The following is a 56,047-nucleotide window of genomic DNA, read 5'->3' on the forward strand; positions in this document are numbered from 1 at the left end:
GGCGGCGCACCGCATCGGCATCCAGGCGCGCGACGATCCGGTCCACCTGCCCGGCCAGCCGCGAGCGTGTCATCGACGGCCACCGCGCCACCCCGGCCGCCAACTGCGCATCGACCTGGGCGAGCACGTCGGCGTCGTCGATCAGATCCGTGCGATGGACGATGGTGGCAAAGAACCGAAAGTCGATGTCCCCGGCCGCAAACACCTGGCTTACCAAGGGCAGGCGCTCGCGGAAGGCCCGCGCGTGATGCAGCCGCGACAGGGCCAGCGCCGGCGAGATCCGCAATTCCGCGGCCACCTCGGCGGCCACCGCCTCCATCGTGTCGACCACCCACTCCTCGTCGGCCGCACCCTGCGCGTGCCGATACGCGAAGAACTCGCCGATCTTGGCCAACTGCAAGGCCGCGCCCTGATTCTCCGCGCGCGCCGCCGCGGCGATCTCCCCGAGGAGGGCGGCAGCGGGCGAGGAATCTGCACGGCGAGGTTCTTCGAACATGTGTTCGATTATGCCACCGGCCTACGACAACTCAGGCAGTAGACGCCCGCACTGTGGATACCGCTACGGCACCCGGGTGCGGTGGCGCTTGTCGTGTCCGGGCACCCCGTTGGCGCCACCGACGGATTCGGCATACGTCCCCACCGCGAACGCCGCGCCGGAACCCATCATGGAAAGCGCCTCACGGTTGACGTTGTCGACCGTGTCGCGCGGACCCTGATCGTTGGGGTCGAACGCCACACCGGCCTGACCGCCCCAGAGCCGCGCCTGCACAGTGGTTTTCGTCTGCGTCGTACCGGCCGTCAGGCCACCGACCGGCACCCCGGCGACCATGAAGGGGTGGTAGGTGGCCCTGGCGTCCAGCGGCATGTCGGCGGGGCGCTTCCCGGCCAGGTTCAGGTACCCGCCCAGAGTGCGCTCGATGCCGGCCGACCCGTCCGGGACGTCGCCGAACGAGATCCCGGGGCTGGGCGGACCTGACTGGTCGCCGTCGTCGGTGAAGAAACCGGCGTTCGGTGAGCCCAGCGCGGTGAAGTCGAGGTACATGGCGATGTCGTTGAGCTGATCGCCGTCCATCCCGAAGACGTAATCCATGGCGCCGTTGACCCCGGCGCCCCAGAAGGCGAACCGGACCGCGTTGTTGACCGGGGCCAGCGGGCCCAGCTGCAGCGCCGTCTCCAGCACGGCGGCGACCCCGGAGCCGTTGTCGTTGATGCCCGGCCCCCCGGGCGCTCCGTCGAGTTGCGCGCCGACCACGACGGCCTCGTGCGGCGAGCCGGTCTTCGTTTGCGCCAGTACGTTTCGTGACGTGATCACGCCGTTGCGGGCGTCCAGCACCAGGCGCACCGGTGCGGTCGCCCGGGCCAGCGCGCCGGCCGCGGAGCCACCGGCGACGGCGACCGGCACGGTCAGCTGCTTGAAGTAGCCGGGCCCGAACAACGTGGGCGGTGCCCCCTGGCCGTTCGGCGTGCTGAGCACGATCAGGGCGGCGGCGCCCCTGGCGACCGCGCTGTTCTGCTTGTCGACCACCGAGCAGCGGGCGTCGTCGACGACGGCGATCGCGCCCTTGGGAACGGAGGCCGGATAGTCGCTCGCGGCGCAGCCCGACGGTTGGGTGGGCCGGACGGGCGGTCCGGTCAGCCCACCGGGCGGCGTCTGCAGCAGCATCGACGCCTGGTCCACTTGGTAGGCACGCCCGGCGACCGTCACGGACGGCTGGCCGGGAGAGATCGCATACAGCCGGTCGAACTGCGGAGTGGAGACATCGAAGCCTTTGTCCCGCAATGCCTTTGCCACATAGTCGACGCTGGCGTCGTAGCCGGGTGTGCCCTCGGCACGGTTGCCCTTGTTGGCATTGGCGATGTTCTGCAGCGCGCGCAGGTGGGTGAACATTCCGTCCGCCGTCACCTTGGCGGCCAGCCCGTGGCTCAGGTCGGGCGCCGAGGACGGTTGCGGGGCGCGCGAGGACTCGCATCCCGCCAGCAGCCCGGCCAGCAGGATCACCGTCGCGCCCAGTCGAGGGGTCATGGCTTCGTGAGCACGTGCCGCGTGCGGTCCTCCATGTTCGGAACTCCATTGTGGCCGCCGAGATCCTGCGCGTACAGACCGATGGCGTAGGCGACGCCGCCACCCTGGATGCCCAGCGACGTGCGGTCGATGTGGTCGAGGGTGTCGGTCTTCTGGTGGTAGTTCGGATCGAACGGCTGGTCCGCCGTCCCGCCCCACAGCTTCGCCTGATCCGCCGACATCTTGCCCTCGGCGCCCGAGAACAGCCCGCCCGCCGGCACGCCCGCAAGGGTGAACCCGTCGTAGTCCGAACGCCCGTCGAACGACGTGTCCTGGGCCGTCTTTCCGGCGGACTTGAGGTATGCAACGAACGTGCGCTCGATCCCGGCGGAGCCTTCGGGCACCACGGGCCGGCCGCGGGCGTCCGCCGGCAGCGACTGGTCACCGTCGTAGGTGAAATAGCCGGGATTCGGCGAAGCCAGCATGTCGAAATTCAGGTACAGCGCAATGTCCTTGAGCCCGGCCAGATCCAGGGATTCGACGTAGTTGCGCGAACCGATGAGACCAAGCTCTTCGGCGCCCCAGAAGCCGAACCGCACCGCGTTGCGCACCGACGGCGAACTGCCGAGCTGCACCGCGGTCTCCAGGATCGCGGCCACCCCGGATCCGTTGTCGTTGATGCCGGGTCCCTCCGGCACGCTGTCCAGATGCGCACCGGCCATCACCACGTCGGTGGAGGAACCCGTCTTCGTCTGGGCGATCACGTTGCGGGCCTTGAAGCTTTGGACGCTCGCGTTGAGTTTGATGGTGGTCGGACCGGGCTGTCCGCGCAACTGGACCCCGACGGACCTCGTCACGCTCACCACCGGGATCTTGACTTCGGTATCGGGCCCGAGGGTGCCGCCCATCTGCTGCTCGTCGACGTTGTCGGCAAGGATCATTCCGACCGCGCCCGCCTTGGCCGCGACGTCCTCCTTCTGGGCGAACGGGCAGTCGCCGCGGTCGACCAGCACGACGGCACCCCGGACCGGCAGGCCGCCGTAGTCGGAGGCGGCGCACCCGGGCCTGTCACCGGCCGGCGCCGCGACCAGCGGCCCGCTCACGCCGTCGGGCGGGGTTCCGAGGCTGAACTCGAGCGCCCGGGCCTCCACGGGTCTGCCGCCGACGGTCACCGCCGGCTTGTCGCCGTGGAAGACCCGCGCCGAGAACTCGGGGGTTTGGACATCAAATCCGCTGTGCCGCAACGTGTCGACCACATAGTCGACGCTGGCCTCATAACCGGGGGTGCCCACCGCCCGCGTGCCGTTGTTGGCGTTGGCGATGTCCTGCAGCTTCGTCAGGTGCGCCATCATCGCGTCGGTGGTCACCTTGGTGTGCAGCGAATTGGCGAAGTCGCTCGCCGAACCCTGCTGCGAGTTGGCCGACCGGTGGACGCAACCGGCCGAGAGAGCGGCCAGGGTCAAGAGGACGGAGGCGGCCGCCGGGAGTTTGTTGAGCATCGCGCCCAACGTTAGACGCCGGCGCCGCCGAAGCGCCGGTCGACACCATCAGACATGCAGCGCGGTAAACGGCGCGAACGGAAGATTGCGCACCACGAACCAGATCACCACCAGCACCAGAACCACGGCCGCGGACCAGCGCCGCTGATGCCAGCCGCGGATCCGTCTGCCGGTCACGCGACCATAGGTCCACAACAGGTAGGCCCACACCAGGAGCACGAGGGCCGCCAGGCCCAAAGCGTTGAACCTGGCGGCCGCCATGAGATTGCCGTGCATCAGGGAGTACAGCATGCGCATGCTGCCGCATCCCGGGCAGTCGATGCCGAGCAATGCCTTGGTAGGGCATACCGGCAGCGGACCGTTGGGCGTCGTCGGGTCACCCACCCAGATGGCGGCACACACCAGCGTTGTGGACGCCGCCACCACGAGCGGCGCACCCAGCCCCAGCGGTACCGATGCGTAACGGGTGACCATCACCGACACGGCCTCACATGCCCAGAAGCATCATTGCCGCGTTGGTGTTTGAATTCATGTTCACGACGTTGACGCCGATGACGATCGCATTGACGATCAGGCCGACGATCACCGACCACATGATCCACTTCTTCGCGCTGTCGGCCGAGGCCTGGGCCTCCGCGTAGCGACCCTGCGCCCACAAACCATTGACCTGGCTGGACTTGACGATCGCCACGATCCCGAACGGAAGACAGCAGAAAAGCGTCACCAGAATGGACCACACCAAGTAGTTATTCGGCGCCTGTCCGGCGGGCTGCTGCGGCGGATAACCCGGGGGCGGAGGGGGTGGCTGTGTCATGGATTCTCCAGTCGCGAGAAGTTAGCTGGCGTGAAACGGTTGTTACCATACCGGAGCGGACACGCCATGGCATCACCAAACTCGAAAATCGGCTGTCATCTCAGCCTTGCCGGCGCGGCCGATGCGTGCCCGTCGCGAAAATGTCTGTCGGCCAATGGCATCCGTTCGCGCCCGCGAAAAGGCGCACCAGACAGACAATTTCCCCCGGAATGGGTTGCGCAGCGGCCGCAGAGCCTTACGATCCGTAAGCAGCGACCACCGCGAAGGAGCCACCTCAAATGACCGATCGCAGGACCGCACGCCGAGTCGCGGCAGTCGCCGTCCTGCTGGCGACGCTCGCCCTGGCACCCTTGCGCGTGGCGGCCGCGGACCCCGCCGATCCCGGCAATCCCGGCAACCCGGCCAACCCCGGTGACATGAACGCGCTCATCGCCGCGCTGTCGAAAGGCTACAACGCGAACAACTGCACGCCCCAGAACCTCTCGGCGGGCCAGCTGGCGTCGCTCGCCTGCGGACAGAGCCCCGATCCCGCCGGACCCGCCCAGGCGAATTACGTCCTGTTCGATTCCCCCGAGCACCTTGCCGGAGCGTTCAAGGCCAGCCTCAAAGACCACGTCCTCACCGGTTGCGGGAACATGGGCCAGTCCCCCACCACCTGGCACGGCGGTTCGGGGGGCGACTCGGGACAGGTGGCGTGCGGAACGTTCAGAATGCCGCCCAGATCATCTGGACAACGGACTCGAAAGGCGTGTTGGGTGATATCCGCGGAGCCGGCGCCGACACCTCCGCGCTCTACCAGTGGTGGCTGACCAATGGATGACCGTCGCGGCCACCCAAATATTGTGGCCGCCTTACTTTTCGCGCGCGGGGCGGCCGCATTTGCTCGACTATTCACATTTCGTTTTGCTGAAACCAGTGACTCCGGACGGCCGCCGAAATACACTCACGCAGATCAGCGGAGCGCGCTCCGGTGCGACAAATTAAGGAGATCTCGGATGTCCCCTCTCGCTCCTCCCCTCAGCCGGGCACTGCGGACCGCCACCGCCGCAGCGCTCGTTGGCGGCTTCGCCGTCGTCGGCACCGCCACGGTTTCCGCGGACCCGGGCACCGGTAGCTCGGCCGATCTCAACACGCTTGCGGGGTCGGTGTCGAAGGGCTACGGCCTCAACAACTGCAAGCCTCAGACCCTGACGGAGAGCGGGGAGCTTGCCGAGCTCCTATGCGGCCAGAGCCCCGACTCGAACGGACCGGCGGCCGGCCTGTACGCCCTGTTCGACAACACCACCAACCTGGCCTCGGCGTTCAGCTCCACCATCAAGGACGTGTCACTGGCGGCCTGCGGCGACGCCGGCCAGTCGCCGACGACGTGGCACCAGGGCAGCTCGGCGGCGGCCGGCCAGGTGGCGTGCGGCACGTACAAGAACTCCGCGACCATCACGTGGACCACGGACGCCAAGAATGTGCTGGGTCACGTCACGGCCAACAACGGCGACGTGAACGCCCTGTACCAGTGGTGGCGCGCCAACGGCTGATTGTCTACAGCTGTGCGGCAATGAGTTCCGCCACCGCGCGCATCCCGGCGGCATTGGGGTGCAGCGGGGCCGGGCGGCCCGGTAGCGGCACACCGGGTCGGGTCGTCCAGGGCTCGGCCGCCCACGCGTGATGCCGCCGGCTTGCGTCGGCGGCACGGACGATCCCGCAACCCGTCGCTTCCGCCGCGTCGGCCGTGAGCCGCTCCAGCCTCGCGGCCACGTGGCGGCCGAGGTCGGCGTGCGCTTCCGACAACGGCGCCGCGCGCGTGCCCGCGGGCGGCAGGATCGTCAGGTAGTCGACAAAGAGGACGCGGGCGTCGGCGGCGCGCCCACGCACCGCCGTGCCGACCGCGCACAGCGAGTCGAACACCGCGGCGAGCGCCCGATCGCGTGAGTCGCGGTCCAGCAACTCGGATATGCGGCCACCGAGCACCGGCAGGTGCCGCGCGAACCCCGGCAGCGACGCGGCCATCAACAGCGGGACGTAGCCGACGTCGTTTCCGCCGATGGTCACCGTGACGAGGGCCTCGGAACCGTCCAGCGCGGCGATCTGGGGTGGCGCGCCGCGCTGTCGTTCGGCCAGCACGTGGGCCGTCGTGGCGCCGGAGAACGTGACGTCGGTCAGGTCGAGGCCGAACCGGTCGGCGACCAGATGCGGGTAGTTGCGGGCCGATCGGCCCGACCCCCAGGGTGCGCCCGCGGCGCGCGGCCCGATACCCGGCCCGGCGGCCATCGAACTACCCAGCGCGACATACCGTTTCATGGCGCGGGACTGGACGCCTGGGCCCAGAACCGCTTGGGGATGCGCCCGGCGCGCCGGGCGAGGTGGCCGGCGGTGACGGCAGCGGCCATCGCCGCGGCCATGGCCGGCGGATCGGCGGCCCGGGTCACCGCGGTCGCCAACAGCACGGCGTCGCAACCCAACTCCATCGCGAGCGCGGCGTCGCTGGCGGTACCGATGCCGGCGTCGAGCACCACCGGCACGCCGGCCCGCGCCACGATCATCTCGATGTTGTGCGGGTTGGTGATGCCCAGGCCGGTTCCGATCGGCGAACCCAGCGGCATGACCGCCGCGCATCCCGCATCCTCCAGGCGGCGCGCCAGCACCGGGTCGTCGTTGGTGTAGGGCAGCACGACGAAGCCGTCGTCCACCAACTGCTCTGCGGCCCTGACCAATTCGACGGCATCGGGCAGCAGCGTGCGTTCGTCGGCGATCACCTCGAGCTTGACCCAATTGGTGCTCAACGCCTCTCGCGCCAGCTGCGCCGTGAGCACCGCCTCGGCCGCGCTGCGGCACCCCGCGGTGTTGGGCAGCGGCGTGATGCCGAGCCGGTTCAGCAGCTCCAGCAGCCCCGTCCCGCCCTCGGCGTCGACCCGGCGGATCGCGACGGTGGTGAGTTCCGTGCCCGACGCGACGAGCGCCTCCTCCAGCACCGCCAGGTTGCTTGCGCCGCCGGTGCCCATGATGAGCCGCGAGGCGAAGCTGCGGTCCGCGATCGTCAGCTTCGAGTCAGCCACCCTGCACCGCCGTCACCACCTCGAGTCGGGCACCGTCCGGAACCGCTGTCCCCCAACGGGATCGCGGGACGACCGACGAGTCGATGGCCACCGCCACGCCCCGGTCGGGATAGCCGAGCGCCGCCAGCAGCGCGGCGACCGTGGTCCGCTCGTCGACCTCGACCTCCCGCTCGTTGACCGTGACGATCATCGGTGCGCTCCGACGGGGGCGAGCTCGGCGACGATCTGCTCGGCCGTCCACGGCGCCAGCAGGAACCCGGAACGGCCGTGCCCGCTGGCGACCAGGGTCCGGGCGTCCAGGCGTTCCACGATGGGCAGGTTGTCGGGCGTCATGGGCCGCAGCCCGGCGGCACACTCCGCCAGTTCGTACTCGCCCAGCGCCGGCATGACCGCGCACGCGTCGTCCAGCAGGTCGCGCACGCCCGACACCACCGGGGCGGTGTCGCGTCCGTGTTCGTACTGGGTGGCGCCCACGACCACACCGTCCGCGCGGGGCACGAGGTAGACCTGGCGCCCGTGGACGCGTGCGCGAACAACCCTGCGCGGCAACGGCATACAGCCCTTGCGCCACCGCAGGCGCAACACCTCGCCCTTGACCGGGCGCACCGGCAAGCCCGGCCACAGCGCGGGGGCGTCGATGCCGTTGGCGATCACCACCGCGTCGCCCTCGACGCCCGACAGGTCGTGCACCGGCCCGGCCCACCGCACCCCGATGCGCTCGCAGTCGGCGGCCAGGGCCTCGACCACCGCGCGGTTGTCCACCGCCAGTTCCGTCGGCGCCCGGAAGCCGTGCCGGATGCCTTGCGCCAACAGGGGTTCGACGTCGCGGGCGGCGGACTCCCACACCACGGGATGGCCTTGCCCGGACAACCAGTCGGCGACGGTGCGCAGGTCGGCGACATCGGCCCGGTCGACGGCCACGACCAGCGACTCGCGGGCGGTGACCACCTCCGGCGGCAGGCCGTCGAGGAAGCCGCCCTCGCGCCACAGCCGCAACGATTCCAGGCCCAGCCGCAGCAGGCGCTCCTCCCCCGGCCAGCCCTCGCTGTGCGGCGCCAGCATGCCGCCGGCCACCCAGGAGGCGCCCGGTGTGGCGGTGCGGTGGACGCGCACCGCCCAGCCGGCGCGCGCGGCCCGGCGCGCCACCGACAGCCCGATGACGCCGCCGCCGATGACGGCGACCGTCGGTGACGGCATGCGGTCCTCCCTTCGCCGGCATGACCCGGATCAGGTGTGACGGTAAGGGCAGGACCAGTCGATCTGGTGGTGCCCACTCTCAGCCCCGCTCGTCCGGGACTCCCGTGTCTGGTTTGTTCAGGCTCCACGCTAGCGCGCTAGCGTCGCGGTGTGCACGATCCAGTTGCCCGCCTGGGCACGGCCCGCCTGTACCTGTGTACCGACGCGCGCCGCGAGCGGGGCGACCTCGCCGAGTTCGTCGACGCCGCGCTGGCGGGCGGGGTGGACATCGTCCAGCTGCGCGACAAGGGCTCGGCCGGTGAGCAGCGGTTCGGCCCGCTCGAGGCGCGCGGCGAGCTGGCGGCGTGCGAGATCCTCGCCGACGCGGCGCGCCGCCACGGGGCCCTGTTCGCGGTCAACGACCGCGCCGACATCGCGCGGGCCGCGGGCGCGGACGTCCTGCACCTGGGGCAGGACGACCTGCCGCTCGACGTTGCGCGCGAGATCGTCGGCCCCGACATCCTGATCGGCCTGTCGTCCCACGACCCGGACCAGGTGTTCGCCGCCGCGAATGGTCCGGCCGACTACTTCTGCGTCGGCCCCTGCTGGCCCACCCCCACCAAGCCGGGGCGCGCGGCCCCGGGGCTTCCGTTGGTGCGGACGGCTGCAGAACTGGCCGCCGCGCAGGGGGCCGACAAGCCGTGGTTCGCCATCGGGGGCATCGACGCGCGGCGGCTGCCCGAGGTGCTGGACGCCGGCGCCCGGCGGATCGTCGTGGTGCGGGCCATCACCGGCGCCGACGACCCCCGGGCGGCGGCGCTCGAGCTCAGCGCTGCGCTTGCAGCAGCGAGCTGATCCGGCGGCTCAGCTGCGACGGCGCCTCGTCGGCCGGGAGGGGGTTGCCCGGCATGCACCACACGAAGACCCCCGCGTCGAGCTCGACCGTGCGGGGCAGGTGCCGGCGTCGTTCGTCGCCGTGCTCGAGCGGCACCCGCGCCGGCGAGGCACGCAGCCCCTGCCAGCTGGCGGCGAAGCCCGGATGCAGCGGCAGCCCGGTCACCTCCTCCTCGGGCACCCAGCGCATCTCGGCGCTCTCCCCGTTCGGCACCGTGGCCAGCAACTCACCCGCATCGGCGACGACGGTGGTGTAGGTCCAGCGCCGGCCCCCGCGCGCGAACACCTCGGCCGTGACCACCGACGCGCGGACCGTGAGCCGCTCGGTGAGCAACCCGGCCTCCTCGTGCGCCTCGCGGACGGCCGTCTCCTCCGGGGTCTCGTGGCTGTCCCGGGCCCCGCCCGGCAGGCCCCAGGTGCCGCCCTGATGACTCCAGACGGCCCGGTGCTGCAGGAGCACCGCAGGGGTGCCGTCCGATAGCGGGGCGCGCAGCAGCAGACCGGCCGCGCCGAACCGTCCCCAGTAGTGGCCGCCGTTGTCGGATACCACCCATCCGTCACCGTCGCCGCGCACGAGTTCAGGATAGGCAGCACCCGCCGGGGGTCAATTGCGTCGGCCTCCCCCCATCCGCCGCAAATCCTCTTAAGATTCGCTTATACCCGCGTGCAACGAAATTCCAGTGGCCGAAAGACGAGGGCTGATCAGACGTGACGGTTGAGTTGGCGCACCCGTCGACCGAGCCGCCGGGTTTGCGGTCGCCCGTCGAACCGGCTCACCCCCGCTGGTGGTTCATCTCCACGACGCCCGGTCGCATCCTGACCATCGGCATCATCCTCGCCGCGCTCGGCGGCGCCAGCGCGTTCGCCACCTCGACGACCATCAACCACCGGCAGCAGGTGCTGACCACGGTGCTCAACCACACCGAGCCGCTGTCGTTCGCGGCGGGGCGGCTGTACACGACGCTGTCGGTCGCCGACGCCGCGGCGGCCACCGCGTTCATCGCCGAGGCGGAGCCGAGCCCGGTGCGGCAGCGCTACGAGCAGGCGATCACCGACGCCTCGGTGGCGGTGACGCGGGCGTCCAGTGGGCTGACGGACGAGCCGCTGGTGGAGTTGCTGGGCCGGATCAACGCCGAGCTGGCCGTCTATACCGGGCTCATCGAGATCGCCCGGACCAACAACCGGGCGGGCAACCCGGTCGGGTCGTCGTACCTGTCGGAAGCGTCGGGGCTGATGCAGTCGACGATCCTCCCCGACGCGGCGCGTCTCTACGACGAGACGTCCAAGCGGGTGGACACCGAGACCACCGCGTCGACGCAGATCCCCCAGCCGGTCATCCTCGTCGTGGTCACCACCGCGCTCTTCGGCGCGTTCGCGCACCGCTGGCTTGCGCAGCGCACGCGGCGCCGCATCAACCCGGGCCTGGTGGTCGGCGGGCTGGCTATTCTCGTGATGGTGGTGTGGGTCGGAACTGCGCTGACGATCTCTACGACGGCCAGTCGTAGCGCCAAGGACACCGCCGCGGAATCCCTCAAGACCGTCACCAACGTCGCGATCACGGCCCAGCAGGCGCGTGCCGACGAGACGCTGTCGTTGATCCGCCGCGGGGACGAGGAAAAGCGCAAGCAGTCGTTCTACCAGCGCATCGACTCGATGCACCGGCAGCTCGACGAGTACATGGCCCGCAGCGACGCCGTCGACAAGCCCGACCTGCAGGGCGCCGACCAGCTGCTGCTGCGCTGGCGCCAGGCCAACGACCGGATCAACTCCTACATCTCGGTGGGCAACTACCGGGCGGCGACCCAGGTCGCGCTGGGCAGCGGCGAGGACGACTCGACTCCCGCCTTCGACAAGCTCGACGAGCAGCTGGTGAAGGCCATGGATCAGAGCCGAACCCAGTTACGCAACGACGTCCTCAACGCGCGCAGCGGGCTGTCGGGGGCCCAGGTCGGCGGCGTGGTGCTGAGCCTCGGCGCGGCCATCGCCGTCGCGCTCGGCCTGTGGCCGCGGCTGAAGGAGTACCGATGATGCGGCGCGCACTCGGTGCGCTCGCCGCGCTGGCCGCCGTGACCGGGGTGGCGGGCTGCGGGCACCCCGAGTCGCTGATGGTGGCCACGGTGCCGACGCTGCCGCCGCCCACGCCCGTCGGCATGGAGCAGATGGCGCCGGAACCGCCGCTGCCCCCGGACAACCCCGCCCAGGGCTGCGACCTGACCGCCAGCCTGCGGCCCTTCCCGACCAGGGCGGAGGCGGACGCCGCCGTCGCCGACATCCGGGCCCGCGGCCGGCTGATCGTCGGGCTCGACATCGGCAGCAACCTGTTCAGCTTCCGCGACCCGATCACCGGCGAGATCACCGGCTTCGACGTCGACATCGCCGGTGAGATCGCGCGCGACATCTTCGGCGCGCCCTCGCACGTCGAGTACCGCATCCTCTCGTCCGAGGAGCGCGTGACCGCCCTGCAGAACTCCGAGGTCGACGTCGTCGTCAAGACCATGACGATCACCTGCGAGCGGCGCAAGCAGGTGAACTTCTCGACCGTCTACCTCGATGCCAACCAGCGCATCCTCGCCCCGCGCGACTCGCCGATCGCCAGGCCGGCGGACCTGTCCGGCAAGCGGGTCTGCGTGGCCAAGGGCACGACGTCGCTGCACCGCATCCGCCAGATCGACCCGCCGCCGGCGATCGTGTCGGTGGTGAACTGGGCCGACTGCCTGGTGGCCATGCAGCAGCGCGAGATCGACGCCGTCAGCACCGACGACTCCATGCTGGCCGGGCTCGTCGAGGAAGACCCGTACCTGCACATCGTCGGGCCCAACATGGCCACCCAGCCGTACGGCGTCGGGATCAACCTCAACAACACGGGGCTCGTCCGCTTCGTCAACGGCACGCTCGAACGCATCCGCCGGGACGGCACCTGGAACACGTTGTATCGCAAGTGGTTGACGGTCCTCGGGCCCGCTCCCGCCCCGCCCGCGCCGAGGTATTCAGACTGATGGCCGACGAACCCGACGCCACCGAAGCCCCCGCGACCGGCACGCAGGCGGCGGACGCGCTGTCCGAGTCGGTGTCGGGGCGGCCGCAGGCCACCCAGGCGCTGTTTCGGCCCGACTTCGACGACGATGACGACGACGACTTTCCCCACATCTCGCTGGGCACCATGGATTCGGAGCCGCAGGAGCGGATGACGGTGGCCACGCGCGTGCTGCCACCCGTCCGGCAGCTGGGCGGCGGCCTGGTCGAGATCGAGCGGATCCGGGACATCGATCCGCTCGAGGCGCTGATGACCAACCCGATGGTGCCGGAGTCGAAGCGGTTCTGCTGGAACTGCGGCAAGCCGGTGGGCCGCTCGAGTGACGACGGCGAGGGGCAGTCCGAGGGCTGGTGTCCCGCCTGCGGCAGCCCGTATTCGTTTCTGCCGCAGCTGAATCCGGGCGACATCGTGGCCGGCCAGTACGAGGTGAAGGGCTGCATCGCGCACGGCGGGCTGGGCTGGGTGTACCTGGCGGTCGACCACAACGTCAACGACCGCCCGGTGGTGCTCAAGGGCCTGGTGCATTCGGGTGACGCCGAGGCGCAGGCGATCGCGATGGCCGAACGCCAGTTCCTCGCCGAGGTGGTCCACCCGCAGATCGTCCAGATCTTCAACTTCGTCGAGCACACCGACCGGCACGGCGACCCGGTCGGCTACATCGTCATGGAGTACATCGGCGGTCAGTCGCTCAAGCAGGGCCGGGACGAGAAGCTGCCCGTCGCCGAGGCGATCGCCTACCTGCTCGAAATCCTGCCCGCCCTCGGCTATCTGCACTCGATCGGCCTGGTCTACAACGACCTCAAGCCGGAGAACATCATGCTCACCGAGGAGCAGCTCAAGCTGATCGACCTGGGCGCGGTGTCGCGGATCAACTCGTTCGGCTACCTCTACGGGACGCCGGGCTTTCAGGCGCCCGAGATCGTGCGCACCGGGCCGACGATCGCCACCGACATCTACACCGTGGGGCGCACCCTGGCCGCGCTGACGCTGAACATGCCCACCCGCAACGGGCGTTACGTCGACGGGCTGCCCGAGGACGACCCCGTCCTGAAGACCTACGACTCGTTCCGGCGGTTGCTGCGCCGCGCCACGGACCCCGACCCGCGGCGCCGGTTCGCCAGCACCGATCAGATGTCGGCGCAATTGCTCGGCGTGCTGCGCGAGGTCGTCGCGCACGACACGGGCATCCCGCGCCCCGGGCTGTCGACCGTCTTCAGCCCCAGCCGCTCGACGTTCGGGGTGGACCTGTTGGTCGCCCACACCGACGTGTACCTGGACGGCCAGGTGCATTCGGAGCGGCTGACCGCCCGCGAGATCGTCACGGCGCTGCAGGTGCCGCTGGTCGATCCGGCCGACGTCGCCGCGTCGGTGCTGCAGGCGACGGTGCTCTCCCAGCCGGTTCAGACGCTGGACTCGCTGCGAGCCGCGCGCCACGGCACGCTGGACGCCGACGGTGTCGAGGTGTCCGAGTCGATCGAGCTGCCGCTGATGGAGGTCCGCGCGCTGCTGGACCTCGGCGACGTGGCGAAGGCGACCCGCAAGCTCGACGACCTGGCGGAGCGGGTCGGATGGCAGTGGCGGCTGGTCTGGTACCGCGCCGTCTCCGAGCTGCTCACCGGCGACTATGACTCGGCCACAAAGCATTTCACCGAGGTGCTGGACACCTTCCCCGGCGAGCTCGCGCCCAAGCTCGCCCTCGCCGCGACCGCCGAGCTCTCCGGCGACACCGACGAGCACAAGTTCTACGAAACGGTGTGGCGGACCAACGACGGCGTGATCTCGGCGGCGTTCGGGTTGGCGAGATCGCTGTCGGTGCAAGGGGACCGGGCCGGGGCCGTTCGCACGCTCGACGAGGTGCCCTCCTCCTCAAGGCATTTCACGACGGCGCGCCTGACGAGCGCGGTGACGCTGCTGTCCGGCCGGACGACGAGCGAGATCACCGAGGAGGACATCCGCGACGCCGCCCGCCGCGTCGAGGCGCTGCCGCCGACCGAGCCGCGGGTGTTGCAGATCCGCGCGCTGGTGCTCGGCGCCGCGATGGACTGGCTCGAGGACCACCACGCCAGCACGAATCACATCCTGGGCTTCCCCTTCACCGAGCACGGCCTGCGGCTGGGCGTCGAGGCGTCGCTGCGGAGCCTGGCCCGCGTCGCGCCCACCCAACGGCACCGGTATGCACTGGTGGACATGGCGAACAGGGTGCGCCCGACGAGCACGTTCTAGGTGGGCCCGCGAGCGCCCACTTCAGCCGTCCACAGCGAAAACTTAGGAACGTGCCTCACAGTTAGTACATGCCCGGGCAGTCGGCCGCTTGGATCACCACCGCCCGCGTGATGCGCCGGGCCGGTTTCGGTGTGACGGGCCCCGAGGTCGACGCCGCGGTCACGCGGGACTGGGCTGCCTATGTCGACGCCATGCTGGGCGCCCACCCCGACGCGGACCCCGGGGCCGCCGCCACGCCGATGCCGGCCTTGCCGGCGCCGCAGCCGCCGGGGCCCCGCGCGACGCCGGCGGCCCGCAAGCAGTACAACCAGCAGCTCACCGAACAGCAGGGCGTGCTCTCCGACTGGTGGCTGCGCCGCATGGTCGCGGCGCGCCAGCCGGTCCACGAGAAGCTGACTCTGTTGTGGCACAACCACTTCGCCACCTCCGCGCAAAAGGTCCGGGTGGCCGCCCACATGGCCACGCAGAACCAGACGCTGCGCACCGGATCGCTGGGCGACTTCCGCACCCTGGCCTACGCCATGCTGACCGACGCCGCGATGTTGCGCTGGCTCGACGGACAGAGCAGCACCGCCAAGGCGCCCAACGAGAACCTGGCCCGCGAGTTCATGGAGCTGTTCGCGCTGGGCCACGGCAACGGCTACACCGAAGACGACGTGCGCGCCGGCGCCCGCGCGCTGACGGGCTGGGTGATCGGCCCCGACGGACGGACCGCGGTGATCCCGAAGCGCCGCGACGCGGGCGCCAAGACGCTGTTGGGACAGACCCGCGACTTCGACGCCCCCGGCTTCTGCGACGCCGTTCTGGCGCAGCCCAATTCGGCGCGGTACGTCGCCGGTCGGCTCTGGCAGGGGTTGGCTTCCGACGAGGCGCCGCCGGATGCGGTGCTCGACCGGCTGGTCTCCGCCTACGGCCCGGGACGCGACCTTCGGGCCCTGACCCGGGCGATCCTGGTCGACGACGAGTTCACCCGCGCCCGCGCGACGGTCGTCACCACCCCGGTCGAATGGCTCGTCGGCGTCCTCAGGGCACTCGGCATAACGCTCGACCAGCCCGCGCAGGTCAAGTTCGCCGACGCGACGTTGCAGCAGCTGGGCCAGCGGCCGTTCTACCCCCCGAGCGTCGGTGGGTGGCCGCGCGGTCCGGTGTGGCTGTCGACCGCGAGCGCGGGGACCCGGCTGCGCGCCGCGGCCCACCTGGCGCAGCTCGGCGACCTCTCGGTCATCGAAAACACCGCCCCCGCCGACCGCGTCGACGCCGTCGGCTACCTGATCGGCGTCGGGGGCTGGTCGGACCGCAGCGCCGACGCACTCCAAGTATGGGTGCGCACGCCGCCTCAGCTCGTGGCGGCCGCCGTCAACACCCCCGAATACCTGACGTCCTAGCGAGAGCCGATGTCCGAGATCAACCGCCGCAGATTCCTGATCGCCAGCGCCGGCGTCAGTGCAGCCAGCGTGCTGTGGAACACCGTCCACTGGCCTCACCTGGAACGCGCTGCCCAGGACAGGCCGCTGCCCGAGGGCGCCGGGGTGCTGGTGCTCGTCACGCTGTCCGGCGGCAATGACGGAATCAACACCCTGATCCCCTACGCCGACAACGCTTATCACGACGCACGTCCGGAGCTCGCTTACGCGCCGGGTGACGTCATCCATCTGGACCAGCAGTTCGGGCTGAACCCCGCATTGAAAGGGCTGGCGAACCTGTGGGGGCAAAGGCGGCTCGCCATCGTCCGCGGAGTGGGCTACCCGAAGCCCGACCACAGCCACTTCCGGTCCATGGACATCTGGCAGACCGCGTCGCCATCCGAACCGGTGCCGACGGGATGGATCGGGCGCTGGCTCGACGCCACCGGCGACGACCCGCTCCGGGCGGTCAACATCGGGCCCGTCCTTCCTCCCCTTGCGGTGGGCGAAAAGCACACGGCCGCCGCGCTGTCGCCGCACGCACCGGCCGGAGAGCCGGACGGGATGGACGCCGCGATGGTGGCGCTCGGCGTCGACGACTCCGCCGACACGCCGGCGATGGCCGCGGTCTGCAAGGCCTACCGCGCCGCCCGCACCGCGGATAAGGCATTCGGCTTCGTCAAACCCAACGGCAAAGGCCAGAATCCGCTGGCCGCCCAGCTGAACACGGTGGCCGCCGCCGTCAAGGCACGTGTGCCCGCGCGCGTCTACACCGTCCAGTTGGGCGGGTTCGACACCCACGCCGACGAACGCGGCACGCAGCAGCGCCTGCTGCAGACGCTTGACGAGGCCGTGACGCCTTTCCTCCAGGACATGGCGCGCGACCGCTACGGCCGCAACGTCGTCCTGATGGCGTACTCGGAGTTCGGTCGCCGGGTGCGCGCCAACGCGTCCCAGGGCACGGATCACGGCACGGCCGGGCCCGTCTTCGTCGCGGGGTCGCCCGTGCGGGGCGGCTTCTACGGCGACGAGCCGAGCCTCACCGACCTGGACAACGGAGACCTGAAGTACACGACCGACTTCCGCGACGTGTACCACGAACTGCTGGCCCGCACCGTCGGGACCGACCCGGCACCGTCGGTCGGCGCCGGCCGCAGCGCCCTCGGCTTCCTATGAGCCGGCCAGCAGGGCGGCGCAGTCGCGGGCGATGGCTAGCTCCTCGTTGGTGGGGATCACCAGCACGGCAATCGGTGAGTCGTCCGCGGAGATCTGCCGCGCGCCCTTGCTGCCGCTGAGGTTGCGCCGCTGGTCGAGCACGATGCCCAGCTCCTCGAGGCCCGCGAGGGCATCGCGGCGCACCGCGGCGTCGTTCTCGCCGATACCCGCCGTGAAGGTGATGGCGTCGGTGTGGCCGAGCACGGCCAGGTAGGCGCCGACGTACTTGCGCAGCCGGTGGATGAACACGCTGTACGCCAATTGCGCTATGGCGTCGCCCGATTCGATCATCATCCGCAGCTGCCTGAAGTCCCGCTCGCCCGACAGGCCCAGGACTCCCGACCGCTGGTTGAGCATGTCCTCGATCTCGTCGACGCCCATCTTCGCGGTGCGCCAGAGATAGCTGACGATGCCGGGGTCGATGTCTCCGCTGCGCGTGCCCATCACCAGCCCCTCCAGCGGGGTCAGGCCCATGGACGTGTCGATCGGCCGGGTGCCGGCGATCGCCGAGGCCGACGAACCGTTACCCAGGTGCAGCACAATCTGTTTCATGCCGCCGAGCGGCCGCCCCAAGAATTCGGCGGCCTGTTCGCTGACGTAGCGGTGCGACGTGCCGTGAAACCCGTACCGGCGGATCTCCCACCGCTGCGCCAGTTCCCGGTCGATGGCGTACGTGGCGGCCGCCGGCGGCATATCGTGGAAGAACGCGGTGTCGAACACCGCCACGTGCGGAACCTCCGGCAGCAGTTTGCGCGCCACCTCGATGCCCTTCAGCGCCGGCGGGTTGTGCAGCGGCGCCAGCTCCGAGAGTTCCTCGAGTTCGGCGATCACCGCGTCGTTTACCAGGGTCGGGCGGTAGAACCTGTTGCCGCCGTGCACGACCCGATGACCCACCGCCCGCAGCCCGCACGCCGCCAGGTCGATGCCGTCGTCGGACAGCTGCTCGAACGCGCGGCGCAGTGCGGCGTCGTGGTCGGGGACGGACGACGAATCCTCGCCGATCCGCTCCACATGCCCGGACGCCCGCGCCGATCCCGAAGCCGGGTCCACCAGTTGATATTTCAGCGACGACGACCCGGAGTTGATCACCAACACCAGGGAGCCGGTCACGGGTCCTGGGCCTGTATCGCGGTGATGGCGACGGTGTTGACGATGTCCTCGACCAGGGCGCCGCGGGACAGGTCGTTGACCGGCTTGCGCAGCCCCTGAAGCACCGGTCCGATCGCGATCGCCCCGGCGCTGCGCTGCACCGCCTTGTAGGTGTTGTTGCCGGTGTTGAGGTCCGGGAAGATGAGCACGGTCGCCCGCCCGGCCACGGGCGAGTCGCGCAGCTTGGTGGCGGCGACGGACGGTTCGATGGCGGCGTCGTACTGGATGGGGCCCTCGACCGGCAACCGGGGCTCGCGGGACCGGACCAATGCCGTTGCGGCCCTGACCTTGTCGACGTCGGCGCCCGTCCCGGAGTCCCCGGTGGAGTAGGACAACATCGCCACCCGCGGCTCGACGCCGAACATCGCCGCGGTGCGCGCCGAGCTGATCGCGATGTCCGCCAGTTGTTCCGGCGTCGGGTCGGGGACTATCGCGCAGTCGCCGTAGACGAGCACCCGGTCGGGCAGGCACATGAAGAAGACGCTCGACACCGTCGACACGTCGGACACGGTCTTGATGATCTCGAACGCCGGACGGACGGTGTGGGCCGTGGTGTGAGCGGCGCCCGACACCATGCCGTCCACCATGCCGTTGTGCACCAGCATGGTGCCGAAATACGTTGCGTCGCGCATGATCTCGCTGGCATGCTCGACGGTGACACCCTTGGCGCTGCGCATCTCGGCGTACTGCTGGGCGAACCGGTCGCGCAGCTCGCTCATCAGTGGGTCGATCACCGTCGCGCCGTCGAGGTCCACGCCCAGTTCACCCGAGCGCAGACGGATCTGGGCCTCGTCACCCAGGATCGTCAGGTCGGCGACGCCGCGCTGCAACACGCGCCCGGCCGACTTCAGGATCCGGTCGTCGTCGCCCTCGGGGAGCACGATGCGCTTGCGGTCGGTCCGGGCGCGCAGCTGCAGCCGGTAGGTGAACATCTGCGGCGTGATCACCGACGGGATCGGGATGGCAAGCTGCGCAATGAGGTCCGCGACGTCGACGTACCGGTCCATCAGCCCCAGCGCGGTGTCGATCTTGCGCTGCGAGGTCGCTGTGACCCGCCCGTGGGCCGAGGCGGCCGCGCTCGCCGCCTCGTAGGTACCCAGCTTGGTCGCGATGATGGGCAGCCGCAGGCGCAGCCCGGCCACCAGCGCGGCGATCGACGGGTGCAGCGTGAAGCCACCGTTGAGCACGAGGCAGGACAGCGACGGAAAACCGTTGGCCGCGTGGGCACTTGCGACGGCAAGCACCACGTCGGAGCGGTCACCCGGGGTGATGACCGCCATCCCGTCGTCGAGCCGCTCCAGCACGTGATCGGCGGTCATCCCCGCCACCAGCACACCCATCACTTCGCGCTCGCGCAGCGACGCCTCGCCGCTGACCGCCGTGCCGTCCACCGCCCTCTCCAGCTCGGCGACCGTCGGCGCCGACAGCAACGGCTCCTCGGGCAGCACATAGCTGCGCTGCGGGAAGGATTGCAGCGCCGCCAGGGCCGCCCGCATCTCGGCAAGCTCCGCTGGCCGACACCTGCTGGCGACCACGGCCGCGGTGTGGGCGCGCTGCGCCGACAACTCGCCCATGCAGACTTCGACGACGCTCGCCACCTCGTCGGCGGTGCGGTCCTTGGCGCTCACCGCCAGCAACACGGGCACCCCGAGGTTGACGGCGATGCGCGCGTTGACCGACAGCTCGGCGGGCCGGGTCACGTCGGTGTAGTCGCTGCCGACGATCACCACGGCGTCGCAGGCATCGGCCACCGCGTGGTAGGAGTCCACGATGCTGCCGATGGCGGCGTCGATGTCGGCGTGCAGCTGCCGGTAGGTCACGCCGACGCACTGTTCGTAGGACAGGCCCGCGGTGGTCTGCTCGAGGAGCAACTCCAGGATGTAGTCGCGGTCCTCACCGAGCCGGGTGATGGGCCGGAACACGCCCACCCGGGCGACGGTCGCCCGCAACCGGTGCAACAGCCCGAGCGCGATCGTCGACTTGCCCGTTTCCGGCTCGGGCGCAGCGATGTAGATCGCCGTCGCGGTCACGGAACCGGTCACGGCCGTCGCCTCAGGCCAGCCGCCGCAGCCTGGGCGCCAGGTCCTTCTCGAAGAGCTCCAGGAAGCGGCGCTGGTCGTGACCGGGAGCGTGGAACACCAGGTGGTTGAGGCCCCAGTCGACGTAGTCCTTGACCTTCTCGACCGCCTCGTCGGGGTCCGACGCCACGATCCAGCGCTTGGCGACCTGCTCGATCGGCAGCTCGTCGGCCGCCTTCTCCATTTCCAGCGGGTCGTGGATGCTGGTCTTCTGTTCGGCGGTCAGCGACAGCGGCGCCCAGAAGCGGGTGTTCTCCAGCGCCAGGTCCGGGTCGGTGTCGTAGGAGATCTTGATCTCGATCATGCGGTCGATGTCGTCGGGATTCTTGCCCGCGGCCTCGGCGCCCTCTTTCATGGCGGGGATGAGCTTGTCCTTGTACAGCTCCTCGCCCTTGCCGGAGGTACAGATGAAGCCGTCGCCGGCGCGGCCCGCGTACTTGGCGACCTGTGGGCCGCCCGCCGCGATGTAGATCGGGATGCCGCCCTCGGGCACGTCATAGATCGAGGCGCCCTTGGTGTGGTAGTACTCGCCCTCGAAGCTGACGCGGTCGCCCAGCCACAGCTCGCGCATCAGCCGCACCGATTCGCGCAGGCGGGCGTAGCGCTCCTTGAATTCCGGCCATTCGCCCTCGTAGCCGGTGGCGATCTCGTTGAGCGATTCGCCGGTGCCGACGCCGAGGAAGATGCGGCCCGGGTAGAGGCAGCCCATGGTGGCGAACGCCTGCGCGATGACGGCCGGGTTGTAGCGGAAGGTCGGGGTGAGCACCGACGTGCCCAGCTGAAGCCTCTTGGTGCGCTCGCCGACGGCGGTCATCCAGGCCAGCGAGAACGGGGCGTGGCCGCCCTCGTGCCGCCAGGGCTGGAAGTGGTCGCTGACGGTGGCGCTGTCCATGCCGTGCCCCTCGGCGGCGACGGCGAGTTCGACGAGCTCACGGGGTGCGAATTGTTCGGCGGACGCCTTGTATCCCAATTTCAGTTCGGCCACTAGTTCTTTCTACTCCACATCTGTGATCGCGACCCGCCGCGCCCGGCTTCGCCGCGCTTGCGATCGCTTCTAGTGAGACTCCTACACTCGCCCGCATGGGACCGACCCTCGTTCAAGTCACCGACGCGGTGCACCACGCCCACGGCCACGCCGTCAACTGGACGCTGGTCACCGACGACACCGGCGTCATGCTCATCGACGCGGGTTATCCCGGTGACCGCGAGGACGTGCTGGGCACGCTGCGGCAGCTGGGCTACGGGCCCGGGGACGTGCGCGCCATCCTGCTGACGCATGCGCACATCGACCATCTGGGGTCGGCGATCTGGTTCGCCCGCGAGCACGGCACCCCGGTGTACTGCCACGCCGCGGAAGTGGGTCACGCCAAGCGCGAGTACCTGGAGCAGGTGTCGATTCTCGATGTCGCCCTGCGCATTTGGCGTCCGCGATGGGCGGTGTGGGGCGTCCACGTGGCGCGCAGCGGCGGCCTGCTGCGCGACGGGATCCCGACGACGCGGCCGCTGACCGCCGACGTCGCCGCCGGTCTGCCGGGCCGTCCGGTGGCAATCCCGACCCCAGGGCATACCAGCGGGCACTGTTCGTATGTGGTCGACGGCGTCCTGGTGACGGGTGACGCGCTGATCACCGGTCACCCGCTGCTGCGCCGCAGCGGCCCGCAGCTGCTGCCGGCCGTGTTCAGTCACAGCCAAACGGATTCGGTGCGCAGCCTCGACGCGCTGGCGTCCGTCGGCACCGACGTCCTGCTGCCCGGTCACGGCGGCGTGTGGCGCGGACCGATCCGCGAGGCGACGGACGCGGCGGCCGCGCTGGCCCGGTAAGCGGCCCCACGTTCGGCGCGCGTAATCCATTCAGGCCAACCACTTTTCGAACGCGATCGGCCGGAACGGCCCCCAGTCCGGTATCGGGTCGGGGGGAACACGGGTGTACCCCGCCGCGTCGTACAGCGCCTCGGCCTCGGGTTGGCGATTGCCCGTGATCAGGTACAGCCGCCGGTACCCCCGCGCGGCGGTCTCCGCCTCCAGCGCGGCCAGCAGCGCCCGCGCGTAACCGCGGCGCCGGTGCGCGCGATCCGTCCAGATCCGCTTGAGCTCGGCCGTGTTGGCGTCGTATCGCCGGAACGCCCCGCCCGTGACCGGAACCTCGCCCTCGACGCCGATCAGCAGCCCGCCGTCCGGCGGGGCCAGCTCGGCGCGCGGCACCGGCAGCCAGGCCAGGTGCCGCTCCGGGGTGCCGCCGTATCGCTCCGCGTACTCGAGGGCCAACTCGGCAAGCAGAGGCTGAGCCAGCGGGTCGTCGTGGGTCGCCGACACGAAGCGAAGCCGGTCAGAAGTCACCTAACGATCTAACGCCGCGGCCATCACCCGTCGGCAAGCACCCGCCGGCGCAGCCGCAAGAGCGGGGCGGGCGCCCACCAGTTCAGGCCGCCGCACAGATGCATGAATGCCGGCACGAGGAGCATGCGAATCAGGGTCGCGTCCACCAGCACCGCGAGGGTCAACCCGACGCCGAACATGCGCATGAACGAGACGTCGGCGGTCATCAAGGCGGCGAACGAGATCGACATCAACAGCGCCGCCGCGGTGATGACGCGCCCGGTGTGTGCAAGGCCGCACGCCACGCTCTCGTCGTTGTCGGCGCGCGTCCGGGACGAGCGCGTCCAGTATTCACGGATGCGGGAAATAAGGAAGACCTCGTAGTCCATGGACAACCCGAACGCGATGCAGAACATCATCGCCGGAATCGTGGCGACCAGCGTCCCGCTCGGTGTGGTGCCCAGCGCGCCCAGATGTCCGTCCTGGAAGATCCACACCAGCGCGCCGAAAGTCGCTGTGAGCGAGAGGATGTTGAGGAGAACGGCTTTGATGGGCAGGATCACGCTTCCGGTCAGAGCGAATAGCAACACCAGCGTGACGACCGCGATGAAGCCGAAGACCATGGGCAGTCGCGCAGTGATGGCGTGGACGCAGTCGCGGTTGCTCTGCGCGTTGCCGGTCATCAGCGCCGTCTGCCCGCCCGGCGGCGCCACCGCGTGGAGACGGTCCAGCTGCGTCTCGGAGGCGCCCGAGTACAGCGGCGCCGTGCTACTCACGGTCAAAAACGCACTGCCGTCAACCAATCCGGTCGGCGCCGAGGGCGGCCCCTTGCGTTCGCCGGCGACGAACGTACCGGTCGGCGACGACACCGCCGCCACGTCGGGCACCAGCGACAGCCTCGCGGCGTACGCGTCGAGCTCAGGCTTTGCCGGCTCGCTGAGCTCGGGGATGACGACGGTCACCGCTGAGGCGGATTCCGAGCCGAATTGGCTGTGGACTGCGTCGCTCACCGCACGCGCCGTCGCGGTTTCCGGCAGCACCCGCTCGTCGGGGTTACCCCATCTGATGTGCAGGAACGGAATGCCCAGCAGGAGCAACAGGACGACAATGGCCAGGCAGGTCGGAACCGCTTGCCGCATCGCCACTTTCGCGGTCCGGTACCAGAAGTTGCGCTGGATCGGCGGCGGCTCCGAAGCGCGCGGCTCGGGACGGCGGGACAACCGACGGCCGAGGCGCCGGATGTCGAACGAGTCGAGACGATCGCCCAGCAGGACGATCACCGCCGGCGCCACCACGAGCGCCGCGAGGGCCGAAAGGGTCACCACCGCAATGCCGGCATAGGCGAAAGACTTCAGGAAGTACACCGGGAACAGCACCATCGGAACCATCGCCAAGGCGACGGTCACCGCCGAGAACAGCACCGTGCGGCCCGCCGTCGCCACGCTGTGCAGCAGCGCTTCGTCGCGGCATCGCCCCTCGGCCAGCTCGTCGCGGTAGCGGCTGATGATCAGCAGCGTGTAGTCGATGGCCAGCGCCATGCCCAACGCGGCCGCGACGTTCAGGGAAAAGATCGACACGTCGGTCACGAGCGCCATCGCCCGCAGCACCGCGAGCGAGCCCACGATCGCAAACCCCGCCACGGCCATGGGCACCGCGGCCGCGAGGAGGCCACCGAAGACCCACACCAGGGCGGCGAAGCTCACCGGCACCGCAATGGATTCCATACGCAGCAGGTCGTTCTCGGTGTGTTGGCCGACCTGCGCGTACAACACCGCGGGACCGCCCGCCCGGACGGTGACGCCGTCCCGGTCGTGGCCCAGTCGATCGGCCAGCGCCTGGGCATGCTTGGGCGCGTCATTCTCCCCACCACTCAGCGCGGCCACGATCAACGCCGACTTCCCGTCGGCACTGACCGTCCCTGGTGCCGGCGTCGGACCGTCCCAGGGGGAGGTGACCTGGGTGACGAACGGCGATCCGGCAAGTTCGCGCACGATGTCGGAGCCAACCTCGCGCCCGGCACCGTCTTTGACGCCGGCCTCGGAGCTCACCAACAGCAGCATCTGCATTTCGCCCCGGTGGAACTTGTGCGCCAGCAATCCGGCGGCCCGGGCCGACTCGGACGCCGGGTCCACCATCCCGCCGCCGGACAAGCTCGTCGCGGCGGGCAGGCCGAAGAGGGCGGCGGCCGCCATGAGCAGAACAGCGACCCCGACGACGCGGCGCGGCGCCGCCAACGCCGTTCTGGCCACGGATGCCAGAGGATCACGTCGACGACGGTGACGTCCCGTCGTGCGGCGGATGTCGCGTTCGGGCAGCGTGCTCGTCATGACGAACGCTCCCGGTACGACGCCGCCGAATGGACTGTCCACTGTCGGTTCGCATCGCGAGAAATCACTTCACCGCACCTCGAGGGGAGTTGGGCGCCGGGGTCATATTTCGTTACGACGTTACGCACCATCGGGTTCGATTATCCGGCGAATAGGTAAGTTAATTAATGATTAATTAACTTAAGTGAGTACGCCGCGCGTCGCGGTGACGTATCCCGGGACGACCGCCAGGTCGTCGGGGCCGCCGCGCCACAGTTCGGGCAGGCCCAGCCCGGCGAGCAGTTCGACGATGTTGCGCTCGACGGTCTCCCAGCCGTGGGACGCCAGATGCTCGGGCACGTATCGGTATTCGCCCGGGTAGGTCAGGCTGGCAAGATCGACGTCGAGGCCCTCGCGGGCCCAGCTGTCGACGAAGGCCAAACCCGCCTTGACGTGCGACGGGGTCCAGACGGGCATGTGGTCGGCGGCAAAGCGGCTGCCGACCGCGCTCAGCGACGCGACGTCATCGAGCAGGCGCGTCTGCGCGGCGGGCGGCAGGTAACCCACGAGAAGCTGATCGGCGACCCACACCGTCGGCAACGCGGCGTCGAAACCCACGCGGCGCAGCGCCGCCGGCCAGTCGGCGCGCAGGTCGGCGCCGACGGCGCACCGGTTCGCCGTCAGCGTCGCGCCCAACCCGCCCAACACCGCCGACTTGAAGTCCAGCACCTCCGGCCGGTCGACCTCGTACACCGTGGTACCGGCCGGCCACCACAGCCGGTAGGCCCGCGTGTCCAGACCGGACGCCAGGAGCACGACCTGGCGTATGCCCGCGCGCGCGGCGTCGGCGAGGAACCCGTCCGCGAACCGGGTCTGCGCCGCGAGGATGTCCATCAGGGCGGCGGTGACCGGGTCGGTGCCGTCGTCGGCCGCGAAGCGATGGTCGTCGATGAGCCGGACGAAGTGCCTGACGCCGGCGGCGCGCACCAACGGCTCGGCGAACGGGTCATCCAGCAGCCCCTTGTCGGTGGCCACCGCCCGCGCCACCGCCCCGAACGTCGCGGTCACCCCGACCCCGGTGGACGGATCCCAGCTGTCGCCGTCGGCCCGTGGCATCGGTGATCCGGGCCGTCAGGAACCGGCGCGGTGGCGCAGGGCCGCCGAGGCCAGGGGCCGCCACCCGAGCAGCAGGACGGCGGTCACCGACGCCGCGACGACGACGAAGCTCGCCGCCACCCCCGCCGAGGTGGCCCGGCGCAGCAGCATGCCGACCGCCACGGTGCACAGCCACACCACCACCCCGGTCGGGGCCACGGCGGCGGGCCGTTGCCAGGCGCGCGAGAGCAGCCAGCCGACGACGGTGCCCGTCAGGAACGGCCACGCCGTGGCAGCCACGCCGGGGATGGTGACGCCCTCGGCGTGGCTGCGGCGCCCGACGGCGCAAAACAGCAGCACGCCGACGACGTCGGCCAGCAGCCAGACGGGCCTCGGGTGCCTGAGCATGCACCGAAGACTACCGGCGCACTGGGACCCGACGGCCGTCGATGGCAGGCTGAGAGCATGAGCACCGACGCGCCCCCCGCCTTCAACCGCGACGACCCGCTCGGCCTCGACTCGTCGCTGTCCGACGACGAACTCGCGGTCCGCGACACCGTCAGGAAGTTCTGCGCCGAACACGTCCTCCCCTACGTCGCCGAGTGGTTCGAGATCGGCGACCTCCCGGTGCGCGAACTGGCCAGAGGGTTCGGCGAACTCGGGCTGCTCGGCATGCACCTGGACGGCTACGGCTGCGGCGGGGCCTCCGCCGTGCATTACGGCCTGGCCTGCACCGAGCTGGAGGCCGCCGACTCCGGGATCCGGTCCATGGTCTCGGTGCAGGGGTCGCTGGCGATGTTCGCCATCTGGAAGTTCGGCTCCGAGGAGCACAAGCAGCGGTGGCTGCCCGGCATGGCCGCGGGCGAGCTGCTCGGCTGCTTCGGCCTGACCGAGCCCGACGTGGGGTCCGATCCCGCCGCCATGAAGACGCGCGCCCGGCGCGACGGCTCGGACTGGGTGCTCAACGGCCGCAAGCTGTGGATCACCAACGGCTCGATCGCCGACGTGGCGGTGGTGTGGGCGGCCACCGACGAGGGCGTGCGCGGCTTCGTCGTGCCCACCGAGACGCGCGGCTTCACCGCCAACACGATCCACCACAAGCTGTCGCTGCGGGCCTCGATCACCAGCGAGCTCGTGCTCGACGACGTGCGGCTCCCCGAGGACGCGATGCTCCCGGAGGCGAGGGGCCTGCGGGGGCCGCTCTCCTGCCTGTCGGAGGCCCGGTACGGCATCATCTGGGGCTCGATGGGTGCGGCGCGCACCGCCTGGCAGGCCGCGCTGGACTACGCCACCCAGCGCACCCAGTTCGGCCGCCCGATCGCCGGGTTCCAGCTGACGCAGGCCAAGCTCGTCGACATGGCGGTCGAGCTGCACAAGGGCCAGCTGCTCTCGCTGCACCTCGGGCGCCTCAAGGACGGCCCCGGCCTTCGCCCCGAGCAGGTCAGCTTCGGCAAGCTGAACAACACCCGCGAGGCGCTCAAGATCTGCCGCACCGCGCGAACCATTTTGGGCGGCAACGGAATATCGCTGGAGTACCCGGTGATCCGGCACATGGTCAACCTCGAATCGGTGCTGACTTACGAGGGCACGCCCGAGATGCACCAACTCGTCCTCGGCCAGGCGTTCACGGGCAGCGACGCGTTCCGCTGACCCAAGAAGGAAGGAGCACACCCATGAGGCTGATCGCATGCGGCGCCGCGGTTCTCGTCGCCGCATCCGTCGCGTCGGCGCCCCCGGCGGCGGCCGATCCCGTCACGCTCCCGACGATGGGCTCCGGCGGCGGCGGACCGATCATCGGCGGCGGCAACAATTCCGGGATCGCCCAGCAGCTGATCGGGCTGGGCAATCCCAACGTCCAGGAGGTCGACGGTTCGGACGCGGCGCAATTCATCACGGCCGCGGCCGGGGTGGCCAACCCGCAGCTGGCCGCGCCGTTCGGGCTGCTCAAGCGGGCGCTGGCGTGCCAGACCAACAACGCGGGCTTCGGCGCCCGCGCCTATCGGCGCAACGACGGGCAGTGGGGCGGCGCGATGCTCGTCGCGGCCAAGAGCGCCACACCCAACGTCGACGCCCTCGCGAGCTGCGCCCGGACCAACTGGCGCAGGCCCACGGCGGGCTCGGACACGGCGATGTGCAACAGCGGCTGGACCACGCCGAACTCGCTTTCCAGCCGCGAGGGCGGCGAGGCGTATTACATCCTGCTCGCCGGGACCGCCGACGACTTCTGCACCGGCCTCAACGGCAAATACAAAACCGACGCCCGCACCTGGCCGTTCTGAGCTTGCTCAGGCGGTGACGCCGTCCGCTTCCCGGCGCTCGGTCTCGGCCATCTCCCGCCGGATTCCGGCCTCCTCGCGCTGGCCCAGGGCCCATGCACGATCCACCTGTTCCTGCGCGCGCTGGAGGCGTTCCCGTTCGCGCTCGGCCGCGCTGCCCTCGCGTTCGTCGGCGCGCGCCTCACGCTGATCCGCCAGCTGCTCGCGGTTGTTCGCGTCCTGTTCACGCTGCTCGGCGATCCGGTCCCGCTCGTCCGCGATCCGCTCGCGCCGGTCGAGTTCGGCCTCGCGCCGCGCGACCACTTGCTCACGCCGCTCGACCTGGTCTGCCCGGCCGTCTTCGGCGGTCACGACTCGGGCTCCGACGCGGCCGCGCCGCCGCCCTCGACCCAGTCCTGAGCGGCCCCGGCCCGCCGCCTCGCCCACTCGCGCTCGCTGGCCGCCTCCTCGCGGTCGACCTTGGCCTGCTCGCGGAGCGCCGCGTCGTGCAGCAGCGCGGCACTCCCCGCCGCATCCGCCGGCTCGACCTCCCGGTCGTCGGCGAGCCGCTCGCGCTCGTCGGCGAGCGCCTCGCGCCTGTCCGCCAGCCGTTCGCGCTCGTCGGCCAGCGCCTCGCGCCGGTCGGCGAGCACCGACCGCGCCTCGAGATCGCCCGCCCACCGCTCCACACCCTCGGTCAGCGCCTCGCGCAGCGCCGCGCCGTGCTCGCGCTCGTCGGCAACCCGCTCGCGCTCGGCCGCGACGCCCTCGCGGTCGGCGGCAACCCGCTCCCGCGCATTAGCCGCATTCTCCCGGTCCTGCGGGCTGCGGATGACTGGCATGTTCATGATCGTCCCGTCGATCGTTGGTCAGCGACCAGTGTCCCGCGCGTGGTGACCTTCGTCTACGGGAGCGTCACCAACCGGACCTACGGGCCACCGGCGGCCAGTCGTACGGTATTACCAGCGCCGCGGGGAGCTCTTGAAGACCGGAAGGGACAAGTATGTCGCGCCATCACGTGGTCATCATCGGGAGCGGGTTCGGGGGGCTGTACGCGGCGAAGTCGCTCAAGCGCGCCGACGTGGACATCACGCTGATCTCGAAGACCACCACCCACCTGTTTCAGCCACTCCTCTACCAGGTGGCGACCGGCATCCTGTCCGAAGGCGACATCGCCCCCACGACCCGGCTCATCCTGCGCAAGCAGAAGAACGTCCGGGTGCTGTGGGGGGACGTCGAGGCGATCGACCTGACGGCGAAGACGGTCACGTCGCATCTCATGGGCATGCAGACGGTGACGCCCTACGACAGCCTGATCGTGGCCGCCGGCGCGCAACAGTCCTACTTCGGCCATGACGAGTACGCGATCTACGCGCCGGGTATGAAAAGCATCGACGACGCCCTGGAGCTCCGCGGCCGCATCCTCGGCGCGTTCGAGGCCGCCGAGGTCGCCACCGACCCGGCCGAGCGGCGACGACGGCTGACCTTCGTCGTGGTGGGCGCCGGCCCGACTGGCGTGGAGCTGGCCGGCGAGATCGTCCAGCTCGCCGAGCGCACGCTGGCCGGGGCGTTTCGCACCATTACGCCCAGCGAGTGCCGGGTGATCCTGCTGGACGCGGCGCCGGCGGTGCTGCCGCCGATGGGCCCCAACCTGGGCTGTAAGGCGCAGCGGCGCCTGGAGAAAGAGGACGTCGAGGTTCAGCTCAACGCGATGGTGACCGCGGTCGACTACATGGGCATCACCGTTAAGGACGCCGACGGCAGCGAGCGCCGCATCGAGTGCGCCTGCAAGGTGTGGGCGGCCGGCGTGCAGGCCAGCCCACTGGGCAAGATGGTCGCCGAGCAGTCCGACGGCACCGAAACCGACCGCGCCGGGCGGGTGATCGTCGAGCCCGATCTCACGGTCAAGGGTCACCCCCACGTCTTCGTCGTCGGTGACCTGATGTCCGTGCCCGGCGTCCCCGGGATGGCCCAGGGCGCGATCCAGGGGGCGCGCTACGCGACCGACATCATCAAGCACTCGGTGAAGGGTCACGACGACCCGGCGAACCGCGCTCCGTTCAAGTACAAGAACAAGGGCAGCATGGCCCTGATCTCCCGGTACAGCGCGGTCGCGCAGGTCGGCAAGCTGGAGTTCGGCGGCTTCATCGCCTGGCTGGCCTGGCTGGTGCTGCACCTGTACTACCTGATCGGACACCGCAACCGCATCGCCGCGATGTTCTCCTGGGGGATCTCGTTCCTGGGCCGCACCCGCGGCCAGATGGCCATCACCAGCCAGATGATGTACGCCAGGCCGGTGGTCCAGTGGGTGGAGCAGCAGGGTGCGCTGGCGGCGGCCGAACAGGCCGAGGCGGATCAGCAGAAGGCGGCCGGCTAGCGCCGCGATTAGCTGAGCGCCTGGTCGATGTCGGCGATCAGGTCGTCGGTGCCTTCCAGCCCCACCGAGATGCGCACCACGCCGTCGCCGAGCCCGATCGCCGCGCGACCCTCCGGGCCCATCGCGCGGTGCGTCGTCGTGGCGGGATGCGTGACAAGCGATTTCGCATCGCCGAGGTTGTTCGAGATGTCGATGAGCCGCAGCTTGTCCAGCACCTCGAACGAACGTTGCTTGGCTGAGTTTTCGGGGCAGTCGAGCTCGAACGTGATCACCGTCCCGCCCCCCGACATCTGCCGCTTGGCGAGGTCGTACTGCGGGTGCGACGTCAGGAAGGGGTAGCGCACCCACCTCACCGCCGGATGCGCTTGCAGGAACTCGGCGATGCGCTGCGCGGAGGAGTTGCAATGCTCGACGCGAATCGCCAGCGTCTCAAGGCCTTTGAGCAACACCCAGGCGTTGAACGCGCTCATCGCCGGCCCGGTGTGGCGCATCAGCTTCTGCACCGGGCCGTCGATGTACTCCTTGTCGCCGAGAATCGCGCCGCCCAGCACCCGGCCCTGCCCGTCGATGTGCTTGGTCCCCGAGTAGACCACCACGTCGACCCCGAGCGGAAAACCCTGCTGCAGCAGGGGTGTCGCAAAGACGTTGTCCAGCACAACTTTTGCGCCCGCCGCGTGGGCGAGCTCCGTCACCGCGGCGATGTCGACGAGCGACTGCATCGGGTTGGACGGCGTCTCGAAGAACACCGCCTGGGTCGGCACCGACAGCGCCTCCTCCCACTGCGCGAGGTCGTCGCCGTCGACGAACACGGTCTCAACGCCCCAGCGCGGCAGGATCTCGTTGCACACCACGAAACAGGAGCCGAACAGGCTGCGCGCCGCGACCAGCCGGTCGCCGGCCGCCAGCAGGGCGCCCAGCGACGTGAAGACCGCCGCCATGCCGCTCGCGGTGGCGAACGCCGCGGGCGCCCCCTCGATGAGACGCAGGCGTTCCTCGAACATGCTGACCGTCGGGTTGCCGTAGCGGGAGTACACGTAGCGGTCCACCTCGCCGGTGAACGCCCGCTCCGCGGTGGCCGCCGAGTCGTACACGTAGCCCGAGGTCAGGAACATCCCTTCGGCCGTCTCGTCGAACTCCGACCGCAACAGGCCGCCGCGTACCCCGATGGTCGCCTGGTTGACGCCGTCGGGCAACGCCTTCGGCGTGCGCACGGAGCGCTCGGTCACCCCTGCCTCCAGGGCAATCCGCTTGCGCGCCAGCCACTTTGGCCGCGATGGCCGCGCGCGTCGAGATGGCCTTCGAAGCCGTCGAGCACGTTGTAGGCCGGCGTGATGCCCAACTCGGTGGCCGCCTCGGCGGCGCCGATCGAGCGCTGGCCCGAGCGGCACAGGAAGATCACCGGCCGCTCGGTGTCGCCCGCCGGCACGCGTTCGCGCAGCTCCTCGGCGAAATCGTCGTTGTGCCTGCCGTCGGCGGTGTTCCACTCGATGAACACCGTGTCGCGGCCGAGGCCGGACAGGTCGGGCACCCCGACGAACCGCCACTCGGCGTCGGTGCGGACGTCGACCAGCACCGCGTTCGGGTTGTCGCTCAGCAGCTTCCACGCCTCCAGCGGCGTGATGTCTCCCGCGTAGCTCACCCGCGTGAGTCTCGCACATCCAGGGCGTTGGCGACCTCTCGGGCGCGGCCGCGGGCGGCCCCCACCTCCGGCGCGGTGGCCAGCGCCACCCCGAGCTTGCGCGAGCCGGGGCCGAACAGGCGCACGTCGCTCTCGGGAACGCCCAGGGCGCCGCGCAGCGCCTCGGCGCCGGGTGAGCCGGGTCCCGCGACGATCGCCCGCGCCGCACCCGGGGAGATCATCATGGTGTCGACCGGCAGGCCCAGGATCGCGCGGGCCTGCAACTCGAACGCCGACAACCGCTGGGTGCGCGCGGTCACCCAGGCGCTTCCCCGGGGGCGGGCGGTCACGTCGGCGAAATACACCTCGTCGCCGTTGATCATCAGCTCGACGCCGAAGACGCCGCGCCCGCCCAGCGCCTTGACGATGCGCGCGGCGATCGACCTGGCGGAGTCCACCGCGGCCGGGCTCAGCTGCTGCGGCTGCCACGACTCCCGCGCCTCGGCGTCGTCGTGCCCGATTGGCGAACAGAAATCGATCACCAGTCCGTTCGGGCCCTCGCTGCGCACCACCAGCAGCGTGATCGAGACCTCGACCTCGACGACCGTCTCGGCCAGCACGCGCGCGGTCCCGGCCTGCTGCCAGGCCGGCCCGATGTCGTCGGGCCGCTCGACCAGCGAACGCCCCTTCCCGGAGGCGGGTTTCACCAGCAGGGGGAAGCCGGCGTGGGCGCCGACGGCCTCGAGCTCCTCGACCGACCCGACGAACCAGAAGGGCGCGGTGGGCAGGCCCAACTCGTCAGCCGCCAGCCGGCGCAGGCTCTCGCGGTCGGCGGTGAGCCGGACGGCGCGCGCGCTCGGCGCCAGCTCGACTGCATCCGGGGGCAGCCCGTCGAGGGCGTCGACCGCGACCGCGTCGGTGGTGGTCACCACGAAGTCGGGGTGCACGCCCTCGATGGCGCGCGACAGCTCGCCGGGGTCGCCTAACGGTAGGACCAGCCGCTGGTCGGCCACCCCGTGTGCGGGGGCGTCGGCGTGCCCGTCGACGGCGATCACCGTCGCCCCGAGCCGCCTCAGTGCGATCGCCAGCTCGCGGCTGAGCTCACCGGCGCCCAGCAGCATGACCCGCGGCGCGGCACCGGCGGGCGCGTCCGGAACCTGCGGCGGGACGCTCATCGCCGTCGTCTTCTCGTCGGGCGGGGGCTGTCCTTCGCTTGGGCCGTCGGTCACCGCTCAAGGATAGGTCGGCGCAGCGGGGGCTCGGCCAAGCTAGGGCTGGCCGGGCAGCAGCCGCACCATCAGGCCGTGCCCCTCGGCCAGCACGATGTCGGCCTCGTCGACGAGTTCCGCCGCGACGAATGCCTTGCGCCCCTCGGTGCCGGTGACGCGGCCCCGTATCGCCAGGGGCGCGTCGATGGGGGTGACCTTGCGGTAGTCGACGTGCAGGAACGCGGTGCGGCTGATCGGCCGTCCCGCGGCGTGGGAGATCATCCCGAACATGTGGTCGAAGAGCAGCGGCAGCACGCCGCCGTGGACGGCGTGGTTGCCGCCGACGTGGAACCGGCTGAAGTGACCCGTCATCTCGACGCCGTCGGGCGCGTACCGCGTCAGCGTCCAGGGCGGCAGCAGCAGGCTGCCCATGCCGGGCAGGTCGGGGGTGCGGCCCGCCGGCGCCTTGCCCTCGTCGGCCTCGAACGGGCCGAGCAGGTCGACCAGCGCCGCCACGCGGTCGGCCGCCTCGTCCCACACGCCGTCGCCCGGGTCGGCCGACACCGCGAGGTCCTGGAGCCGCCGCAGGGCGGCGACGAACCGGCCGAAGCCCGGGCCCGGGCTGGCCGGGCCGTATTCGGGGAAGCCGCCGTGGCGTTCGTAGTCGGGGTCGAGTTCCTTCGGGTCCTGTTCCGTCACGGGCGGGCCGCCAGGAAGTCGCGGCGCACGATCGTCTGATCGCGCCCCGGACCCACCCCGATACACGAAATATGTGCTCCCGCAAGCTCTTCCAACCGCATCACGTAGTCGCGGGCCTTGGCCGGCAGGTCGTCGAACTCGCGCGCGGTCGAGATGTCCTCCCACCAGCCCGGCAGCTCCTCGTACACCGGCTCGGCGCGGTGCAGGTCGCTCTGCGTCATCGGCATGTCGTTGGTGCGCGCGCCGTCGATCCGGTAGCCGACGCACACCGGCACGGTCTCGAGGCTGGACAGGACGTCGAGCTTGGTCAGGAAGAAGTCGGTGATGCCGTTGACCCGGGTGGCGTAGCGGGCGATTACCGCGTCGAACCAGCCGCAGCGGCGCCGCCGCCCGGTGGTGACGCCGAACTCGCCGCCCGTCTTCGACAGGTACTCGCCGTTCTCGTCGAACAGCTCGGTCGGGAACGGCCCCGAGCCCACCCGCGTCGTGTAGGCCTTGAGGATGCCGAGCACGGTCGTGATCCGGGTCGGGCCGATCCCCGATCCCACGGCCGCGCCGCCCGCGGTCGGGTTCGACGACGTGACGTAGGGATAGGTGCCGTGGTCGACGTCGAGCAGGGTGCCCTGGGAGCCCTCCAGCAGCACCGTCTCGCCGGCCTCGAGGGCCGAGTTGAGCAGCAGGCGGGTGTCGGCGATCCGATGGGCAAACCCCTCGGCCTGCACCAGCAGCGACTCGACCACGTGGTGGGGATCGAGCGCCCTACGGTTGTAGATCTTGACCAGGATCTGGTTCTTGAGCTCCAGCGCGGCCTCGACCTTGTGGGCCAGCTGGTCGGGGTGCAGCACGTCGGCCACGCGGATCCCCATGCGGGCGATCTTGTCCTGGTAACACGGGCCGATGCCGCGGCCCGTGGTGCCGATCTTCTTGCTGCCCATGTAGCGCTCGGTGACCTTGTCGATCGCGACGTGGTAGGGCAGCAGCAGGTGCGCGTCGGCGGAGATCAGCAGCTTGGAGGTGTCCACGCCGCGGTCCTCGAGGCCCTTGAGCTCGTCGAGGAGCACCCCCGGGTCCACCACGACGCCGTTGCCGATCACGTTGGTGACGCCGGGCGTGAGCACCCCGGACGGGATCAGGTGCAGCGCGAAGTTCTCGCCGGTGGGCAGCACGACGGTGTGCCCGGCGTTGTTGCCGCCCTGGTAGCGCACCACCCACTGCACCCGGCCGCCGAGCAAGTCAGTGGCTTTACCTTTGCCCTCGTCGCCCCACTGGGCGCCGATGAGGACGATTGCCGGCATGACTTACTCCCACCTGATCTGGCCTGCGTATTGTGGTCCAGCCGGTGACCCACCTTAGCCCAGGAGGTTGCGACCAACGCATGGAAACCCTGGGGGTGTTGGTGTTCGGCGATCGGCGGGTGCCCGGGCCGTTGACCGGCCTGCCGGTCCACTCCGATGTCGACCCCGCGATCGGGCACTTCCGGCGGCTGGTGGTCGTCGGCGCCGACGCCGACCTGGCCGCCGTGCTGACGCGGTTGCTGCGCGCCGACCGCCTCGACGTCGAGGTGGCCTACGTCCCGGCGCGCCGCACCCGGGCGACCCGGGCCTATCGGCTGCCGGCCGGGCGCCGGGCGGCGCGACGGGTGCTGCGCGGCACGGCCCGGCGGGTAACCCTGCTTCGTGACGAGACGGGATCGGTGGTCGTGGGCCGGGCGCGCTGGCTGCCCGCCGAGGGCGGCCGCCTCCACGGCGAGGCCGTTGTCGACGACACCGCGCTGTTCGACGGGGACGTCGCCGCCGTCGAGATCGAGCCGACGCCGGACCCGCCGGGACTGCGGGCCCGGGCGCGCGGCATGAGGCGCCGATGGGTGGCCGGGCGCGCCGCCCAGCTCGGCAGCACCGGCGTCACCGTCGTGCGGGACGGCGTCCCCGCACCGCGCGACGCCCACCGGTCGACGTTCTACCGCAACGTCGAGGGCTGGCTGCTGGTCCGGTAGTAAGTCACAGGAAGGAGGCCAGGCAGTGACGACCGACAGCCCGGGCGAGATCCAGCGGCTGGCCGCCCAGTTCGACATGTTGGTCACCCGGCTGCGCGACCACGAGTACCTGCTGTACGACAACGAAACCGGTCAGCTGCTGCTGGGCAGCCACTCGGGCGGGCAGAAGTCCGGAGTCAGCCTGGAACGGATCGCGCGGTACCTGCAGCAATTTCAGGGGACGCAGGAGTTCGATAGTTTCGACCGGTGAACCTCCCCGCCCGGCGCGAAACGGTGCGACCCAGCCCGATCTTCCTCGCCCTGCTCGCGGTGACCGCCGTCGGCGGCGTGCTGGCCTGGCGTTCGGGCTCGAGCGCGCGGCCGCTCGCGTATGTGGGGGTGTTCGTCTTCGTGATCGCGGGCTGGCTGGTGTCGCTGTGCCTGCACGAATTCGGGCACGCGGTGACGGCGTGGCGCTTCGGCGACCGCGACGCCGCCGTGCGCGGCTACCTGACCCTGGACCCCCGGCGCTACAGCCACCCCGCGCTGTCGCTGCTGCTGCCGATGGTCGTCATCGCGCTGGGCGGGATCGGCCTGCCCGGCGCCGCCGTCTACCTGCGCACGTGGTTCATGACGCCCACCCGGCGCACGCTCGTCAGCCTTGCCGGGCCGGCGGCCAACCTGGTGCTCGCGGTGCTGCTGCTGGTGCTGACGCGGCTGTTCTACGACCCCGCCCACGCCGTGCTGTGGGCCGCCGTCGCCTTCCTCGGGTTCCTCCAGCTGACCGCGCTCTTCCTGAACGTGCTGCCGATCCCCGGGCTGGACGGGTACGACGCGCTCGAACCGCACCTGAGCCCTGAGACGCAGCGCGCCATCGCTCCTGCCAAGCAGTGGGGCTTCTTCATCCTGCTTTTCCTGCTGCTCGGCGCCAATCAGTGGTTCTTCTCAATTGTGTTGTGGTTCTTCGACTTCTTCGGTGTGCCGCACTGGCTGGTCGCCGCCGGCAACACCCTGACCCGGTTCTGGAGCCGCTGGTTCTAACCCTTGCCATATATGCATCGATTTGCATATATTGCTGGCCATGGGCGCCGGCCACAATCACACCCCCGACGAGTCCGACGCGTCGCGGATGATCCCGCGCATGATCGCGGCGGCCGCGATCCTGGCGGGGTTCTTCGTCGTGGAGCTGACGACGTCGCTGCTGATCAATTCGATCGCGTTGCTCGCCGACGCGGGGCACATGCTGACGGACGTGGTGGCCGTCTTCATGGGCCTGGGCGCCGTCACCCTCGCCAGGCGCGGCAGCGCGTCGCCGGCCCGAACCTACGGCTGGCACCGCGCCGAGGTGTTCACCGCGGTGGCCAACGCCGGCCTGCTGATCGGGGTGGCCGTGTTCATCCTCTGGGAGGCGATCCAACGGCTCAAGCAGACGCCGGAAGTTCCCGGTGTGCCCCTGATCGTGGTGGCGCTGGCGGGGCTGCTCGCCAACCTCGTCGTAGCGCTGCTGCTGCGGTCGCACTCCGAGGGCAGCCTGGCGGTCAAGGGCGCGTACATGGAGGTCGTCGCCGACAGCGTCAGCAGCCTGGGCGTGCTGATCGCCGGCATCGTCACCGTCACGACGGGCTGGCCCTACGCCGACGTGGTGGTGGCCGTGCTGGTCGCCATCTGGGTGCTGCCCCGCGCGATCTCGCTGGCCCGCGCCGCGCTGCGCATCCTCTCCGAAACCTCACCGGCCCACATCGACGTCGTCGAGTTGCGGGAAGCCCTGAACGCCGTCGACGGGGTCACCGAGGTCCACGACCTGCACGTGTGGACGCTCTCGCCGGGCAAGGACATGTGCACCGCACATCTCACCAGTTCCGGCGACTCCGCCCGCGTGCTCAACGACGCCCGGGCCGTGCTGTCGGCCCGCGGCCTGGACCACGCCACCGTCCAGGTCGAGAGCCCCGGCTGCGAAGGGTGCACGGACACGTTCTAGAGGCCTAGCGCCCCTCGCGCCGCGGGGTCGCAGTCGTCGAGCAGGTCGAGGCAGCGCTGGTACTCGTCGGTCTCGCCGATGTTGTCGGCCGCCCGCGCCAGCGCGGCGACGCACCGCAGAAAGCCCCGGTTGGGTTCATGGGCATACGGCACCGGACCGAAGCCCTTCCAGCCGTTGCGCCGCAACTGGTCCAGGCCGCGGTGATAGCCGGTGCGCGCATAGGCGTACGCCGTGACGGCCTTGTCCTCGCTGAGCGCCTCCTCGGCGAGGACGGCCCAGGCGACCGACGCCGACGGATGCGCGCCGGCGACGATGCTCGCGTTCTCGCCCGCCCTCAGCTCCGCCTCGGCGTCGGGGTCGCCCGGCAGCAGGATCGGATCGGGTCCCAGGAGGTCTCCCATCGGCGTCATGGCTCCTATTGTGCAGACACGTGCAGACACGCCGTTCCGCCGGGCGCCGCACCTCACGCATCGCCCCAACACGGGCGGCGGGTCGCTAAGCTGCCATCCATGCCGAATGCACCCGAGCCCGATCGCGGCGCCATGCCGAAGCGGCCCGGGTTCGATCCACGCGACGAGCCGGTCGGCGATCCGGGCCTGGACGCCACCGAGGGACAACCGCTGATTCCCAGCGACTCCGAGACCGAGACCGTGGTGATCAAGCCCGACCCGGCCGGCGAGCCGGAGCCGCAGGCCGACGCCCAGCAGCGCGAACGGCGCTTCACCGCGCCCGGGTTCGACGCGCGGGAGACCGCCGTCATCGCCACCAGCCCGGAGCCCGCCACCGAGGTGTTCGCCTCACCGCCGGAACATGACGCGACGGCCCAAATCGGCGGGGTACCGCCGAAAGCGGCTGTGCCGCAGTCTATTCCACCCCGGCTCGGAGCCAAGCTGAAGACGTCGCGGCAGATCAACTGGGGTTGGGTGCTGGCGCTGATCGTCGCGGTGCTCGCGCTGGTGGCCATCGCCGTCCTGGGCACCGTGCTCCTGACGCGCAGCAAGCACGCGAAGGTGTCCGAGGAGGACCAGGTCCGGCACACGATCGAGCAGTACGACGCCGCGATCCAGCGGGGCGACCTGACCGCGCTGCGCGGCATGACCTGCGGCGCCGCCCGCGACGGGTACGTGGACTACGACGAGCACGCCTGGGACGAGACGTACCACCGGGTTTCGGCCGCCAAGCAGTATCCCGTGATCGCCAGCGTCGACCAGGTCGTGGTCAACGGCCAGCACGCCGAGGCCAACGTCACCACGTTCATGGCGTTCGACCCGCAGGTGCGCTCCACCCGCAGCCTCGACCTGCAGTACCGCGACGACCAGTGGAAGATCTGCCAGTCACAGAGCGGGTAGGCGTCGCGTTCGCTGTGCCGAGCCGGCCGTTAGGCGCCCAATGACTTTCCCGCGCAATGCAAGTCGTTGCAGGCCTCGACCACCCGCTCGCTCATCGAGGCCTCGGCCTTCTTGAGGTAGCTGCGCGGGTCGTAGGTTTTCTTGTTCCCCACCTCGCCGTCGACCTTGAGCACGCCGTCGTAGTTGGTGAACATGTGGCCGGCGATCGGGCGGGTGAAGGCGTACTGGGTGTCGGTGTCGACGTTCATCTTCACCACGCCGTAGCGCAGCGCCTCCTCGATCTCCGACTTCAGCGAGCCCGAGCCGCCGTGGAAGACGAAGTCGAACGGCTTGGCGTCCTCGGGCAAGCCGAGCTTGGCCGCCGCGACCTTCTGGCCCGTGGCCAGGATGTCCGGGCGCAACTTGACGTTGCCGGGCTTGTAGACGCCGTGCACGTTGCCGAACGTCGCGGCCAGCAGGTACTTGCCGTGCTCGCCGTGGCCCAGCGCATCGATGGTCTTCTCGAAGTCCTCCGCGGTGGTGTACAGCTTGTCGTCGATCGCGCCCTCGACGCCGTCTTCCTCGCCGCCCACGACGCCGATCTCGACCTCGAGGATGATCTTGGCCGCCGCGGCCTCCTTCAACAACTCCTTGGCGATGGTGAGGTTCTCGTCGATCGGCACGGCCGACCCGTCCCACATGTGCGACCCGAACAACGGATCGCCGCCGGAGCGAACCCGTTGCGCCGAGAGCGCCAGCAGCGGACGCACGTAGGTGTCGAGCTTGTCCTTCGGGCAGTGGTCGGTGTGCAGCGCGACGTTGACCGGGTAGCGGGCGGCGATCGAACGGGTGAACTCGGCGAGCGCCACGGCGCCCGCAACCATGTCCTTGACGCCCAGGCCCGAGGCGAACTCGGCGCCCCCGGTGGAGAACTGGATGATGCCGTCGCTGCCCGCGTCGGCGAATCCCTTGATGGCGGCGTTCACCGTCTCCGATGACGTGCAGTTGATGGCCGGGAAGGCGTACGCGTTCTCCTTGGCGCGTCGGAGCATCTCGGCGTAGACCTCGGGCGTGGCGAGCGGCATGAGATTCCTCCTGAGCGGCTTTGACCGGTCAAGTATCGCAACAGCGGTATGTTGAAGCACCGTGACCACCACCGTGACGGCCCTGCCGAACATCCTCGACCCGATGTACTGGCTGGGCGCGGGCGGCGTCTTCGGCTCTGCGGTGCTGCCGGGCATCCTCGTCATCGTCTTCATCGAGACGGGGCTGCTGTTTCCGCTGCTCCCCGGCGAATCGCTGTTGTTCACCGGCGGGCTGCTCGCCGCGCACCCCAATCCGCCGGCCAGCATCTGGGTGCTGGCCCCGGCCGTCGCGCTGGTCGCGGTCCTGGGTGACCAGACCGGGTACTTCATCGGGCGCCGGATCGGCCCGGCGCTGTTCAAGAAGGAAGACTCCCGGTTCTTCAAGAAGCACTACGTGACGGAGTCGCACGCGTTCTTCGAGAAGTACGGGCCCTGGGCGGTGATCCTGGCGAGGTTCGCGCCGTTCCTGCGGACGTTCACCCCGGTGGTGGCCGGGGTGTCCTACATGCGCTACCCCGTGTTCCTCGGGTTCGACATCGTCGGCGGCACCCTGTGGGGAGGCGGGGTCACGCTGGCCGGCTACTTCCTGGGCACCGTGCCGTTCGTGCACCAGAACCTGGAAAAGATCATCCTGTGCATCCTGTTCGTGTCGCTCATGCCCGCGTTCATCGCCGCCTGGCGCGGATATCGCGGACGGCGCCGGGCCAAGGCCCAGCCGCGGGATCAGGAATCCGGCTCAGGACACCCGACTCCTGCGGTACGCAACGAAACCTTCTAGGAGGTCCGGCCGGTCGATCGAGCTGGTCTGGACGGCCGCGGCCGGCGCCGCCCCGAGCAGGATGCGCTTGATCGGGATCTCCAGCCGCTTACCGGTCAAGGTGCGGGGGATGCCGGGTACGGCCAGAACTTCGTCGGGCACGTGCCGCGGCGAGGCGTGCCGGCGGATCTCGCCGGCGATCTTCGACCGCAGCTCCTCGTCGAGCGCCACCCCGTCGGCCAGGTGCACGAAGAGCGGCATCCAGTAGCCGCCGTCGTCCTGCTCGACCCCGACCACCAGGCAATCGCGCACCTCGGGCAGGCGCTCGACGGCGGTGTAGATGTCCGCGCTGCCCATCCGGACGCCCAGCCGGTTCAGCGTGGCATCCGAACGGCCGTGCACCACGACCGATCCGCGGTCGGTGATCGTGATCCAGTCGCCGTGGCACCACACGCCCGGGTACTTGTCGAAGTAGGCCCCGCGGTAGCGGCTGCCGTCGTCGTCGTTCCAGAAGTACACCGGCATCGAGGGCATCGGCTTGGTGAGCACCAGCTCGCCCTCCTCCCCGATCACCGGCTGGCCCGGGCCGGTCCAGGCCTCGATGGCCGCCCCCAGGCAGATGCACGACAGCTCGCCGGCCTTGATCGGCATGATCGGGCAGCCGCCGAGGAAGGCCGTGCAGACGTCGGTCCCGCCGCTCATCGAGATCACGGGAACCGCCCGGCCGAGCCCCTCCTGCACCCAGCGGAATCCGGACGCCGGCAGCGGCGAGCCTGTGGAACCCACCGCGCGCACCCCGTCGAGCCGGTAGGAGGTGCCTGGCCTCAGGTCCTCCTTGGCGCAGGCCAGCAGATAGCCGGCCCCCGCGCCGAGCACGTTCACGCCGGCGTCGGCGGCGACCCGCCACAGGCCGTCGGTCGACGGATGCGTCGGGCTGCCGTCGTAGAGCACGATCGTGGCGCCGACCAGCAGCCCGGACACCAGGAAGTTCCACATCATCCAGCTGGTGGACGAGTACCACATGAAGCGGTCGCCGGGGTGCAGGTCCAGCTGCATGTGCAGGTACTTGAGGTGCTCGAGCGTGACGCCGCCGTGGCCGTGCACGATGCCCTTCGGCTTGCCCGTGGTGCCCGACGAGAACATCACCCACAGCGGGTGGGCGAACGGAACGGGGGTGATGTCGAGCTCGGCGTCGGCGGCGACCGCGGTGGCCCAGGGCACGCTGCCGTCGGGGCCGCCGAGGCCGAGCCGGGGCACGACGACGGTGGCGCGCAGCGTGGGCATCGCGCGCCGGATCTCGTCCAGCTCCGCGCGCCGGTCGATGCGCTTGCCGCCGTAGATCGACCCGTCGGTGGCCACCAGCACGGCGGGCTCCACCTGGCCCAGCCGCGCGACCACCCCGTCGACCGATACGTCCTGGTTGCACACCCCCCAGATCGCGCCCACGCTGGCGGCGGCCAAGGCGGCGACGACGGCCTCCCCCACGTTGGGCAGGTAGCCGACCACGGCGTCGCCGGGCTTGACGCCGAGGCCGCGCAGGTAGGCGGCGAACGCCGCGGTCTCGGATTGCAACCGCGCCCACGACCACTCCGCGGAGCCGTCCTCGCCGACGACGATCAGCGCGGGACGTTCGTCGGTGGCGTGCCGGAACGCCTCGGTGGCGTAGTTGAGGGTCGCGCCGGGGAACCACTCGGCGCCGGGCATGTCGCGGATGCCCAGCACGGCCCGCGGCGGGCTGTCGGCCCGGATGTCGAAGTACGTCCAGACGGCGTCCCAGAACCAGTCGATGTCGTCGACCGACTGGCGCAGGAGTTCGTGGTAGTCGCCGTACTCGCCGCGGTCGGTCATGGCCAGCCAGGCCATGAAGCGGGTGAGGTTGGCGTCGGCCAGCGTCGCCTCGTCCGGGGTCCAGTCGCCGTTCATGCCGGCGTCGAGTCGCTGCCGTTCGCTGTCACGGCGGTGACGTTACAGGCGGCCTCCATCAGCATCCAGCCCGAAAGTTGCACCGACAGGTCGCGTTCGGCGATCTCCGACGCGTTGACGGCACCCTCGACGAACTGCGCCTCCCGGCCGCCCGCAACAGGCAGCTCCGCGTCGCGGTCCCACGACGCCCCGAACAGCGGCAGGCCGTCGACCGTCTGGCGGTAGTCCCACGCCGACTTGGCCGACGACAGCACGATCGAACGCGCGGTGTCGCGGGCGACCGCGTCGTCGGCGGAGTCACCGGGCAGGTCGGTGGCGACCAGCGCGAGGTACCGCGCGGTGATGCCGGCGAACAGGCCGCCGTCGCCCCCGCCCGAGCCCTTGAGGACGCCCGACGACGCCATGTGCTCGCCCACGGCCGCGACCAGCCGGTGCACCCGCGCCGCGTGCCGCGCCCGCACCTCCTCGCCGGTGCGGGCGGCCAGCTCGGTCTCCAGCCCCAGCACGACGCCCTGGCAGTAGGTGTACTGCGCACGGACCAGCGAGCCGGCCTTGATGCCGTCGAACACCAGATGGGTCTCGGGGTCGATCAGCGTGCGGTCGATCCAGTCGCCCATCTGCTCGGCGCGCTTGAGGCGATCGCCATCGGGTGGGTACCGGGCGAGGAAGATGCCGGCCGGGCCGTTGGCGGGGGCGTTGAAGAACTGGTCCTGCTTGCGCCACGGGATGCCGCCGCCGTCCTCGGGCACCCACGCGTTGACGAACTGCTCGGCGAGCTTGGGCAGCGCCCGGTGGCGCTCGACGCCGGCGATGCGCGCGGCCCGCTCGAGCGCCAGCGCCAGCCAGGCCATGTCGTCGTAGTAGCTGTTGGTCCAGCGGAAGTTGTTGCGCAGCCGGTGGCTGCGGACCTGCCGGTTGATCCTGGTCCGCCGTTCCGGCTGCGGGTCGCGCCGCTGCGCGTCGACCAGGCAGTCCAGCAGGTGCGCCTGCCACCAGTAGTGCCAGGTGCCGAATCGCTTGTCCCGCCCGGTCGGGGGCCAGGCCACCACGCCCAGCTGGGTCGCGGGCAGCCCCCACAGCCGCTTGAGGTGGCGCTTCGTGACCGCGGCTTCGGAGCTGGCCGCCCGGTTGAGCCATACCTGATCCATGCTGTCGATCCTGCCTGACGGCTGGGCGGGCGAGCGGGCCGACGAGTGTGCGTCCTCGGCGAATACATACCCGCTGCCCGGGGGATGCTGGAGTCCATGGGATCCCCGACCGGCCTCAACGTCAATGGGCGGCAGTACGACGTCGACGCCGACGACGACACGCCGTTGCTCTACGTGCTGCGCAACCACCTCGGCCTGAAGGGGACCCGGTTCGGCTGCGGGATCGGCCTGTGCGGCGCGTGCTTCGTGCTCGCCGACGGCCGTCCCGTCTACTCCTGCAACACCCCGCTGTGGTCGGTGGCGGGGACGTCGATCCGCACGGTCGAGGGCCTGGGCACCGACGGCGAGCCACACCCGGTGGCGCGCGCCCTGGTCGATGAGCAGGCCGCGCAATGCGGCTACTGCATGTCGGGGATCGTGGTCGCCGCCGCCGCGCTGCTGGCCGACAACCCCGACCCGAACGATGCCGAAGTCCGCGCGGCGCTGGACCCGAACCTGTGCCGGTGCGGCTCGCACAACCGGGTGGTCCGGGCGGTGCTGCGGGCCGCCGCTGAGTTGAGGGGGCCGGCCGATGGCGGCCGCTGACGTCTCACCGTCGCTGACGGCCAACCCGCTGCTGAGCGCCTGGCTTCGCATCGACCCGGACGGGATCGTCGAGGTGCGCTCGGGCAAGGTCGAGCTCGGGCAGGGCGTCCTGACGGCGCTCGCGCAGATCGCCGCCGAGGAGCTCGACGTCGACCTGTCCCGGATCCGGATGGTCCCGGCCGCAACGGATCTCAGCCCGGACGAGGGCTTCACCGCGGGCAGCCGGTCGATCCAGCATTCGGGCGCGGCCCTGCGGCAGGTGTGCGCCGAGGCGCGGGCGCTCTACCTCGAGGCCGCCGCGGCCAAGCTGGCCGTGTCCGCCGACGAGTTGGAGGTGGCGGACGGCCAGATCCAGGGCCCGAACGGCCTCGACACCAGCTATTGGGAGCTGGCCGACGACGCGCTGCTGGACCGGGAGGCGACGGGCGACGCGGCGCCCAAGCCGGGATCGTCCTACGGGCTCGTCGGCACCGACGCGGCGCGCCTGGACCTGCCCGACAAGCTGACCGGCCGGCCGCGCTACGTGCACGACCTGACGCTCGACGGGCAGCTGTACGGGCGGGTCGTGCGGCCGCCTTCGCGCGGGGCGGGGCTGCGGGAGCTCGACGCGGGCCCGACCCTGGCGTTGCCCGGCGTCGTCACGGTCGTGCGCGACGGCGACTTCCTGGGGGTGGTGGCCGAACGGGAGGAGGCGGCGCTGCGCGCCGCCGATCAGCTGCGCGCGGACACACGCTGGGACGAGCGGCCGACGCTGCCGGACGAGGACGACCTGCCGGGCTTCCTGATGTCGGCGCGGGCCGAGACCGCGGTGCTCGCCGAGAAAGTGGCCGCGGACCCGGCGGCGCCGGCGCGGTCGCATTCGGCGCGCTACCACCGGCCGTATCTCGCGCACGCCTCGATCGGCCCCTCGTCGGCGGCGGCCCTGGCGCACCCGGACGGCCGGCTCGAGGTGTGGTCGCAGAGCCAGGGCGTCTACCAGCTGCGGCGGGATATCGCCGCAGCGCTTGACCTTTCGCCCGAGCGCGTGGTGCTGCGTCACGCGGAGGGCGCCGGCTGTTACGGCCACAATGGCGCCGACGACGTCGCGATGGACGCGGCGCTGCTGGCGCGCGCGGTGCCCGGGCGCCCGGTCCACGTGGTGTGGTCGCGGGCCGACGAACTGGCGTGGGCGCCGTTCGGGCCGGCCGGTGTGGTCGAGATCGCCGCCGACTGCGCCGAGGACGGCAGCGTGCTGGGCTGGCGCCACGAGATCTGGAGCGGCAGCTACATGGGCCGTCCCGGAACGACCCCGACGAACGCGTTGCTCGGGGCCAGCCACCGCGCCGGCGGTGAGCCGATCCGCGCCGGCGGCGCGCCGCCGCTGGAGTGGGGCGGGGGCACGGGCCGAAACTCCATGCCCGGCTATGACTTTCCGGCTTGTCGCGTGACCAACCACCTGCTGACCGAGATGCCGCTGCGTACCTCGGCGCTGCGGTCGCTGGGCGCCTTCGTCAACGTGTTCGCGATCGAGTCGTTCGTGGACGAGCTCGCGGCCGCGGCGGGCCGCGACCCGCTCGAGTTCCGGCTCGCGCAGCTGTCGGACCCGCGGGGCCGGGCGGTGCTTTCGGCGGCGGCGTCCCGGGCCGGCTGGGCCGACTGGTCACCGTGGGAGTCCGTGGGGCGCGGCATCGGCTACGCGCGCTACAAGAACGCGGCCGCGTACTGCGCGGTGGTGGCCGAGGTCGAGGCGGTCGACGAGGTTCGGGTGCGGCGGCTGACGATCGCGGTGGACGCGGGCCTGCTGATCAATCCCGACGGCGCCGCCAACCAGATCGAGGGCGGCGCCGTGCAGGCTACCAGCTGGACGCTCAAGGAGCGGGTGCGGTTCGACCGGCACAACGTCATCAGCGACACCTGGGAGACCTATCCGATCCTGCGGTTCTCCGAGGTGCCCGCCGTGGACGTGGAACTTGTTGGCGCGCAGAATAATTCACCGCTGGGCGTCGGCGAGTGCACGCAGGGTCCGACGGCGGCCGCCATCGCCAACGCGGTGTGCGACGCGATCGGCGTCCGGGTGCGTTCGCTGCCGCTGACGCCCGAACAGCTCATCGCCGCGATGCCGGACTAGCCGTCAGCGCGTCGAGCAGCTCGCGCAGGCCGGCCAGCGAGTGGGCCGGGAGGAAGAGGTCGCAGTACGGCAGGGCGGCGGCCATCGAGCCGGTCAGCGGCTCGAAATCCCGTTGCGCCGCGCGGGGATTCAGCCAGACCAGCAGCGCGGCACGGCGGCGCAGCCGGGCCATCGCATGGGCCAGCACCTCGGGGGGATCGCTGTCCCACCCGTCGGAGGCGACGATCACCACCGCGCCGCGCAGCGCGTTGCCGTGCGGCGCGGCCAGCAGCGCCGCGAGGCTGCGGCCGATGAAGGTGCCGCCGAATCGGTCGGTCACCTTCGCGTTGGCCCGCTGGAGCGCCACCTCCGCCGAACGCTGGGACAGCACGGCGGTGAGCCGGGTCAGCGACGTGGCGAAGGCGAAGACCTCGGGACGAATTCCCTTGCGCCGGAGTGCCGCCGCGCGCATCAGGTGCAGGTAGACCGCGGCGTACGGCTGCATCGAACGGCTCACGTCGCAGGCCAGCACGACGCGCCGGGGCCTGCGGCGCGGCCGGGCGCGCGCCAGGGTCACGGCCTCGAAGCCCGTCGCGCGGGAGGCGTTCATCGTCGCGCGCAGGTCGACGCGCTTGCCGCAGGCGCTGGCCTCGAGCCGCATGCTGCGCCGCCGGGGCCAGCGCGTGACCGTCGCCTCCAGCCAGGCGCCGAGCAGGCGCAGGTCGTCGGCGTCGAAGCGGTCGAACGGCCGATCGGCCAGCCCGGCCAGGCGGCCGGGCAGCACGTCGGGCACGAGAAGGCTGGCGGCCCCGTCATCTTCGCGCCCGGCGACGACGGGTGTCGTCCAGGGCAGGGACGCGTCCGCGCCGGCTCGACCGCCGGGCCGGCGCAACACACCGGCCGCCGGTGTCTTGGGGCCGGGCAGCGGGAGCGGCGGCTCGCGCGTCGGGGCGCCGTCGGGCGGGGCCGTGCCGAACGCCGCCGCGAACACGGCGTCGAAGGCGGCGAGGTCGTCCACCCGGTTCACCAGGGTCAGCCGCGCCGCCCAGTACAGCGCGCTCGTGGAGTCCGGCGGCAGCCGGCGCAGCGCCTGCACGAAGTTCCCCGGGCCGTCGGCCGGAACCGGCACCCCGGCGCCGCGCAGGCGCACCACCAGCGCGGCCGCGAACGCCGCCAGGTCGACGCCCCGCAACAGCGCTGGCCCGCTCACGGGCCCGCTAACCCCTGCGGCCGAGCGCCCACCCGATCACCAGCGCGACGAGCGCGACGATCAGCACCGGGGCGTACTTCTTGAGCTGGTTGGCGCCGGACAGCTCGAGCAGGTCGATCGGTTCGGGCTCTTGTGCGGCCGCGTGGCGCGGCGGCGCGACGACGCCGACCTGCGCGGGGCCCTCCGGCGTGGCGGGGGCGGCGACGCTCTCCCCGGCCAACTCGGCCTCCAGGGATTCGACGAACTGACCGAGCAGCTTCTCCGACACCTGCTGCAGCATGCCGCTGCCGAACTGGGCCAGCTTGCCGACGATCTTCATGTCGGTGTCGACGGTGACGGCGGTGCGGTCGCCCTCCTCGTGCAGCTGGGCGGTGACCGTGGCGGCCGCGTTGCCGGTCCCGCGCGTCTCCTTGCCCTTGGCGTCGATCACCGCGCGGTACTGGGCGCGGTCGTGCTCGACGAAGCGCACCTTGCCGCTGAACTCGCTCGTGACCGGTCCGACCTTGACCTTGACCTTGCCGAAGTAGTCGTCGCCCTCGTGGCCGGTGAGCGCCGCGCCGGGCATCAGCGGGATCACCTGCTCCAGGTCGCTCAACACATCCCAGGCCTTCTCGATGGGTGCGCTGACGGTGAACTGGTTGGCGATCTTCATGCTGTCGGTCCTCTCAGGTGCGGCAGTACTCGGTCAGTGCGTCGCGGATCAGCGTACGGTCATCGGGGGTCTTGGCCAGCGCCCCCAGGGTGGTCAGCGCGGCCGGCGCCGCGTCGTCGACCAGATCCGCCACGCCCAGTGACAGCAGGGCGGCGACCCAGTCGATCGTCTCGGCGACGCCGGGCGGCTTGTCCAAGTCGAGACTCCTTGCGCGGCCGACGAACTGGGTGGCGCGCTCGATCAGCGGCGCCGTCGCCCCCGGCACGGTGCGGCGGACGATCGCGGCCGCCCGGGCGGGTTCCGGGTAGTCGATCCAGTGATACAGGCAGCGGCGGCGCAGCGCGTCGTGCAGGTCGCGGCTCCGGTTGGAGGTGAGCACCACGATGGGCGGCCGCTCCGCGACGAAGGTGCCCAGTTCGGGGACAGTGACGGCGGCCTCCCCGAGGAATTCGAGCAGCAGCGCCTCGAATTCGTCGTCAGAGCGGTCGATTTCGTCGATCAGGAGCACGGGCGGGGTGCGGCCGCGATGCCGCACGCAGCGCAGGATGGGCCGGTCGAGCAGGTAGGTCTCGGTGTACAGGTCGGCTTCGTCGATGGTGGCGCCGCGTGCCTCGGCGAGCCGGATCGAGAGCAGCTGGCGCTGGTAGTTCCAGTCGTAAAGCGCCTCGCCGGCGGTCAGGCCCTCGTAGCACTGCAACCGGACGAGTGGCGTGTCGAGCACGGCCGCAAGCGCTTTCGCGGCGGTCGTCTTGCCCACTCCCGGTTCGCCCTCCAGCAGCAGCGGCCGGCCGAGCGTCACCGCGAGGAAGATCGCCGACGCCGTTCCGGTATCCAGCAGGTAGTCCTGCTCGTCGAACCGGCCGGCGACCTCCTCGACGTCACCGAACATCACGTACTCACGAGCCGGCCGCGCGGCCGGCGAACGCCGTGCGGCATCCCGGGCCGCAGAACCAGTAGTCCGTGCCGCCCAGCCGAAGGTGGTGGGCGGCCGGTCCGGTCGTCACCGTCATGCCGCACACCGGATCGACGGCCTCCTGCGGGGCGTCGCGCACGGTCACCGGCGCGGCGAGTCCCCCGCCGCGGATGCCGGCGATCAACTCCGCGGCGATCGACACCGCGATCTCCGCGGGGGTCTTCGCACCGATGTCCAGGCCGACCGGGGTGTGCACGTGCGCCCGCTCATCCTCGGAGAGGTTGAGCGCGTTCAGGATCGACGCTCCCCGCACCCTGCTGGCCACCAGCCCGATGTAGCGGACCCCGGCGTCGAGGGCCGCGCGGATGATCTCGCCCTCCGGGCCGCCGTGGCTGGCGATCACCACCGCGGTGGCAGGTTCCCCAGAGCCCGGATCGGCGTCCGTGCGGGCGTCGTAGCCGAGCACCCCGCACACTGCGACGAGCGCCTCGGCGATCGGGGTCGTCCCGTAGATCCGGATCAGCGGCGCCGGCAGCTGGGGGGTCAGGAAGATCTCCAGCGACCCGCCGGACAGGCACGGGTTGACGACGACGCACGCGCCGGGGGCCTCGGGGAAGTGCACGTCGCCGTCGGGCAGCACCCGCAGCAGCACGCTCTCGTTCGTCTGCAGCGCGCCCAGCGCCGCCTTACGCACGGAGTTCTGGGCGCACTGCCCACCGACGAAGCCCTCGATTGTGCCGTCCGCCAACAGGATCGCCTCGTCACCCGGGCAGGACGACGTGGGCGGTTGGGCGCGCACCACCGTCGCGTGCACGAACGGCGTCCGTGCCGCGATGAGTTGCCGCGCCCGCTCGCTGATCGTCTGCATCAGATTGGTGGCCTCGCCCTGCCCTGCATGGCCTCCCACACCCGCGACGGCGTGAGCGGCATGTCGGCGTGCCGAACCCCGAACGGCGTCAGCGCATCCACCACCGCGTTCACCACCGCGGGCGGCGATCCGACGGTCGCCGACTCGCCGATGCCCTTGGCGCCGATCGGATGGTGCGGCGACGGCGTGACGGTGTGCCCGGTCTCGAGGTGCGGCACCTCCATGGCCGTCGGGATGAGGTAGTCCATCAGCGACCCGCCGAGGCAGTTGCCGTCCTCGTCGAAGGCGATCATCTCCATCAGCGCCATCCCGATGCCGTCCACGATGCCGCCGTGCACCTGGCCCTCGATGATCATCGGGTTGATGCGGGTGCCGCAGTCGTCGACGGCGAGGAACCGGCGCACCTTGACCACCGCCGTGCCCGGGTCCACGTCCACCACGCAGAAGTACGCGCCGTAGGGATAGGTCAGGTTCTCCGGGTTGTAGCAAACCTCGGCGTCCAGTCCGCCCTCGATGCCCTCGGGCAGGTCGCCGGCGCCGTGCGCGCGCATGGCGATGTCCTGGATCGTCACCGACGCCGCCGGGTCGCCCTTGACGTGGAAAGTGCCCTTCTCCCACTCCAAGTCGGCGACCGACACCTCGAGCATGCCCGAGCCGATGATCTTCGCCTTGTCGCGCACCTTGCGGGCCACCAGCGCCGCGGCCCCGCCCGACACCGGCGTCGAGCGGCTGCCGTAGGTGCCCAGCCCGAACGGTGTCTGGTCGGTGTCGCCGTGCACCACCTCGATGTCGTCGGGCGGGATGCCGAGCTCCTCGGCGACGATCTGCGCGAACGTCGTCTCGTGGCCCTGCCCCTGGCTCTGAACCGACAGGCGCACAACGGCTTTGCCCGTCGGGTGCACGCGCAGCTCGCACCCGTCGGCCATGCCGAGGCCGAGGATGTCCATGTCCTTGCGCGGCCCGGCGCCGACGGCCTCGGTGAAGAACGACATGCCGATGCCCATCAGCTCGCCGCGCGCCCGGCGCTCCTTCTGCTCGGCGCGCAGTGCGTCGTAGCCGATCATGTCCATGGCCTTGCGCATGGTCGCCTCGTAGTCGCCCGAGTCGTAGGTCCAGCCGGTCTTGCTCTGGTACGGGAACTGGTCGGGCCGCAACAGGTTCCGCAGCCGCAGCTCGGCGGGGTCCATCTTGAGGTCGAAGGCCAGGCAGTCGACCAGGCGCTCGACGAAGTACACCGCCTCGGTGATCCGGAACGAGCACGCGTAGGCCACCCCGCCGGGCGCCTTGTTCGTGTACACCGCGGTCATGTGGCAGTAGGCGGCTTCGAGGTCGTAGCTGCCGGTGAACACCCCGAAGAACCCGGCCGGATACTTCGTCGGCGCCGCCTGCCCGTTGAACGCGCCGTGATCGGCCAGCACGTTGGACCGGATCGCCAGGATCTTGCCGTCCCTCGTGGCGGCGATCTCGCCGACCATGATGTAGTCGCGCGCGAAACTGGTGGACGTCAGGTTTTCGCTGCGGTCCTCCATCCACTTGACCGGCCTGCCCAGCACCAGCGAGCCGACGATCGCGCAGACGTAGCCCGGGTAGATCGGCACCTTGTTGCCGAAGCCCCCGCCGATGTCGGGCGAGATCACGCGGATCTTGTGCTCGGGCAGACCCGCGACCAAGGCGTAGAGGGTGCGGTGCGCGTGCGGCGCCTGCGAGGTCGTCCACAGCGTGAGCTTGCCCGTGACCGGGTCCAAATCGGCCACCGCGCCACAGGTTTCCATCGGGGCGGGATGCACGCGCGGGTAGACCATCTCCTGCTTGACGACGACGTCGGCGCGCGCGAACGCCGCCTCGGTGGCCGCGGCGTCGCCGGTCTCCCAGTCGAAGATGTGGTTGTCCTTCTTGCCGTCCAGGTCGGTGCGGATCACCGGTGCCGACGGGTCGAGGGCGGTGCGCACGTCGACGATGGGATCCAACGGGTCGTACTCGACGTCGATGAGTTCCAGCGCGTCGCGGGCCGAATAGCGGTCCTCGGCAACGACGAACGCGACCTCCTGACCCTGGAACCGCACCTTGTCGGTGGCCAGCACGGCCTGTACGTCGTTGGACAGCGTCGGCATCCAGGCCAGGCCCTTCTCGGCCAGGTCCGCACCCGTCACCACCGCCTTGACCTTCGGATGGGCAAGGGCCGCAGTCGAATCGATGCCGACGATGCGGGCGTGGGCGTACGGCGAACGCAGGATCGCCAGGTGCAGCATGCCCGGCAGGGTGACGTCGTCGACGTAGGTGCCGCGGCCGCGGATGAAGCGCGGGTCCTCCTTGCGCAGCATCCGGCCGTGGCCGCACGGCTTCTGGTCGTTGTCGATGGAGTCTTCGGGTGACGGTGGCCTGGACTCGATGGTGGTCATGACTGTGCCTCCGCCGCAGCGTGATTGGCGGCCCACTGGATCGACCGCACGATGGTCGTGTATCCCGTACAGCGGCAGATTTGCCCGGAGATCGCCTCGCGGATGGTCTCCTCGTCCGGGTTGGGGTCGCGGTCGAGCAGGGCGCGGGCGGTGATCATCATGCCCGGGGTGCAGAAACCGCATTGCAGTCCGTGGCAGCGCATGAAACCTTCCTGCACCGGGTCGAGCTGGCCGTTGGACGCCAGTCCCTCGACGGTGCGCACGCTGTGGCCCGACGCCATCACGGCGAGCATCGTGCAGGACTTCACCGGCACCCCGTCGACCTCGACCACGCACGTGCCGCAGTTGCTGGTGTCGCAGCCCCAGTGGGTTCCGGTGAGCCGCAGCTGATCCCGCAGGAAATGCACCAGCAGCATGCGGGGTTCGACGTCGGCGCTCACCTGTTCGCCGTTGACGGTCATGGTGACGTGCATGGCTAGTTAGTTCCCTTCTGCCCGCACGCGTTCGGCCGCGGTGCGCAGCGTGCGGATGGTCAATTCAGAGGCGAGGTGCCGCTTGTATTCCGCGGTGCCGCGGACGTCGGTCGCCGGCTCGCAGGCCTGCGCGGCCAGGCGACCGGCCTCGGCGAAGGTCTCGTCCGTGGCGGGCCGGCCGACCAGCGCGGCCGCGGCCTCGCGCAGGGCGGCCCGGTCGGCGTTCACCGCGGTCAGGCCGAGCCGGGCGGCCGCGATCGTGGACCCGTCCAGGGTCAGCGCCGCGCCCGCGGCAGTGACGGCCCAGTCTCCGACCCGCCGCTCCACCTTGGCGTACGCGCTGGAGGTGTTGTGCCGCAACGGGATCCGCACCTCGATCAGCATCTCGTTGGGCGCGACCGCCGTCTCGTAGGGGCCGACCACGAAGTCGTCGATCGCGACCTCGCGTTCACCGGACGGCCCGCGGACCAGGCAGACCGCGTCCAGCACCTCGCACACCGTCGAGAGGTCCTCGGCCGGGTCGGCCTGGCACAGCGATCCGCCGAGCGTGCCTCGGTTGCGGACGACCGGGTCGGCGATCACCTTCTCGGCGTCGCGGAAGATGGGGCAGACGGCGGCCAGGGTGTCGGATTCCAGGATCTCGCGGTGCCGCGTCATCGCCCCGATCCGGACGAGCGTCGGGTCGGTGATCACATAACCGAGCTCGAGCGCCAGGTCGTTGATGTCGATGAGGTACTCGGGGTTGGCGATGCGCAGCTTCATCATCGGCAGCAGGCTGTGCCCGCCGGCGACGATGCGCGCACCCTCCCCGAGCCGGTCGAGCAGTCCGATCGCATGGTCGACGCTCGTCGCGCGTTCGTATTCGAAGGGCCCGGGCACTTGCATGTGACGCACCTCCTTGTGCGACTGACGGCGACCCGCCGCGCCCAGCTCCGCCGCGCTCGCGATCGCCTCCCGAGGGATGGGCACCCCAGTGTCGACCCGCCTGACCTGGGCGTCAATAGCGAGTTAAGTGATCCTTTAACTCGCGCGCCTCGTGGTGGATGCGGCCGGCCGTCTCGGCCAGGGGGCGGCCCCCGCCGCCCCAGCGCTTGGCGATGATGTCGGCGGCGATCGAGACGGCCGTCTCCTCCGGGGTGCGCGCGCCCAGGTCGAGTCCGATCGGGCTCGACAGCCGGCTCAGCTCGGCGTCGGTCAACCCGGCTTCGCGGAGCCGGCTCATCCGGTCGTCGTGGGTGCGGCGCGACCCCATCGCGCCGACGTACCCGACCCGGGGCAGCCGCAGCGCGACCTCGAGCACCGGCACGTCGAACTTGGGGTCGTGGGTCAGCACGCAGATCACCGTCGTCGCGTCGATGGCGCCGGCTTCCGCCTGGGCGGCCAGGTACCGGTGCGGCCAGTCGACGACGACGCTCTCGGCGGTCGGGAAGCGCGCCGGCGTGGCGAACACCGCGCGGGCGTCGCAGACGGTGACGCGGTAGCCGAGGAAGGAGCCCTGCTGCGCGAGCGCGGCGGCGAAGTCGATGGCGCCGAACACCAGCATCCGGGGCCGCGGGGCGTAGCTGCAGACGAACACCTCCATGCCCGCGCCGAGCCGCTGCCCGTCGGGCCCGTACTCGAGGACGTCGCTGCGGCCCACCGCGAGCAGGCCGCGCGCGTCGTCGGTGACGGCGTCGACGGCGCGCGCCGAGCCCAGGGAGCCGGCCGCGGCGTCGGGCCGGATGACCAGCCGCCGGCCGACCCGCCGCGCGTCCGGGTGGGAGATGACGGTCGCGACCGCGACCGCCCGATGCTCGCCGATGTCGTCGGCCACCGCGCCGAGTTCGGGAAAGCTGGCCCGCGACACGGACTCGACGAAGACGTCGATGATCCCCCCACAGGTCAGCCCGACCGCGAACGCGTCACCGTCGCTGACGCCGTAGCGCTCCAGCCGCGGCGTGCCGGTTTGCGCCACCTCGGTGGCGATCTCGTACACGGCGCCCTCCACGCAGCCGCCCGACACCGAGCCGGCGACCGACCCGTCCGGCGCCACCACCATCGCGGCGCCCGGCTGACGCGGCGCCGACCGGAACGTCCGCACCACGGTGGCCAACCCCGCGGTGTCACCCGCGCGCCAGATCGGCAGCAGGTCGGCAAGCACGTCGCGCACGCATCCCAACGTAAGCTCTTGGCGTGACTCCGGCTCAACTTCGGGCCTATTCGGCGGTGGTGCGTCTTGGCTCGGTGCGGGCGGCCGCGACCGAGCTCGGGCTCTCCGAT

General features: G+C 70.8%; 56 protein-coding genes and 1 pseudogene (1 of these 57 cut by a window edge). 21 read left to right on the top strand and 36 right to left on the bottom strand.

Annotated features, from left to right (window positions below; all coding sequences use genetic code 11):
- The 5 genes from GPY60_RS14905 to GPY60_RS14925 all read right to left on the bottom strand — a co-directional run.
- On the bottom strand, positions 1 to 496 hold a 496-nt coding region (locus tag GPY60_RS14905; RefSeq protein ID WP_156688446.1), incomplete at its 3' end, for a DUF222 domain-containing protein.
- Between the two features lie 63 nt (positions 497 to 559).
- On the bottom strand, positions 560 to 2,023 hold the full coding sequence (locus GPY60_RS14910; RefSeq protein ID WP_156688447.1) for a M28 family peptidase: 1,464 nt from the start codon (positions 2,021 to 2,023) through the stop codon (positions 560 to 562).
- Positions 2,020 to 3,501, bottom strand: coding sequence for a M28 family metallopeptidase (locus GPY60_RS14915; protein ID WP_156688448.1), 1,482 nt, complete (start codon positions 3,499 to 3,501; stop codon positions 2,020 to 2,022). The genes GPY60_RS14910 and GPY60_RS14915 overlap by 4 nt, the downstream gene beginning before the upstream one ends.
- 48 nt (positions 3,502 to 3,549) lie before the next feature.
- On the bottom strand, positions 3,550 to 3,975 hold the full coding sequence (locus GPY60_RS14920; protein WP_156688504.1) for a DUF2752 domain-containing protein: 426 nt from the start codon (positions 3,973 to 3,975) through the stop codon (positions 3,550 to 3,552).
- 13 nt (positions 3,976 to 3,988) lie between these two features.
- Positions 3,989 to 4,315, bottom strand: a complete 327-nt coding sequence (locus tag GPY60_RS14925) for a CD225/dispanin family protein (protein ID WP_156688449.1) — start codon at positions 4,313 to 4,315, stop codon at positions 3,989 to 3,991.
- A gap of 278 nt (positions 4,316 to 4,593) precedes the next feature.
- On the opposite strand from GPY60_RS14925, the pseudogene GPY60_RS14930 reads away from it, so the two are divergent.
- Positions 4,594 to 5,135: pseudogene (locus GPY60_RS14930) on the top strand (serine/threonine protein kinase).
- A 175-nt stretch (positions 5,136 to 5,310) separates the two neighbouring features.
- The gene (locus GPY60_RS14935) at positions 5,311 to 5,847 is read left to right on the top strand and encodes a serine/threonine protein kinase (RefSeq protein WP_156688450.1); all 537 of its coding nucleotides are present in this window, start codon (positions 5,311 to 5,313) and stop codon (positions 5,845 to 5,847) included.
- Between the two features lie 4 nt (positions 5,848 to 5,851).
- Here GPY60_RS14935 and GPY60_RS14940 read toward each other — a convergent pair whose 3' ends face one another.
- Genes GPY60_RS14940 through thiO form a run of 4 tightly spaced genes read right to left on the bottom strand, consistent with a single transcriptional unit; the run spans position 5,852 to position 8,562 of the window.
- Entirely contained in the window at positions 5,852 to 6,610 is a 759-nt protein-coding gene (locus tag GPY60_RS14940; RefSeq protein WP_156688451.1) for an SGNH/GDSL hydrolase family protein, read from the bottom strand.
- Entirely contained in the window at positions 6,607 to 7,365 is a 759-nt protein-coding gene (locus GPY60_RS14945) for a thiazole synthase (protein WP_156688452.1), read from the bottom strand. The genes GPY60_RS14940 and GPY60_RS14945 overlap by 4 nt, the downstream gene beginning before the upstream one ends.
- Positions 7,358 to 7,555: a sulfur carrier protein ThiS gene (gene thiS, locus GPY60_RS14950; RefSeq protein ID WP_156688453.1), complete on the bottom strand. Its 198-nt coding sequence runs from the start codon at positions 7,553 to 7,555 to the stop codon at positions 7,358 to 7,360. The genes GPY60_RS14945 and thiS overlap by 8 nt, the downstream gene beginning before the upstream one ends.
- Positions 7,552 to 8,562 carry a glycine oxidase ThiO gene (gene thiO, locus GPY60_RS14955; RefSeq protein WP_156688454.1) on the bottom strand — a complete coding sequence of 337 codons (1,011 nt, stop codon included), beginning with the start codon at positions 8,560 to 8,562 and terminating at the stop codon, positions 7,552 to 7,554. Before thiO ends, thiS begins: the two co-directional genes overlap by 4 nt.
- A gap of 150 nt (positions 8,563 to 8,712) precedes the next feature.
- Between thiO and thiE the strand changes: the two genes are divergently transcribed.
- Complete coding sequence (gene thiE, locus GPY60_RS14960; RefSeq protein ID WP_156688455.1) at positions 8,713 to 9,396, top strand: thiamine phosphate synthase; 684 nt, start codon at positions 8,713 to 8,715, stop codon at positions 9,394 to 9,396.
- On the opposite strand, the gene GPY60_RS14965 is transcribed toward thiE, so the two are convergent.
- Positions 9,368 to 10,009 (bottom strand): NUDIX hydrolase, encoded by a 642-nt coding sequence (locus tag GPY60_RS14965; RefSeq protein WP_156688456.1) that lies wholly within the window; start codon positions 10,007 to 10,009, stop codon positions 9,368 to 9,370. The two genes, thiE and GPY60_RS14965, sit on opposite strands and share 29 nt — an antisense overlap.
- A gap of 134 nt (positions 10,010 to 10,143) precedes the next feature.
- Between GPY60_RS14965 and glnX the strand changes: the two genes are divergently transcribed.
- The 5 genes from glnX to GPY60_RS14990 all read left to right on the top strand — a co-directional run bounded on the left by glnX (position 10,144) and on the right by GPY60_RS14990 (position 17,271).
- On the top strand, positions 10,144 to 11,463 hold the full coding sequence (glnX, locus tag GPY60_RS14970) for a protein kinase G-activating protein GlnX (RefSeq protein WP_156688457.1): 1,320 nt from the start codon (positions 10,144 to 10,146) through the stop codon (positions 11,461 to 11,463).
- Positions 11,460 to 12,431, top strand: a complete 972-nt coding sequence (locus GPY60_RS14975) for a glutamate ABC transporter substrate-binding protein (protein ID WP_156688458.1) — start codon at positions 11,460 to 11,462, stop codon at positions 12,429 to 12,431. Before glnX ends, GPY60_RS14975 begins: the two co-directional genes overlap by 4 nt.
- Positions 12,431 to 14,692 (top strand): serine/threonine-protein kinase PknG, encoded by a 2,262-nt coding sequence (locus tag GPY60_RS14980; RefSeq protein ID WP_156688459.1) that lies wholly within the window; start codon positions 12,431 to 12,433, stop codon positions 14,690 to 14,692. Before GPY60_RS14975 ends, GPY60_RS14980 begins: the two co-directional genes overlap by 1 nt.
- Before the next feature lie 68 nt (positions 14,693 to 14,760).
- Entirely contained in the window at positions 14,761 to 16,077 is a 1,317-nt protein-coding gene (locus GPY60_RS14985) for a DUF1800 domain-containing protein (RefSeq protein WP_156688460.1), read from the top strand.
- 9 nt (positions 16,078 to 16,086) lie between these two features.
- Positions 16,087 to 17,271 (top strand): DUF1501 domain-containing protein, encoded by a 1,185-nt coding sequence (locus GPY60_RS14990; RefSeq protein WP_156688461.1) that lies wholly within the window; start codon positions 16,087 to 16,089, stop codon positions 17,269 to 17,271.
- On the opposite strand, the gene GPY60_RS14995 is transcribed toward GPY60_RS14990, so the two are convergent.
- The 3 genes from GPY60_RS14995 to fgd are packed head-to-tail and all read right to left on the bottom strand — an operon-like array spanning position 17,266 to position 21,522.
- A complete protein-coding gene (locus GPY60_RS14995) occupies positions 17,266 to 18,420 on the bottom strand; it encodes an acetate kinase (protein WP_197283685.1) in 1,155 nt (384 codons plus the stop codon). The two genes, GPY60_RS14990 and GPY60_RS14995, sit on opposite strands and share 6 nt — an antisense overlap.
- Positions 18,417 to 20,489 (bottom strand): phosphate acetyltransferase, encoded by a 2,073-nt coding sequence (pta, locus tag GPY60_RS15000; protein ID WP_156688506.1) that lies wholly within the window; start codon positions 20,487 to 20,489, stop codon positions 18,417 to 18,419. Before pta ends, GPY60_RS14995 begins: the two co-directional genes overlap by 4 nt.
- Positions 20,490 to 20,511: 22 nt before the next feature.
- Positions 20,512 to 21,522: a glucose-6-phosphate dehydrogenase (coenzyme-F420) gene (gene fgd, locus GPY60_RS15005; protein WP_156688462.1), complete on the bottom strand. Its 1,011-nt coding sequence runs from the start codon at positions 21,520 to 21,522 to the stop codon at positions 20,512 to 20,514.
- A gap of 95 nt (positions 21,523 to 21,617) precedes the next feature.
- Between fgd and GPY60_RS15010 the strand changes: the two genes are divergently transcribed.
- Positions 21,618 to 22,358 carry an MBL fold metallo-hydrolase gene (locus GPY60_RS15010; protein ID WP_156688463.1) on the top strand — a complete coding sequence of 247 codons (741 nt, stop codon included), beginning with the start codon at positions 21,618 to 21,620 and terminating at the stop codon, positions 22,356 to 22,358.
- 30 nt (positions 22,359 to 22,388) lie between these two features.
- Here GPY60_RS15010 and GPY60_RS15015 read toward each other — a convergent pair whose 3' ends face one another.
- The 4 genes from GPY60_RS15015 to GPY60_RS15030 form a co-directional block, all read right to left on the bottom strand.
- On the bottom strand, positions 22,389 to 22,874 hold the full coding sequence (locus GPY60_RS15015; protein ID WP_156688464.1) for a GNAT family N-acetyltransferase: 486 nt from the start codon (positions 22,872 to 22,874) through the stop codon (positions 22,389 to 22,391).
- Between the two features lie 23 nt (positions 22,875 to 22,897).
- Entirely contained in the window at positions 22,898 to 25,045 is a 2,148-nt protein-coding gene (locus GPY60_RS15020) for an MMPL family transporter (protein ID WP_231639671.1), read from the bottom strand.
- A gap of 315 nt (positions 25,046 to 25,360) precedes the next feature.
- Complete coding sequence (locus tag GPY60_RS15025; RefSeq protein WP_156688466.1) at positions 25,361 to 26,275, bottom strand: SAM-dependent methyltransferase; 915 nt, start codon at positions 26,273 to 26,275, stop codon at positions 25,361 to 25,363.
- A gap of 15 nt (positions 26,276 to 26,290) precedes the next feature.
- A complete protein-coding gene (locus tag GPY60_RS15030) occupies positions 26,291 to 26,662 on the bottom strand; it encodes a DUF3054 domain-containing protein (RefSeq protein ID WP_156688467.1) in 372 nt (123 codons plus the stop codon).
- 57 nt (positions 26,663 to 26,719) lie between these two features.
- Here GPY60_RS15030 and GPY60_RS15035 point away from each other — a divergent pair, with 57 nt between their 5' ends.
- Positions 26,720 to 27,904 (top strand): acyl-CoA dehydrogenase, encoded by a 1,185-nt coding sequence (locus GPY60_RS15035; protein WP_156688468.1) that lies wholly within the window; start codon positions 26,720 to 26,722, stop codon positions 27,902 to 27,904.
- 23 nt (positions 27,905 to 27,927) lie between these two features.
- Positions 27,928 to 28,533 (top strand): hypothetical protein, encoded by a 606-nt coding sequence (locus GPY60_RS15040; RefSeq protein WP_156688469.1) that lies wholly within the window; start codon positions 27,928 to 27,930, stop codon positions 28,531 to 28,533.
- A 6-nt stretch (positions 28,534 to 28,539) separates the two neighbouring features.
- Here the strand turns inward: GPY60_RS15040 and GPY60_RS15045 are convergent, their stop codons facing one another.
- A complete protein-coding gene (locus GPY60_RS15045; protein WP_156688470.1) occupies positions 28,540 to 28,881 on the bottom strand; it encodes a hypothetical protein in 342 nt (113 codons plus the stop codon).
- Positions 28,878 to 29,351 (bottom strand): hypothetical protein, encoded by a 474-nt coding sequence (locus GPY60_RS15050; protein WP_156688471.1) that lies wholly within the window; start codon positions 29,349 to 29,351, stop codon positions 28,878 to 28,880. Before GPY60_RS15050 ends, GPY60_RS15045 begins: the two co-directional genes overlap by 4 nt.
- Positions 29,352 to 29,512: 161 nt before the next feature.
- Here GPY60_RS15050 and GPY60_RS15055 point away from each other — a divergent pair, with 161 nt between their 5' ends.
- A complete protein-coding gene (locus GPY60_RS15055; RefSeq protein WP_156688472.1) occupies positions 29,513 to 30,886 on the top strand; it encodes an NAD(P)/FAD-dependent oxidoreductase in 1,374 nt (457 codons plus the stop codon).
- Positions 30,887 to 30,894: 8 nt separating this feature from the next.
- Here the strand turns inward: GPY60_RS15055 and GPY60_RS15060 are convergent, their stop codons facing one another.
- The 5 genes from GPY60_RS15060 to GPY60_RS15080 are packed head-to-tail and all read right to left on the bottom strand — an operon-like array spanning position 30,895 to position 35,706.
- Positions 30,895 to 32,112: an O-succinylhomoserine sulfhydrylase gene (locus GPY60_RS15060; RefSeq protein ID WP_156688473.1), complete on the bottom strand. Its 1,218-nt coding sequence runs from the start codon at positions 32,110 to 32,112 to the stop codon at positions 30,895 to 30,897.
- Positions 32,109 to 32,525, bottom strand: a complete 417-nt coding sequence (locus GPY60_RS15065) for a rhodanese-like domain-containing protein (protein WP_156688474.1) — start codon at positions 32,523 to 32,525, stop codon at positions 32,109 to 32,111. The genes GPY60_RS15060 and GPY60_RS15065 overlap by 4 nt, the downstream gene beginning before the upstream one ends.
- Positions 32,522 to 33,733 carry a formate-dependent phosphoribosylglycinamide formyltransferase gene (gene purT / locus GPY60_RS15070; protein ID WP_370462729.1) on the bottom strand — a complete coding sequence of 404 codons (1,212 nt, stop codon included), beginning with the start codon at positions 33,731 to 33,733 and terminating at the stop codon, positions 32,522 to 32,524. Before purT ends, GPY60_RS15065 begins: the two co-directional genes overlap by 4 nt.
- Positions 33,734 to 33,772: 39 nt before the next feature.
- The gene (locus GPY60_RS15075) at positions 33,773 to 34,411 is read right to left on the bottom strand and encodes a PaaI family thioesterase (protein ID WP_156688475.1); all 639 of its coding nucleotides are present in this window, start codon (positions 34,409 to 34,411) and stop codon (positions 33,773 to 33,775) included.
- Positions 34,408 to 35,706, bottom strand: a complete 1,299-nt coding sequence (locus GPY60_RS15080) for an adenylosuccinate synthase (protein WP_156688476.1) — start codon at positions 35,704 to 35,706, stop codon at positions 34,408 to 34,410. Before GPY60_RS15080 ends, GPY60_RS15075 begins: the two co-directional genes overlap by 4 nt.
- Before the next feature lie 80 nt (positions 35,707 to 35,786).
- On the opposite strand from GPY60_RS15080, the gene GPY60_RS15085 reads away from it, so the two are divergent.
- From GPY60_RS15085 to GPY60_RS15100, 4 genes are read left to right on the top strand one after another with little or no spacing between them, the layout of a single operon-like run.
- On the top strand, positions 35,787 to 36,404 hold the full coding sequence (locus GPY60_RS15085; protein WP_156688477.1) for a peptidase M50: 618 nt from the start codon (positions 35,787 to 35,789) through the stop codon (positions 36,402 to 36,404).
- A 25-nt stretch (positions 36,405 to 36,429) separates the two neighbouring features.
- The gene (locus tag GPY60_RS15090; protein ID WP_156688478.1) at positions 36,430 to 36,654 is read left to right on the top strand and encodes a hypothetical protein; all 225 of its coding nucleotides are present in this window, start codon (positions 36,430 to 36,432) and stop codon (positions 36,652 to 36,654) included.
- Positions 36,651 to 37,424 carry a site-2 protease family protein gene (locus tag GPY60_RS15095; protein WP_156688479.1) on the top strand — a complete coding sequence of 258 codons (774 nt, stop codon included), beginning with the start codon at positions 36,651 to 36,653 and terminating at the stop codon, positions 37,422 to 37,424. Before GPY60_RS15090 ends, GPY60_RS15095 begins: the two co-directional genes overlap by 4 nt.
- A gap of 40 nt (positions 37,425 to 37,464) precedes the next feature.
- The gene (locus GPY60_RS15100) at positions 37,465 to 38,361 is read left to right on the top strand and encodes a cation diffusion facilitator family transporter (protein WP_156688480.1); all 897 of its coding nucleotides are present in this window, start codon (positions 37,465 to 37,467) and stop codon (positions 38,359 to 38,361) included.
- Here GPY60_RS15100 and GPY60_RS15105 read toward each other — a convergent pair.
- Complete coding sequence (locus tag GPY60_RS15105; RefSeq protein WP_156688481.1) at positions 38,358 to 38,771, bottom strand: DUF3151 domain-containing protein; 414 nt, start codon at positions 38,769 to 38,771, stop codon at positions 38,358 to 38,360. The two genes, GPY60_RS15100 and GPY60_RS15105, sit on opposite strands and share 4 nt — an antisense overlap.
- A gap of 99 nt (positions 38,772 to 38,870) precedes the next feature.
- Here GPY60_RS15105 and GPY60_RS15110 point away from each other — a divergent pair, with 99 nt between their 5' ends.
- Complete coding sequence (locus GPY60_RS15110) at positions 38,871 to 39,710, top strand: Rv0361 family membrane protein (protein WP_156688482.1); 840 nt, start codon at positions 38,871 to 38,873, stop codon at positions 39,708 to 39,710.
- 29 nt (positions 39,711 to 39,739) lie between these two features.
- On the opposite strand, the gene fbaA is transcribed toward GPY60_RS15110, so the two are convergent.
- Positions 39,740 to 40,774: a class II fructose-bisphosphate aldolase gene (gene fbaA, locus GPY60_RS15115; RefSeq protein WP_156688483.1), complete on the bottom strand. Its 1,035-nt coding sequence runs from the start codon at positions 40,772 to 40,774 to the stop codon at positions 39,740 to 39,742.
- 61 nt (positions 40,775 to 40,835) lie between these two features.
- On the opposite strand from fbaA, the gene GPY60_RS15120 reads away from it, so the two are divergent.
- Positions 40,836 to 41,552: a DedA family protein gene (locus GPY60_RS15120; protein ID WP_156688484.1), complete on the top strand. Its 717-nt coding sequence runs from the start codon at positions 40,836 to 40,838 to the stop codon at positions 41,550 to 41,552.
- Here GPY60_RS15120 and GPY60_RS15125 read toward each other — a convergent pair.
- Together GPY60_RS15125 and GPY60_RS15130 are read right to left on the bottom strand one after the other, a co-directional pair.
- A complete protein-coding gene (locus tag GPY60_RS15125) occupies positions 41,511 to 43,454 on the bottom strand; it encodes an acetoacetate--CoA ligase (protein WP_156688485.1) in 1,944 nt (647 codons plus the stop codon). The genes GPY60_RS15120 and GPY60_RS15125 overlap by 42 nt on opposite strands.
- Entirely contained in the window at positions 43,451 to 44,602 is a 1,152-nt protein-coding gene (locus tag GPY60_RS15130) for a glycoside hydrolase family 76 protein (protein ID WP_156688486.1), read from the bottom strand. The genes GPY60_RS15125 and GPY60_RS15130 overlap by 4 nt, the downstream gene beginning before the upstream one ends.
- Positions 44,603 to 44,698: 96 nt before the next feature.
- On the opposite strand from GPY60_RS15130, the gene GPY60_RS15135 reads away from it, so the two are divergent.
- Together GPY60_RS15135 and GPY60_RS15140 are read left to right on the top strand one after the other, a co-directional pair.
- Positions 44,699 to 45,187 (top strand): (2Fe-2S)-binding protein, encoded by a 489-nt coding sequence (locus tag GPY60_RS15135; RefSeq protein WP_156688487.1) that lies wholly within the window; start codon positions 44,699 to 44,701, stop codon positions 45,185 to 45,187.
- The gene (locus tag GPY60_RS15140; RefSeq protein ID WP_156688488.1) at positions 45,174 to 47,294 is read left to right on the top strand and encodes a xanthine dehydrogenase family protein molybdopterin-binding subunit; all 2,121 of its coding nucleotides are present in this window, start codon (positions 45,174 to 45,176) and stop codon (positions 47,292 to 47,294) included. The genes GPY60_RS15135 and GPY60_RS15140 overlap by 14 nt, the downstream gene beginning before the upstream one ends.
- Here the strand turns inward: GPY60_RS15140 and GPY60_RS15145 are convergent.
- The 8 genes from GPY60_RS15145 to GPY60_RS15180 form a co-directional block, all read right to left on the bottom strand.
- A complete protein-coding gene (locus tag GPY60_RS15145) occupies positions 47,272 to 48,483 on the bottom strand; it encodes a vWA domain-containing protein (protein ID WP_156688489.1) in 1,212 nt (403 codons plus the stop codon). The genes GPY60_RS15140 and GPY60_RS15145 overlap by 23 nt on opposite strands.
- Before the next feature lie 7 nt (positions 48,484 to 48,490).
- Entirely contained in the window at positions 48,491 to 49,135 is a 645-nt protein-coding gene (locus GPY60_RS15150) for an SRPBCC family protein (protein WP_156688490.1), read from the bottom strand.
- Positions 49,136 to 49,148: 13 nt separating this feature from the next.
- On the bottom strand, positions 49,149 to 50,024 hold the full coding sequence (locus GPY60_RS15155) for an AAA family ATPase (RefSeq protein WP_156688491.1): 876 nt from the start codon (positions 50,022 to 50,024) through the stop codon (positions 49,149 to 49,151).
- A gap of 7 nt (positions 50,025 to 50,031) precedes the next feature.
- The gene (locus tag GPY60_RS15160) at positions 50,032 to 50,916 is read right to left on the bottom strand and encodes an XdhC family protein (RefSeq protein ID WP_156688508.1); all 885 of its coding nucleotides are present in this window, start codon (positions 50,914 to 50,916) and stop codon (positions 50,032 to 50,034) included.
- A complete protein-coding gene (locus GPY60_RS15165) occupies positions 50,916 to 53,315 on the bottom strand; it encodes an aerobic carbon-monoxide dehydrogenase large subunit (RefSeq protein WP_156688492.1) in 2,400 nt (799 codons plus the stop codon). The genes GPY60_RS15160 and GPY60_RS15165 overlap by 1 nt, the downstream gene beginning before the upstream one ends.
- Entirely contained in the window at positions 53,312 to 53,788 is a 477-nt protein-coding gene (locus GPY60_RS15170) for a (2Fe-2S)-binding protein (protein ID WP_156688493.1), read from the bottom strand. Before GPY60_RS15170 ends, GPY60_RS15165 begins: the two co-directional genes overlap by 4 nt.
- A gap of 6 nt (positions 53,789 to 53,794) precedes the next feature.
- On the bottom strand, positions 53,795 to 54,673 hold the full coding sequence (locus tag GPY60_RS15175; protein WP_156688494.1) for an FAD binding domain-containing protein: 879 nt from the start codon (positions 54,671 to 54,673) through the stop codon (positions 53,795 to 53,797).
- A gap of 112 nt (positions 54,674 to 54,785) precedes the next feature.
- A complete protein-coding gene (locus GPY60_RS15180) occupies positions 54,786 to 55,937 on the bottom strand; it encodes an XdhC family protein (protein WP_197283686.1) in 1,152 nt (383 codons plus the stop codon).
- 23 nt (positions 55,938 to 55,960) lie between these two features.
- Here GPY60_RS15180 and GPY60_RS15185 point away from each other — a divergent pair, with 23 nt between their 5' ends.
- Positions 55,961 to 56,047, top strand: partial view of a LysR family transcriptional regulator gene (locus GPY60_RS15185; protein ID WP_156688495.1) — the 5' portion only. Its footprint extends 879 nt past the window's final position; the window shows 87 of its 966 coding nt (coding positions 1-87); the start codon lies at positions 55,961 to 55,963; the stop codon falls past the right edge of the window.

Source organism: Mycobacterium sp. Marseille-P9652 (genome assembly GCF_902652685.1).
GTDB lineage: Bacteria > Actinomycetota > Actinomycetes > Mycobacteriales > Mycobacteriaceae > Mycobacterium.

Coding starts and splice junctions, on each gene's coding strand:
- GPY60_RS15105 (WP_156688481.1), bottom strand. CDS start 38,771: ATGACGCCGATGGGAGACCTCCTGGGACCCGATCCGATCCTGCTGCCG.
- GPY60_RS14940 (WP_156688451.1), bottom strand. CDS start 6,610: ATGAAACGGTATGTCGCGCTGGGTAGTTCGATGGCCGCCGGGCCGGGT.
- GPY60_RS15040 (WP_156688469.1), top strand. CDS start 27,928: ATGAGGCTGATCGCATGCGGCGCCGCGGTTCTCGTCGCCGCATCCGTC.
- GPY60_RS15150 (WP_156688490.1), bottom strand. CDS start 49,135: ATGAAGATCGCCAACCAGTTCACCGTCAGCGCACCCATCGAGAAGGCC.
- GPY60_RS15035 (WP_156688468.1), top strand. CDS start 26,720: ATGAGCACCGACGCGCCCCCCGCCTTCAACCGCGACGACCCGCTCGGC.
- GPY60_RS15110 (WP_156688482.1), top strand. CDS start 38,871: ATGCCGAATGCACCCGAGCCCGATCGCGGCGCCATGCCGAAGCGGCCC.
- GPY60_RS15030 (WP_156688467.1), bottom strand. CDS start 26,662: ATGCTCAGGCACCCGAGGCCCGTCTGGCTGCTGGCCGACGTCGTCGGC.
- GPY60_RS15020 (WP_231639671.1), bottom strand. CDS start 25,045: ATGGCGGCCGCCGCCCTCTTCGGCCTGCCCGCCGCGACGAGCTTGTCC.
- GPY60_RS15165 (WP_156688492.1), bottom strand. CDS start 53,315: ATGACCACCATCGAGTCCAGGCCACCGTCACCCGAAGACTCCATCGAC.
- GPY60_RS14990 (WP_156688461.1), top strand. CDS start 16,087: ATGTCCGAGATCAACCGCCGCAGATTCCTGATCGCCAGCGCCGGCGTC.
- GPY60_RS15155 (WP_156688491.1), bottom strand. CDS start 50,024: ATGTTCGGTGACGTCGAGGAGGTCGCCGGCCGGTTCGACGAGCAGGAC.
- GPY60_RS15125 (WP_156688485.1), bottom strand. CDS start 43,454: ATGAACGGCGACTGGACCCCGGACGAGGCGACGCTGGCCGACGCCAAC.
- GPY60_RS15130 (WP_156688486.1), bottom strand. CDS start 44,602: ATGGATCAGGTATGGCTCAACCGGGCGGCCAGCTCCGAAGCCGCGGTC.
- GPY60_RS15170 (WP_156688493.1), bottom strand. CDS start 53,788: ATGCACGTCACCATGACCGTCAACGGCGAACAGGTGAGCGCCGACGTC.
- GPY60_RS15140 (WP_156688488.1), top strand. CDS start 45,174: ATGGCGGCCGCTGACGTCTCACCGTCGCTGACGGCCAACCCGCTGCTG.
- thiO (WP_156688454.1), bottom strand. CDS start 8,562: ATGCCGTCACCGACGGTCGCCGTCATCGGCGGCGGCGTCATCGGGCTG.
- thiS (WP_156688453.1), bottom strand. CDS start 7,555: ATGATCGTCACGGTCAACGAGCGGGAGGTCGAGGTCGACGAGCGGACC.
- fbaA (WP_156688483.1), bottom strand. CDS start 40,774: ATGCCGCTCGCCACGCCCGAGGTCTACGCCGAGATGCTCCGACGCGCC.
- GPY60_RS15085 (WP_156688477.1), top strand. CDS start 35,787: ATGGAAACCCTGGGGGTGTTGGTGTTCGGCGATCGGCGGGTGCCCGGG.
- GPY60_RS14980 (WP_156688459.1), top strand. CDS start 12,431: ATGGCCGACGAACCCGACGCCACCGAAGCCCCCGCGACCGGCACGCAG.
- GPY60_RS14935 (WP_156688450.1), top strand. CDS start 5,311: ATGTCCCCTCTCGCTCCTCCCCTCAGCCGGGCACTGCGGACCGCCACC.
- GPY60_RS15175 (WP_156688494.1), bottom strand. CDS start 54,673: ATGCAAGTGCCCGGGCCCTTCGAATACGAACGCGCGACGAGCGTCGAC.
- GPY60_RS14920 (WP_156688504.1), bottom strand. CDS start 3,975: ATGGTCACCCGTTACGCATCGGTACCGCTGGGGCTGGGTGCGCCGCTC.
- GPY60_RS14925 (WP_156688449.1), bottom strand. CDS start 4,315: ATGACACAGCCACCCCCTCCGCCCCCGGGTTATCCGCCGCAGCAGCCC.
- GPY60_RS14975 (WP_156688458.1), top strand. CDS start 11,460: ATGATGCGGCGCGCACTCGGTGCGCTCGCCGCGCTGGCCGCCGTGACC.
- GPY60_RS15080 (WP_156688476.1), bottom strand. CDS start 35,706: ATGCCGGCAATCGTCCTCATCGGCGCCCAGTGGGGCGACGAGGGCAAA.
- GPY60_RS15025 (WP_156688466.1), bottom strand. CDS start 26,275: ATGCCACGGGCCGACGGCGACAGCTGGGATCCGTCCACCGGGGTCGGG.
- GPY60_RS15055 (WP_156688472.1), top strand. CDS start 29,513: ATGTCGCGCCATCACGTGGTCATCATCGGGAGCGGGTTCGGGGGGCTG.
- GPY60_RS15050 (WP_156688471.1), bottom strand. CDS start 29,351: ATGCCAGTCATCCGCAGCCCGCAGGACCGGGAGAATGCGGCTAATGCG.
- GPY60_RS15100 (WP_156688480.1), top strand. CDS start 37,465: ATGGGCGCCGGCCACAATCACACCCCCGACGAGTCCGACGCGTCGCGG.
- GPY60_RS14985 (WP_156688460.1), top strand. CDS start 14,761: ATGCCCGGGCAGTCGGCCGCTTGGATCACCACCGCCCGCGTGATGCGC.
- GPY60_RS15135 (WP_156688487.1), top strand. CDS start 44,699: ATGGGATCCCCGACCGGCCTCAACGTCAATGGGCGGCAGTACGACGTC.
- GPY60_RS14915 (WP_156688448.1), bottom strand. CDS start 3,501: ATGCTCAACAAACTCCCGGCGGCCGCCTCCGTCCTCTTGACCCTGGCC.
- GPY60_RS15010 (WP_156688463.1), top strand. CDS start 21,618: ATGGGACCGACCCTCGTTCAAGTCACCGACGCGGTGCACCACGCCCAC.
- GPY60_RS14910 (WP_156688447.1), bottom strand. CDS start 2,023: ATGACCCCTCGACTGGGCGCGACGGTGATCCTGCTGGCCGGGCTGCTG.
- GPY60_RS15160 (WP_156688508.1), bottom strand. CDS start 50,916: ATGCAGACGATCAGCGAGCGGGCGCGGCAACTCATCGCGGCACGGACG.